Source organism: Gemmatimonadota bacterium (assembly GCA_009838645.1).
Taxonomy (GTDB): domain Bacteria; phylum JAAXHH01; class JAAXHH01; order JAAXHH01; family JAAXHH01; genus JAAXHH01.
Window position 1 is genome coordinate 14,961 of the sequence record VXRC01000025.1, and the last position, 57,671, is coordinate 72,631.

Annotated in this window: 47 protein-coding genes and 2 pseudogenes (1 of these 49 only partly in view); 16 read left to right on the forward strand and 33 right to left on the reverse strand. The window is 63.9% G+C overall.

The features are described from left to right. The 4 genes and pseudogenes from F4Y38_07505 to acnA form a co-directional block, all read right to left on the reverse strand. Nucleotides 1–827: hypothetical protein (locus F4Y38_07505; GenBank protein MXY49136.1), on the reverse strand; the 827-nt coding region annotated here is incomplete at its 3' end. Nucleotides 828–854: 27 nt separating this feature from the next. Next, nucleotides 855–1,205 (reverse strand): annotated as a pseudogene (locus F4Y38_07510) (hypothetical protein). A gap of 274 nt (nucleotides 1,206–1,479) precedes the next feature. Beyond that, nucleotides 1,480–2,478 carry a type I glyceraldehyde-3-phosphate dehydrogenase gene (gene gap, locus F4Y38_07515; GenBank protein ID MXY49137.1) on the reverse strand — a complete coding sequence of 333 codons (999 nt, stop codon included), beginning with the start codon at nucleotides 2,476–2,478 and terminating at the stop codon, nucleotides 1,480–1,482. 114 nt (nucleotides 2,479–2,592) lie between these two features. Further along, on the reverse strand, nucleotides 2,593–5,361 hold the full coding sequence (gene acnA, locus F4Y38_07520) for an aconitate hydratase AcnA (GenBank protein MXY49138.1): 2,769 nt from the start codon (nucleotides 5,359–5,361) through the stop codon (nucleotides 2,593–2,595). 255 nt (nucleotides 5,362–5,616) lie between these two features. On the opposite strand from acnA, the gene F4Y38_07525 reads away from it, so the two are divergent. From F4Y38_07525 to truA, 6 genes and pseudogenes are all read left to right on the forward strand, one after another. Then, nucleotides 5,617–6,498 (forward strand): DUF1207 domain-containing protein, encoded by an 882-nt coding sequence (locus F4Y38_07525; GenBank protein ID MXY49139.1) that lies wholly within the window; start codon nucleotides 5,617–5,619, stop codon nucleotides 6,496–6,498. Between the two features lie 12 nt (nucleotides 6,499–6,510). Then, nucleotides 6,511–7,701, forward strand: a complete 1,191-nt coding sequence (locus F4Y38_07530) for a threonine synthase (GenBank protein MXY49140.1) — start codon at nucleotides 6,511–6,513, stop codon at nucleotides 7,699–7,701. 261 nt (nucleotides 7,702–7,962) lie between these two features. Next, nucleotides 7,963–8,121 (forward strand): annotated as a pseudogene (locus F4Y38_07535) (type II toxin-antitoxin system HicB family antitoxin). Nucleotides 8,122–8,315: 194 nt separating this feature from the next. Then, a complete protein-coding gene (locus F4Y38_07540) occupies nucleotides 8,316–9,566 on the forward strand; it encodes an asparagine synthetase B (protein MXY49141.1) in 1,251 nt (416 codons plus the stop codon). Nucleotides 9,567–10,014: 448 nt separating this feature from the next. Beyond that, nucleotides 10,015–10,836 (forward strand): energy-coupling factor transporter transmembrane protein EcfT, encoded by an 822-nt coding sequence (locus F4Y38_07545; GenBank protein ID MXY49142.1) that lies wholly within the window; start codon nucleotides 10,015–10,017, stop codon nucleotides 10,834–10,836. A 36-nt stretch (nucleotides 10,837–10,872) separates the two neighbouring features. Next, a complete protein-coding gene (gene truA, locus F4Y38_07550) occupies nucleotides 10,873–11,619 on the forward strand; it encodes a tRNA pseudouridine(38-40) synthase TruA (GenBank protein ID MXY49143.1) in 747 nt (248 codons plus the stop codon). Here the strand turns inward: truA and F4Y38_07555 are convergent. From F4Y38_07555 to F4Y38_07590, 8 genes are all read right to left on the reverse strand, one after another. Continuing rightward, nucleotides 11,595–12,407: an RNA methyltransferase gene (locus tag F4Y38_07555; protein MXY49144.1), complete on the reverse strand. Its 813-nt coding sequence runs from the start codon at nucleotides 12,405–12,407 to the stop codon at nucleotides 11,595–11,597. The two genes, truA and F4Y38_07555, sit on opposite strands and share 25 nt — an antisense overlap. Before the next feature lie 106 nt (nucleotides 12,408–12,513). Next, nucleotides 12,514–12,681: a CcmD family protein gene (locus F4Y38_07560; protein MXY49145.1), complete on the reverse strand. Its 168-nt coding sequence runs from the start codon at nucleotides 12,679–12,681 to the stop codon at nucleotides 12,514–12,516. A gap of 87 nt (nucleotides 12,682–12,768) precedes the next feature. Continuing rightward, complete coding sequence (locus F4Y38_07565) at nucleotides 12,769–13,497, reverse strand: cytochrome C assembly protein (GenBank protein ID MXY49146.1); 729 nt, start codon at nucleotides 13,495–13,497, stop codon at nucleotides 12,769–12,771. Then, complete coding sequence (locus tag F4Y38_07570) at nucleotides 13,494–14,165, reverse strand: heme ABC transporter permease CcmB (protein MXY49147.1); 672 nt, start codon at nucleotides 14,163–14,165, stop codon at nucleotides 13,494–13,496. Before F4Y38_07570 ends, F4Y38_07565 begins: the two co-directional genes overlap by 4 nt. Nucleotides 14,166–14,228: 63 nt before the next feature. Next, on the reverse strand, nucleotides 14,229–15,029 hold the full coding sequence (gene ccmA, locus F4Y38_07575; GenBank protein MXY49148.1) for a heme ABC exporter ATP-binding protein CcmA: 801 nt from the start codon (nucleotides 15,027–15,029) through the stop codon (nucleotides 14,229–14,231). Then, complete coding sequence (locus F4Y38_07580) at nucleotides 15,022–16,209, reverse strand: carboxypeptidase regulatory-like domain-containing protein (protein MXY49149.1); 1,188 nt, start codon at nucleotides 16,207–16,209, stop codon at nucleotides 15,022–15,024. The genes ccmA and F4Y38_07580 overlap by 8 nt, the downstream gene beginning before the upstream one ends. Before the next feature lie 10 nt (nucleotides 16,210–16,219). Next, on the reverse strand, nucleotides 16,220–16,669 hold the full coding sequence (locus tag F4Y38_07585; GenBank protein ID MXY49150.1) for a zinc ribbon domain-containing protein: 450 nt from the start codon (nucleotides 16,667–16,669) through the stop codon (nucleotides 16,220–16,222). 316 nt (nucleotides 16,670–16,985) lie between these two features. Further along, entirely contained in the window at nucleotides 16,986–17,549 is a 564-nt protein-coding gene (locus F4Y38_07590; protein ID MXY49151.1) for a cytochrome c maturation protein CcmE, read from the reverse strand. A gap of 203 nt (nucleotides 17,550–17,752) precedes the next feature. Here F4Y38_07590 and F4Y38_07595 point away from each other — a divergent pair, with 203 nt between their 5' ends. The 3 genes from F4Y38_07595 to F4Y38_07605 are packed head-to-tail and all read left to right on the forward strand — an operon-like array spanning nucleotide 17,753 to nucleotide 20,696. Next, nucleotides 17,753–18,670 (forward strand): MoxR family ATPase, encoded by a 918-nt coding sequence (locus F4Y38_07595; protein ID MXY49152.1) that lies wholly within the window; start codon nucleotides 17,753–17,755, stop codon nucleotides 18,668–18,670. Further along, nucleotides 18,651–19,886 (forward strand): VWA domain-containing protein, encoded by a 1,236-nt coding sequence (locus F4Y38_07600; GenBank protein ID MXY49153.1) that lies wholly within the window; start codon nucleotides 18,651–18,653, stop codon nucleotides 19,884–19,886. The genes F4Y38_07595 and F4Y38_07600 overlap by 20 nt, the downstream gene beginning before the upstream one ends. Nucleotides 19,887–19,904: 18 nt before the next feature. Then, the gene (locus F4Y38_07605) at nucleotides 19,905–20,696 is read left to right on the forward strand and encodes a DUF4159 domain-containing protein (protein ID MXY49154.1); all 792 of its coding nucleotides are present in this window, start codon (nucleotides 19,905–19,907) and stop codon (nucleotides 20,694–20,696) included. 92 nt (nucleotides 20,697–20,788) lie between these two features. On the opposite strand, the gene F4Y38_07610 is transcribed toward F4Y38_07605, so the two are convergent. The 14 genes from F4Y38_07610 to dnaA form a co-directional block, all read right to left on the reverse strand. Next, nucleotides 20,789–21,841, reverse strand: a complete 1,053-nt coding sequence (locus tag F4Y38_07610; GenBank protein ID MXY49155.1) for a [LysW]-lysine hydrolase — start codon at nucleotides 21,839–21,841, stop codon at nucleotides 20,789–20,791. Then, nucleotides 21,842–23,011, reverse strand: a complete 1,170-nt coding sequence (locus F4Y38_07615; protein ID MXY49156.1) for an acetylornithine/succinylornithine family transaminase — start codon at nucleotides 23,009–23,011, stop codon at nucleotides 21,842–21,844. It lies immediately after the preceding gene. Between the two features lie 143 nt (nucleotides 23,012–23,154). Further along, nucleotides 23,155–23,952: a [LysW]-aminoadipate kinase gene (locus tag F4Y38_07620; GenBank protein ID MXY49157.1), complete on the reverse strand. Its 798-nt coding sequence runs from the start codon at nucleotides 23,950–23,952 to the stop codon at nucleotides 23,155–23,157. After that, the gene (locus F4Y38_07625) at nucleotides 23,949–25,214 is read right to left on the reverse strand and encodes a histidine--tRNA ligase (GenBank protein ID MXY49158.1); all 1,266 of its coding nucleotides are present in this window, start codon (nucleotides 25,212–25,214) and stop codon (nucleotides 23,949–23,951) included. Before F4Y38_07625 ends, F4Y38_07620 begins: the two co-directional genes overlap by 4 nt. Before the next feature lie 19 nt (nucleotides 25,215–25,233). Then, nucleotides 25,234–26,280: an N-acetyl-gamma-glutamyl-phosphate reductase gene (locus F4Y38_07630; GenBank protein MXY49159.1), complete on the reverse strand. Its 1,047-nt coding sequence runs from the start codon at nucleotides 26,278–26,280 to the stop codon at nucleotides 25,234–25,236. Continuing rightward, nucleotides 26,274–27,113: a lysine biosynthesis protein LysX gene (lysX, locus tag F4Y38_07635; protein ID MXY49160.1), complete on the reverse strand. Its 840-nt coding sequence runs from the start codon at nucleotides 27,111–27,113 to the stop codon at nucleotides 26,274–26,276. The genes F4Y38_07630 and lysX overlap by 7 nt, the downstream gene beginning before the upstream one ends. Beyond that, nucleotides 27,110–27,964, reverse strand: a complete 855-nt coding sequence (locus F4Y38_07640; GenBank protein ID MXY49161.1) for a RimK family alpha-L-glutamate ligase — start codon at nucleotides 27,962–27,964, stop codon at nucleotides 27,110–27,112. Before F4Y38_07640 ends, lysX begins: the two co-directional genes overlap by 4 nt. Nucleotides 27,965–28,234: 270 nt before the next feature. Next, a complete protein-coding gene (lysW, locus tag F4Y38_07645; protein MXY49162.1) occupies nucleotides 28,235–28,402 on the reverse strand; it encodes a lysine biosynthesis protein LysW in 168 nt (55 codons plus the stop codon). A gap of 135 nt (nucleotides 28,403–28,537) precedes the next feature. Then, nucleotides 28,538–31,036, reverse strand: coding sequence for a DNA gyrase subunit A (gene gyrA / locus F4Y38_07650; protein ID MXY49163.1), 2,499 nt, complete (start codon nucleotides 31,034–31,036; stop codon nucleotides 28,538–28,540). A 55-nt stretch (nucleotides 31,037–31,091) separates the two neighbouring features. After that, nucleotides 31,092–33,551, reverse strand: a complete 2,460-nt coding sequence (gyrB, locus tag F4Y38_07655) for a DNA topoisomerase (ATP-hydrolyzing) subunit B (GenBank protein ID MXY49164.1) — start codon at nucleotides 33,549–33,551, stop codon at nucleotides 31,092–31,094. A 5-nt stretch (nucleotides 33,552–33,556) separates the two neighbouring features. Beyond that, nucleotides 33,557–33,880, reverse strand: coding sequence for a DUF721 domain-containing protein (locus F4Y38_07660; GenBank protein MXY49165.1), 324 nt, complete (start codon nucleotides 33,878–33,880; stop codon nucleotides 33,557–33,559). Continuing rightward, nucleotides 33,873–34,982 (reverse strand): DNA replication/repair protein RecF, encoded by a 1,110-nt coding sequence (recF, locus tag F4Y38_07665; protein ID MXY49166.1) that lies wholly within the window; start codon nucleotides 34,980–34,982, stop codon nucleotides 33,873–33,875. The genes F4Y38_07660 and recF overlap by 8 nt, the downstream gene beginning before the upstream one ends. Before the next feature lies 1 nt (nucleotide 34,983). Beyond that, the gene (gene dnaN / locus F4Y38_07670) at nucleotides 34,984–36,114 is read right to left on the reverse strand and encodes a DNA polymerase III subunit beta (protein ID MXY49167.1); all 1,131 of its coding nucleotides are present in this window, start codon (nucleotides 36,112–36,114) and stop codon (nucleotides 34,984–34,986) included. 785 nt (nucleotides 36,115–36,899) lie between these two features. Then, nucleotides 36,900–38,315 carry a chromosomal replication initiator protein DnaA gene (dnaA, locus tag F4Y38_07675; protein ID MXY49168.1) on the reverse strand — a complete coding sequence of 472 codons (1,416 nt, stop codon included), beginning with the start codon at nucleotides 38,313–38,315 and terminating at the stop codon, nucleotides 36,900–36,902. Nucleotides 38,316–38,658: 343 nt separating this feature from the next. Here dnaA and F4Y38_07680 point away from each other — a divergent pair, with 343 nt between their 5' ends. From F4Y38_07680 to rsmG, 7 genes are all read left to right on the forward strand, one after another. Further along, nucleotides 38,659–38,793, forward strand: a complete 135-nt coding sequence (locus F4Y38_07680) for a 50S ribosomal protein L34 (protein MXY49169.1) — start codon at nucleotides 38,659–38,661, stop codon at nucleotides 38,791–38,793. A 32-nt stretch (nucleotides 38,794–38,825) separates the two neighbouring features. Then, complete coding sequence (gene rnpA / locus F4Y38_07685; GenBank protein MXY49170.1) at nucleotides 38,826–39,197, forward strand: ribonuclease P protein component; 372 nt, start codon at nucleotides 38,826–38,828, stop codon at nucleotides 39,195–39,197. After that, nucleotides 39,182–39,526, forward strand: a complete 345-nt coding sequence (yidD, locus tag F4Y38_07690) for a membrane protein insertion efficiency factor YidD (GenBank protein ID MXY49171.1) — start codon at nucleotides 39,182–39,184, stop codon at nucleotides 39,524–39,526. Before rnpA ends, yidD begins: the two co-directional genes overlap by 16 nt. A 21-nt stretch (nucleotides 39,527–39,547) precedes the next feature. Further along, nucleotides 39,548–41,332, forward strand: coding sequence for a membrane protein insertase YidC (gene yidC / locus F4Y38_07695; protein MXY49172.1), 1,785 nt, complete (start codon nucleotides 39,548–39,550; stop codon nucleotides 41,330–41,332). A gap of 73 nt (nucleotides 41,333–41,405) precedes the next feature. Beyond that, entirely contained in the window at nucleotides 41,406–42,788 is a 1,383-nt protein-coding gene (gene mnmE, locus F4Y38_07700) for a tRNA uridine-5-carboxymethylaminomethyl(34) synthesis GTPase MnmE (GenBank protein ID MXY49173.1), read from the forward strand. Nucleotides 42,789–42,815: 27 nt separating this feature from the next. Further along, nucleotides 42,816–44,753, forward strand: coding sequence for a tRNA uridine-5-carboxymethylaminomethyl(34) synthesis enzyme MnmG (mnmG, locus tag F4Y38_07705; protein ID MXY49174.1), 1,938 nt, complete (start codon nucleotides 42,816–42,818; stop codon nucleotides 44,751–44,753). Nucleotide 44,754: 1 nt separating this feature from the next. Continuing rightward, on the forward strand, nucleotides 44,755–45,423 hold the full coding sequence (rsmG, locus tag F4Y38_07710) for a 16S rRNA (guanine(527)-N(7))-methyltransferase RsmG (GenBank protein MXY49175.1): 669 nt from the start codon (nucleotides 44,755–44,757) through the stop codon (nucleotides 45,421–45,423). Nucleotides 45,424–45,589: 166 nt separating this feature from the next. Here the strand turns inward: rsmG and F4Y38_07715 are convergent, their stop codons facing one another. The 7 genes from F4Y38_07715 to F4Y38_07745 all read right to left on the reverse strand — a co-directional run. Beyond that, nucleotides 45,590–46,831 carry a molybdopterin molybdotransferase MoeA gene (locus tag F4Y38_07715; protein ID MXY49176.1) on the reverse strand — a complete coding sequence of 414 codons (1,242 nt, stop codon included), beginning with the start codon at nucleotides 46,829–46,831 and terminating at the stop codon, nucleotides 45,590–45,592. Between the two features lie 10 nt (nucleotides 46,832–46,841). Then, nucleotides 46,842–48,095, reverse strand: a complete 1,254-nt coding sequence (locus tag F4Y38_07720) for a molybdopterin molybdotransferase MoeA (protein MXY49177.1) — start codon at nucleotides 48,093–48,095, stop codon at nucleotides 46,842–46,844. A gap of 73 nt (nucleotides 48,096–48,168) precedes the next feature. Continuing rightward, nucleotides 48,169–49,788, reverse strand: coding sequence for an aminopeptidase P family protein (locus tag F4Y38_07725; GenBank protein MXY49178.1), 1,620 nt, complete (start codon nucleotides 49,786–49,788; stop codon nucleotides 48,169–48,171). 61 nt (nucleotides 49,789–49,849) lie between these two features. After that, nucleotides 49,850–51,061, reverse strand: coding sequence for a bifunctional glutamate N-acetyltransferase/amino-acid acetyltransferase ArgJ (gene argJ, locus F4Y38_07730; protein MXY49179.1), 1,212 nt, complete (start codon nucleotides 51,059–51,061; stop codon nucleotides 49,850–49,852). Between the two features lie 2 nt (nucleotides 51,062–51,063). Then, nucleotides 51,064–54,393 carry a carbamoyl-phosphate synthase large subunit gene (gene carB / locus F4Y38_07735; protein MXY49180.1) on the reverse strand — a complete coding sequence of 1,110 codons (3,330 nt, stop codon included), beginning with the start codon at nucleotides 54,391–54,393 and terminating at the stop codon, nucleotides 51,064–51,066. Nucleotides 54,394–54,623: 230 nt separating this feature from the next. Next, complete coding sequence (locus F4Y38_07740) at nucleotides 54,624–57,380, reverse strand: tetratricopeptide repeat protein (protein MXY49181.1); 2,757 nt, start codon at nucleotides 57,378–57,380, stop codon at nucleotides 54,624–54,626. Between the two features lie 56 nt (nucleotides 57,381–57,436). After that, nucleotides 57,437–57,671, reverse strand: the final stretch of a protein-coding gene (locus F4Y38_07745; protein ID MXY49182.1) for a DNA internalization-related competence protein ComEC/Rec2. 2,273 nt of this gene lie beyond the right edge of the window; 235 of the gene's 2,508 nt are visible here — the last part of the coding sequence; the start codon falls outside the window, past its right edge — the gene reads right to left on this strand; it ends in the stop codon at nucleotides 57,437–57,439.

A 57,671-nucleotide genomic window follows, 5' to 3' on the forward strand; every position in this document is an offset into this window, starting at 1 on the left:
CCCGTCAACGCGTTTCCGCCCAGGTACAGGGTCGACAGATTTTTAAGCTGGCCCAGTTCAGGAGGGATTTCGCCCGTCAACGGGTTACCGGTGATATCCAGCCACTCCAGACGGGCGAGCCGGCCCAGCGCAGGAGGGATTTCCCCTTCGAATTTGTTACTGCCCAGGGACAAGGCCGACAGGTTTTCAAGATCGCCCAATTCAGGCGGTATGGAACCTGACAACTGGTTGACGCCAACCGCCAGCCTCGAAAGGTTTTCAAGCCTACCCAGCTCGGAGGGAATCTCACCGGTCAACGCGTTACCGTGGATATTCAGGTCGGTCAGGTTTTCAAGCCTACCCAGCTCGGAGGGAATCTCGCCGGTCAACGCGTTACTGGGAATAACCAGATCAGTCAGGTTTTCAAGCCGGCCAAATTCGGATGGGATTCCTCCGGACAACTGGTTACCGCCCAGATCCAGCCATTTGAGGCGGGCGAGTCGGCCCAACTCGGGTGGGATGCTTCCCGACAGCTGGTTTCCGTTGAGCGACAATCCCGCAAGGTGCTCGAGCCGACCTAATTCGGAGGGAATCTCTCCAGCCAACAGGTTATCATGTAGATCCAGCCACTCGAGGCGGGCGAGTTGTCCCATCTCGGGTGGAATAGTGCCTGACAACTGGTTGTTTGCCAGCTCTATCCGCGTTACCCGTCCGTCCTCGTCGACGGTAATCCCAAGCCAGGTTCCCAGCGGTTCTTCACTCAACCAGTTCGTGCTGTTCGTCCAGTTCGGCCCGCCCGCGGCGTTGTACAACGTGATCAGGGCTACGCGTTCCGCATCCGTATCCATTCCCGGTACGTATATAGGGATCGTGGCCGATGCGTCTCCCGACCGGGCGGTAACCTGGGTGCTGCCCTCCCCGGCCGCGGTCACCAGCCCCTGCGGACTGACCGTGGCCACGGCCGCGTCACCGCTCGACCAGTTCACCGAATCGGAGGCCATGACCCTGTTGTTCTGGTCAAAGACCATGGCCGTCAATTGCCGGGTCTGCCCGATGGCGTGGAACGTGATGGATGATGGGGTGATTTCGATCCGGGTCGCTATCGACGCCGCTGGTGGAGGGGGAGTTGACGGCGGAGTTGACGGTGGAGGTGGAGGTGGAGGTGGCGGCGGGCTGGTTTTCGTCGGACCGTCTTTGCCGCACGTGGTACTCGCGAGCAAAGCCAGATGTACAAAGACCACGACCCCACAGCGACGCATGCTGAGCATGATATTTTAACTGAAGGAGAAGACCGTGTTACATGGGACGTTCCTTTACAGGGTAAAGCTCGATTTAATGCACCTTTCTGTCATTAGAATGTCAACAGAATTAACTATCAATGATCTTAATTGATTGATTGGTAATGCGAATGATATGGCTGGCTGGCACAGATCAAGGCAGCATGTTTCTGCGTCGCACCGCTATTTCGTCGCACCGCTATTTCGTCGCACCGCTACTTCGTCACACCGCCGCCAGCCGCGCCAGCAGGTCCACGCAGCGGTTGGAGTAGCCCCATTCGTTGTCGTACCAGCCGCAGATCTTGACGAGGTTGTCGTCGATGATCATGGTCAGCTCGGCGTCGAAGATGCACGAGGCGGGGTTGTGCACGATGTCGACGGAGACGATGGGGTCTTCGCAGTACTCGAGGATGCCGTTCAGGGGGCCCTGCGCGGCGGCCGCGAAGGCGGTGTTGACTTCGGCGGCCGTGGGCACGCGGTCGACCTGGGCCACGAAGTCGGTGAGGGAGCCGTCGGGGACGGGCACACGGACGGCCATGCCGTTTAGCCGGCCGTTGAGCTCCGGAATCACCTCGCCGATGGCCTTGGCCGCGCCGGTGCTCGTGGGGATCATGGACAGGGCCGCCGAACGGGCGCGGCGGGGGTCCTGGTGGGCGAAGTCGATGATCTGCTGGTCGCTGGTGTAGGCGTGGACCGTGGTCATGGAACCGCGGACGACGCCGAAGTGCTCGTGCAGCACGGACACCATGGGGGCGAGGCAGTTGGTGGTGCAGGAGGCGTTGGAGACCACGCGGTGCCCTTCGTTCAGGATACCGTCGTTCACGCCTATGACGATGGTCGCGTCCACGTTGGTGGCCGGCGCGGAGATCAGCACCTTCTTCGCCCCGGCCGACAGGTGGGCCGAAGCCTCTTCCCCATCGGTGAAGATCCCGGTGGACTCCACCACCAGGTCCACGCCGCGGTCGCCCCAGGGCAGGTTCGCCGGGTCCCGTTCCGAGACGATCTCGATCTTGTTTCCATTCACCGCGAGTCCGCCGTTCACGGCCTCCACCGGATGGTCGTACCGGCCGTGGACGGAGTCGAATTTCAGCAGGTGCGCCAGCGTCGCGCTGTCGGTCAGGTCGTTGATGGCGACCACGTCGAACCCGGTCCGCTCCGACATGGCCCGAAAGACCATGCGGCCGATGCGGCCGAACCCGTTGATGCCGACCTTGATTCCCATGATGTTTATTGCCTCCAAAAGTTTCGGGAAACCGTCCCGTAGACCCGGGCCGATTTCCCTTTTTCAATCCCGGCTTCTGCCGGTTCGTTATCTGGTTTTTTACAGCGCGTGCCGCTATGCTCCCGATTCCAACAGACCCCTCAGCACATACTGCAGAATGCCGCCGTGGCGGTAGTATTCAACCTCGACCGGGGTGTCGATGCGCACGATGGTGTTGAATGTTCTCGTGGCGCCGTCCGCGGCGGTCACCCGGACACCGACGCGCTGCCGGGGGGTGATGCCGCCCTCGATCCCCTCGACGTCGTAGGTCTCGAAACCGGTCAGCCCGAGCGATTCGGCGCTGTCCCGCTCCTCGAACTGGAGGGGCAGGATGCCCATGCCGATGAGGTTGCTGCGGTGAATGCGTTCGTAGCTTTCCACGATCACGGCCCGGACGCCGAGGAGATTGGGCCCCTTGGCGGCCCAGTCCCGGGATGAGCCGGATCCGTATTCCTTGCCGGCGATCACGATCAGCGGGGTATCCGATGCGCGGTACGCCATTGCTGCATCATAGATGGCGACCGGTTCGCCGTCGGGCGCGGTCTTCGTCCAGCCGCCCTCCGTGCCCGGCGCCAGGCGGTTGCGCAGCCGGATGTTGGCGAAGGTGCCCCGCATCATGACTTCGTGGTTGCCCCGCCGCGCCCCGTATGAGTTGAAGTCCTTCGGCGCCACGCCGCGCTCGACCAGGTACCGGCCCGCGGGGCTGTCGGCCTGGATCGAACCGGCCGGCGAAATGTGGTCCGTCGTGACGGAATCGCCGAGTACCGCCAGCACGCGGGCGCCGGGTATGTCCGTGATCTCGCCGGGTTCAGCCGGCATGTCGTCGAAGTAGGGCGGGAGCTTGACGTAGGTGGAAATTTCGTCCCAGGCATAGGACTCGTCGCTCGCCGCGGCCAGTTCCGCCCAGCGGTCGTCGCCCGTGAAGACGTCGGCGTAGATCGACTGGAACATCTCCCGGCGCACGGAGGCGCGCACGGCCTCCCGCACTTCCCCGGGTGTGGGCCAGATGTCCCGGAGATAAACGTCGTCGCCCTTCGGGTCGGTTCCGATGGGCTCGTTGTACAGGTCCACGTCCATGCGGCCGGCGAGAGCGTAGGCCACCACGAGCGGCGGCGAGGCCAGGTAATTGGCCTTCACGATGGGGTTCACCCGGCCCTCGAAATTCCGGTTGCCGCTCAGCACCGCGGCCGCGACCAGGTCGGACTCCCGCACCGCGTCGCCGATGGGGGCGGGCACGGGTCCGCTGTTGCCGATGCACGTGGTGCAGCCGTAGCCCACGACGTGGAAACGGAGCTGCTCCAGGTAGGGAAGGAGGCCCATGTCTTCCAGGTACCGGGTCACGACCTGCGAGCCCGGCGCGAGGCTGGTCTTCACCCAGGGCCGAGTGGACAGGCCCCTTTCGACGGCCTTCTTCGCCAGGACGCCGGCGGCCGCGAGCACGGCCGGGTTGGACGTGTTGGTACAGCTGGTGATCGCCGCTATCACCACCGAACCGTGTCCCAGATCGAAGGACGAACCGTCCATGTCGACGGGGGCTGTTTTCGTCAGCGTGCCCAACTCGCCGGGCGCGTGTCCGTTGCCGTCCACCCACTGGTCGACGGTCTCGTCGGACAGGTCCGGGTTCTCGTCGGCCAGCATGGCGGCCAGTTCCTTCCGGAACGACGGCTTGACGCTGGACAGCGATACGCGGTCCTGGGGCCTGCGGGGGCCCGCCATGCTCGGCTCGACGGTGCCGAGGTCGAGCTCCAGGGCGTCGGAGAAGACCGGGTCGGGGGTGCCGGGCGTCCGGAACAGGCCCTGTGCCTTTGTATAGGCTTCCGCCAGTTCGATCTCGCCTGCGTCGCGGCCGGTCAGTTCCATGTAGGACAGCGTCTCGCCGTCCACCGGAAAGAACCCCACGGTGGCGCCATATTCGGGTGCCATGTTGGCGATGGTGGCCCGGTCGGGCAGGGACAGGCTGTCCAGTCCGGGACCGTAGAATTCGACGAACTTGCCGACGACGCCGTGTGCCCGGAGCATCTGGGTCACCGTCAGGACCAGGTCCGTCGCCGTGGCCCCGGCCGGGAGGGCACCGGTCATCCTGAACCCCACCACGGACGGGATGAGCATGGATACCGGTTGGCCGAGCATGGCCGCTTCCGCCTCGATGCCGCCCACGCCCCAGCCGACCACGCCGAGCCCGTTGATCATGGTCGTATGGGAGTCCGTCCCCACCAGGGTGTCGGGATAGGCGATCGATTCGCCGTCCCGCTCCCGGGCGAAGACCACCTTGGCCAGGTACTCGAGGTTGACCTGGTGCACGATGCCCGTGCCGGGCGGGACGACGCGGAAGTTGTCGAAGGCCTGCTGTCCCCACTTGAGGAAGCGGTACCGTTCCAGGTTCCGGTCGAATTCACGGTCCACGTTGGCCGCGAAAGCGCGGCGGGAACCGAACTCGTCCACCTGGACGGAGTGGTCGATGACCAGGTCCACGCCCTGCAGGGGATTGATGCGGTCGGCCGCGCCGCCCAGTCTGCGGATGGCGTCCCGCATGGCGGCCAGGTCGACGACGGCCGGCACGCCCGTGAAGTCCTGCATCAGCACTCGTGCCGGCCGGAAGGCGATCTCCCGTTCGGAGGATCCGCCCGCAACACTTCCGACGACCGCGGCTACGTCTTCGGCGGAAACCGACACGCCGTCTTCGTGGCGCAGCAGGTTCTCCACCATGACCTTGAGGGAAAAGGGAAGGCGCGAAATGTCTCCGGCGCCGCCTTCCTCGGCCCTGGAAAGCGAATAGTATATACTGGCGCTTCCGCCCACTTTCAATGCGGCGCGGGCATCGAAGCTGTTCAGGTTACGCGGCACTGTGCCTGGCTCCCGGTCTTCGATCCATGGATTTTACAAGAATCCTCAAACTAACGGCTTCAACCGGTCGGTGTCAAGGACATTCCCGTAGCCGGCCACGCCCGATATGCCCGTTCCATCGGGGTTCGCGACAGGTACAGATGTCTTGACACCGGGTGTGCTCCGTCCTATCATCGGTACGCCCTGAATCCGATATACCGGATTTCATCACGACGCGGTCCGACTGTTGTTTATCTTTCGTAACCCATTGATATCATGGTGTTTATATCCAATATCCTGCGAAGGTTCCCGTGGTTCGCCGGCATGGGCCTTCTGTATCTTGCCGTCAGCCCGGCCTTTGACGTAGCGGATGCATCCGGCGGGACCTGGCGCTTCGCCGCCCCGCAGCAGCGGCTGTTCCGCCCGCTGCTGGCCGACCCGACCGAGGCGCGGCTGGCGGTATCGTCCAACCTGGACGACCGGCTGAACGGCGACATCGGCGGTTCCTGGGAGGCCGCCGACTATGCGTGGGACGCGGACAGCGGGCTGCGGCTTCGGACCGGGATCCATGCCGGCGTCTTCTCGAAACTGCGCCGGTCGGGAACGACCTTCCCCCTCGAGACCGCCGACTACCTGATCGGTTTCCACGCGGACCTGGGCAACGACCGGATCACCGGGCGGTTCGAATACGCCCACGTGAGCGCCCACCTGGCCGACGGGTACGACGGTCCGGAAAAGTCCATGACCTACAGCCGGGAGTATTTCACGCTGTACGGCGCCCGCGAGATGCGTTTTGCGCCAGGGTCCGCCATCGGTTCCGCGATCGGCTCCGCCCGCGTCTACAGCAGCCTGCGGTGGTCGAACCACGCCATCCCGGACGTGCGGCGATGGCGGGTCCAGGGCGGCGCCGAACTAATCTTCCGGCCCCTCACGGGCGAAGGCGGCGCAACCCGGGCCTACCTAGCCTGCGACGTGCGACTGTTCCGGGACGGGGACATCTCCATCAACCGCACGGCCCACGCGGGCCTGCTGTTTCACAACGAGGCTTCACGGGGCCTTCGTCTCGCCTTCGTATACTACGGAGGCCGCAGCGAACACGGACAGTTTCATCGCCTGGAGGACGACTACGCGGGGATCGGGCTGTTCTTCGATCTGTGAGAACGAACGTTCATGAACTTCCTCATCCACCTGGAATGCAGCGATTGCGGCAAGCGACTGCCTGCGGACCGGTTGCGAAATCTGTGCCCCGACTGCGGGCGGCCGCTGCTCGCCCGGTACGACACCGAAGTAGCAGGCAAGGCATTGACCCCGGACATCCTGGCGATGCGCGAACCGACCCTGTGGCGTTACCGCGAGATGCTCCCCGTGCAAGACGAATCGGCCATCGTCACCCTGGGCGAGGGCGGCACGCCCCTGATGCATGCCCGGCGCCTGGGTGAACGGCTGGGCATGGACGGGCTTTACATCAAGGACGAATCCGTCAATCCCACCGGCTCGTTCAAGGCCCGGGGCCTGGCCATGGCGGTGTCCCGCGCCCTGGAACTGGGGGCGGCATCCCTGGCCATACCCTCCGCCGGCAACGCGGCGGGCGCGCTGTCGGCCTACGGCGCCAGGGCGGGCATCCCCGTGCACGTGTTCATGCCCCGGGACACGCCCCGGCCCTTCATCGTGGAGTGCCGGGCCCACGGCGCGTCGGTGGAACTCGTAGACGGCCTGATCACGGATTGCGGCAAGCTTGTGTCCGCACGGAAAGACGCGGAAGGCTGGTTCGACGTCTCCACCCTGAAGGAGCCCTACCGCGTGGAGGGCAAGAAGACCATGGGGTACGAACTGGCCGAACAGTGCGGATGGGTCCTGCCGGACGCGATCCTCTACCCCGCGGGGGGAGGGACCGGACTGATCGGCATGTGGAAGGCCTTCTCCGAGATGGAAGCCCTCGGGTGGATCGGGCCGGAGCGGCCCCGCATGGTCGCGGTGCAGGCCTCAGGATGCCAGCCCATCGTCCGGGCCTGGGAACAGCAGTGGCCGGACGCCCCGGAGTGGGAGAACGCCCGCACGCTCGCCAGCGGGCTGCGCGTGCCCGCCGCCGTGGGGGACAAATTGATGCTGGCCGCAATCCGGGAGAGCGGAGGAGACGCGGTGGCCGTTCCCGACGGCGACATGGTGCGCGGCGTGCGGGAGATCGGGGCCTGCGAGGGCATCTTCGCGGCGCCCGAAGGCGGCGCAGTGCTGGCCGGACTGCGAAAGTTGATCGCGCTGGGACGCATCGACCGGTCCGACCGGGTGGTGCTTTTCAATACGGGCAGCGGGCACAAGTACGTGGACAACCTGGATGCGTTGCACGGCGACCAGGACGCCTGAGGTTTTTTTCGCACCGGTTGCTAGATTGCAGTTCACGCTCCGACTACTCATTATACAGGGCCGCTGTAAATATAACAGGGCCGCTGTAAACTACGTTGCCCATGCGGGTTCGAATCCGTGAGGCGATAACGGGGTACGCGATCTGTTTCCGTTGACCATGGGGAAAACCCGCGTCATATTTTACCAGCGGACGGTGCCGCTGGGCTGCTTCCAACGGTCCGTATAGCCCGCACGGTCCGCGCAATCGAAGAGAAGATCACCATGAAGACCAGAGTTACCGTTGTCATTGAAACTGACGGCGAACAGTTCCATGCGTTCTGCCCTGCATTGCCCGGTATCCACAGCAATGCGCCCACGTTCGAGGAAGCCCGTGATCGGACGATACCTGCGATAGAACGGTATCTGGACTTTCTGGACGAGCAGGGAGGTCCAAATCCCGTGGGGCCGGACCTGAATATGGATGCAGGCAAGGAGATCATCCATTTCCTGCCCAGTTCAACCGAGTCGACCATCCAAAGTGTTGAGGTACCTTGGCCGTCCTACGATCCTCGCTAGCATGACGGCTCAATGAATCGTCCTTCCGGCCATCCTGCTTTCATCTCATACGGAAAAACATGCGTCGTCTTATCTTCCTGTTCGCACTGCTCTTACTACTGCCGACCCCCGCTGGCGCCCAGAAGATGCTCATCTTCATGGACCTGGAACAGCAGGACCATCTCAAGGCCTACGGCATCGCCTTTCAGGCTCTGGAGCAGGGCTATACCGTCGAATGGCTGCTGAACTACCGCGGCGGGTCCTTCGTCATGGACCCCACGGCCGACCGCGTGCGGTCCTGCCACCTGCGGGGCGTGAGCTTCCAGGTGATCGACGGCGCGGAACTGGTCCGGATCTACGCCGAAATCGAGGAAAACAACATGGACCGGGTGCTGCTCGAAAAAGCGCCCGAAATCGCTGTATACACCCGGCCCGACCAGCGGCCGTGGGACGATGCCGTGACCCTGGCGCTGGAATACGCCGAGGTGCCCTACGGCAAGATCTTCGACCAGGAGGTGCTGGACGGAACGCTAAAGCAATACGACTGGCTGCACCTGCACCACGAGGATTTCACCGGGCAGTACAGCAAGTTCTACAGCTATCACCGCACGCCATGGTACCAGCAGCAGCAGGCCACCGACGAGGCCCTGGCGCGGAGCCTCGGGTATCCCTCGGTCGCGGAGGCCAAGAAGGCCGTGGCACAGGGCATCAAGTCCTACGTGGGGAACGGCGGTTTTGTTTTCGCCATGTGCGCGGCGACGGAAACCCTGGAGATCGCGTTGGCCTCGGCCCAAACCGACATCGTGGCGCCGGAGTACGACCACACTCCCGTCGATCCGGAAGCCCAGTCCAGGCTGGACTTCGGCAAGACCTTCGCCTTCGAGAACTTCACGCTGCAGCTGAACCCGCTCGTCGGTTCCTTTTCCAACATCGACGTGAACCAGGTCAACGCCGGAAAAGTACTGACCGGACCCTTCACCCTCTTCGATTTCTCGGCCAAGTACGACCCGGTGCCCACCATGCTCACGCAGAACCACGTAAACTACATCGCCGGCTTCTACGGCCTGTCCACTTCCTTCCACCGCGACGTGCTCAAGCGCACCGTGGTCGTCCTCGCCGAAGAAGCCGGGACCGACCACGTCAAGTACCTCCACGGCAACTACGGGATGGGGACGTTCACCTTCTACGGGGGGCACGATCCGGAGGACGAGGAGCACCTGGTGGGCGATCCGCCGACCAATCTCGCCCTCCACAAGAACTCCCCCGGTTACCGGCTCATCCTGAACAACGTCCTCTTTCCCGCGGCCAAGAAGAAGAAGCGCAAGACCTGACGGCAAACCTGGCCGCACGCCTCGCGCCGGCGGGCAGAACCCGGCGGCAATCCCTGACGGCCCGCGCCACGCCGGGTGAGAAAAACTCAAAAACTCTTGCAGGCCGGCGCCGCATCAGGTATAATGATGGTTACCTCACACAGGTTTCCAGCAAAGTCATTTTAAAAGAACCTTTGCTATACCATAGGGAATCCTGCTCCGGGTATCGATGGCATGCCTCACCAGAACGGAGGACGTCAGAACTGCCCGGGGGGACAACCACTGTTCCGAACAGGTTCTCCTAAAAATACTTATGCTCGCCTGTGTGGGGTATTTTATTGCCTGGACGCGACCGTGGGGCGTCGACCGTGAAGCGTGATGTTCCCGTCCTTCGCGGCCTGCTCTTCCCGGTCCGCCCGGCCCGCCTGGCTCACCCCGCCTTGCAGATGATTTCAGTACAAGAACCCCCATGCTCCAGAACCTGACGCTGGGACAGTACTATCCCGGCGAGTCTTCCATTCACCGGCTGGACCCGCGCACCAAGCTGTACGGCGCACTGGCGCTGATGGCGGCGCTGATCTGGATAAAAACCCTGCCGCTGTTCTTCTTCATGCTGGCCGTGGTCGCGGTCCTGGTACGGGTCTCCGGCGTTCCGCTCCACCTGCCGATGAACAACCTGAAGGCCTTCCGCCTGATCCTGATCATCACCTTCGCGGCGCATGCGTGCTTCACGCCGGGAGAAGCCGTGATCATCGCGGGATACACCGTGCCGGGGCCCACCTGGGAGGGGATGTTCCAGGGGGCGGTGTTCAGCATGCGCCTGGTGGTCATCATGCTGATCGCGGCGCTGCTGATGCTGACCACGGCGCCGTTGGACGTATCGGACGGCATCGAGCGACTGCTCAAGCCCCTGGAACGGTTCGGTCTTCCCGCCCATGAGCTGGCCATGATGATGGTCATCGCCTTGCGGTTCATCCCGACGCTGGTGGAGGAAGCGGACCGCCTGCAGAAGGCCCAGGCCGCCCGGGGCGCGGACTTCACCGGCAATCCGATCCGGCGCGTCCGGAAGATGACCGCCCTGCTGGTACCCCTCATGCTCTCGGCCTTCCGGCGGGCGGAGGAACTGGCCGTCGCCATGGAATCCCGCTGCTACCGGGGCGGCGCCGGACGCACCCAGTTCCGTGTCATGGCCCTGGCCCGGAACGATTTCGTGGCCATCGCGGCGGTGGCGGTCCTGCTCGTCCTCGGCGCGGCCTTCAACCGCATTGGTCCCGTCGACCATCTGTTCTGATCCGCGCTTAACCTCGCCATTCCGCCAGAATCCGCCATGCGCACCCTGGTCCTCACGATCGAATACGACGGCACCGACTTCCTCGGCTGGCAGCTCCAGCCCGAGGGGCGGACCGTTCAGGGCGTCCTGGAGGAAGCGGTGCGCACCATCCTGCGGGCCGAACTCCGGGCGACCGCGGCGGGCCGCACGGACGCCGGGGTGCACGCCACCGGGCAGGTCGTCCACTTCAGGACGGATTCGGACATGGTGGTGGACCGGCTGAAGATGGGGCTGAACGGGGTGCTGCCGCCGGACGTGCGCGTGCTCGAAGCCACGCAGGCGCCCGATGATTTCCATGCCCGGTTCAGCGCGGTGGGACGACGGTACGTTTACCGGATCATCCGGCGCCCGAGCGCCATGCGAAGGCACCAGGCCTGGCACGTGGCCTACCCGGTGGACGTGGACGCCATGCGCCGGGCCTGCGCTCCCCTGTTGGGCCGCCACAACTTCACTTCCTTCTGCCAGGCCACGTCGACGGCCGACGGCACGGTTTGCGAGGTGCGGGAACTGGAATGGATCGAGGCGGAGGACGAACTCCGCCTGCGTATCGAGGCGAACCGCTTTCTCCACCACATGGTGCGGACGATCGTGGGCACGGCCGTGGATATCGGACGGGGACGGTGGCCGGAGAGCGTCATGGCGGAGATGCTTGCGGCGAAAGACCGCCGTGCCGCGGGCGCCAACGCCCCGGCCCGCGGGCTCTGCCTCGAGGCGGTGCGCTATCCTTCCGAATTCGGGATCTGAGGGTCGGGCGGACCAGGCGGGTCGGGCGATATCGAGCGGCGGTCCACGAACGTGTCGATCTCGTCGCATACCTTGTGCAGCACGGCGACGTCGCGCTGTTCCAGCCGCAGACTGCGGCGCAGGACGCGGCGGATGGTGCGCAGGAAGGTCTCCTCGTTCGGCGTGGACTCAAAACCGAGCCGGAGCAGCGTCTCGTGCACGCGCCGGGTAACGCGCTCCACGGCCCGGTGCTCCGCCAGGCGCACATTGGACGGGGGCGGCGCCTCGCCACTTTGGCGAAAGAGTTCGTACGCGCAGACCATGACCGACTGGGCCAGGTTTAAGGAAGGGTAGGCCGTCGCCGCGGGGATCCGGGCGATGACGTTGCAGCGCTGGAGTTCGTCGTTCAGCAGGCCGCGGTCTTCCCGGCCGAAGAGGATGCCGCAGGGCTGGCCCCGCGCCACGGCCGACAGTTCGGCGCAGGCCGCTTCAATGGGCTGTATGGGACTTAGCCAGATCCCGCGGGTGCGGTTGGTCGTGCCGACGACGAGGGCCAGATCGTTCACCGCCTCGTCCAGCGCCGGGACGACGCGGGCGTTGTCAAGGATCTCCCCGGCCCCGTGGGCCATCCAGCGGGCCTCGGCCTCGTGGCGGAATTCGACCGGATTGACCAGGACGAGGCGGGAAAGCCCCATGGTCGTCATGGCCCGGGCGACGGCGCCGATGTTCCCCGGCACTTTCGGTTCTACGAGAATGATGTGAATGTGCGAGAAATAGTCCGGCGCGGTACTTTCCGTTCGATCGGCCATGGGTCAGATCCGGGTCAGGTCCGAGTCAAGTCCGGGTCAGGTTCGGGCCCTGGCCAGCGTCAGGCCGGCGTCAGGCCCGGGTCCGGGCCGGCGTCAGGCCCCTGTGTCAGGCCCGCCCCTCCTCTTTCGACTCCAGCTCCTCCACGGCGGCCTTCAGTTCGGCGATCTCCGCCTCCAGCTTCTTTTCGCGGCCGGCGATCGTGAAGAGGTACAGGAACAGCCCGACCCATATCAGCGTGTAGGCGGAAAACAGATACCAGAAGTTCTGATCCACGGTTCAATCGCTCCTTTAACACGCACAGGACGGTAGGCCCGGATCCCGTGCTGCCTTACGCTCAAATTACCCGCTCAAATTACCCGTTCAAATCCCCACGCTGCCGGGATGCCGGTGCTCCACGCGCTCCCGCAGGGCCTCGGTCTCGTCGCGCAGCCGCTCCAGCGCCATCCGCCGGCTCATGAGATAGAAGAACAGGAGGGTGAAGACGACCGCCGACACGCCCAGTGCGATGCGCATGTCCACTTCCATGCCCGCGCCGAGGCCTTCCTCCGTCATGACCAGGGAGTCGGGATGCAGGCCCCGCCACCACAGGGTCGCGAAGTGGATGAAGGGGATGTCGATAGTGCCGAGAATACCCAGCACGGCAAGGAAAGTCTTCACCTGCGGCAGGTCGTCGCCGTAGACGCGCAGCATCAGGTAGGCGACGTAGATGAGCCAGAGGATCATGGAAAAAGTGAGCCGGGGGTCCCAGGTCCACCACGTGCCCCACACGGGCTTGCCCCAGATCGGCCCGGTGATCATGACGAAGCAGCAGAAGACGAACCCGACCTCCGCGGCGCTGTAGGCCACGATGTCCCACCTGCGTTCCCGCAGCCACAGGTAGATGACGCTGGAAACGCCCACCAGCACGAAGGCGAACTCCGCGATCCAGGCGGAAGCGACGTGAAAATACATGATCCGCTGCACGTCCCCCATGACCCGCTCCCGGGGCGCCCAGATCAGCGACAGGTACAGCGAGGCGACCAGGCCCACGAGGCAGATGAGGCCGAAGGGCGAGATGCGCAGGCGGGCGGCTATGCCGGCCATATTCATTCCTCCACGATGTACTCGAACAGCATGACGGACGCGACCAGGAAGACGACCGTGAACACCGAAAGCAGCCTGATCCAGTTCGTCATGTCCTGCCAGTCCCCGCCCTCGAAAGTGGTCCGCGTCGTTTCCACCAGCGCGATCAGCACCGGGGAGGCGACGGGCAGCAGCAGGACAGGCAGCATGACGTCCCGCATGCGCGTGTTGACGGCCACGGCCGCGAACAGGGTGGCGACGGACGAGAATCCGACGGTTCCCAGAAAGAAGATCACCAACAGTTTAGACAGATACGGCAGGATTGTCATGTTGAAAAACAGGACGAAGAAGGGAAGCACCGCCAGCTGGACCAGGCCGATGAGCGTGACGTTGCCCAGCAGCTTGCCCAGGAAGATGGATCCCCGGTCGATGGGCGCGAGGAGCAGTCCTTCGAAGGTGCCGCGGTCTTTTTCCGGTGAAAAGGACCGGCTGGCGCTCAGCATGCCCGCGAAGGCGAAGGCCACCCAGATCATGCCGGGCGCCACCCGTTGAAGCACGTCCGCCCCCGCGTTGAAGGCGAAGTTGAAGATGATCACGACGATTAGCGAGAAGACGAACATGGTCACGACCCGCTCGCGGGTCCGGTATTCCACGAGCATGTCCTTGCGGTAGATTTGCCAGGACTGGGCGAGCATGGATCTCATCGTTGTGGTAACTCCCTTTACGTGTCCGAACCCGGCGGGCCGGGCGGGCCGGCCCTACACCGCGTGATCGCGGTAGGTCTGTTCGAAATCCGATGCGGACAGCTCGCTCGTCTCGGCCTCGAACACCAGGCGTCCATGGTTCAGGATGGCGACGCGGTCGGCGGATTCCAGTCCACGGACCAGGTCGTGCGTCACCAGGAGGATCGTCTTGTTCCGGGCGGTCAGGACCGTCTTGAGCATGACCATCGCGTCCTGGTCCAGTCCCGAGTAGGGCTCGTCGAGCAACAGGATATCTGGATCGTGCAACAGGGCGCGGGCCAGGGCTACCCGCTGGCGCATGCCGCGCGATAGCGTCCGTACCGGACTCCCCGAACGGGCCTCCATGCCCACCGTCTGCAGCAGTGAACCAATCCGCTCCTCGCGGTTTTCCACCCCGAAGAGCCTCCCGTAGAACCGCAGGTTCTCCAGCACGGTCAGTTCGTCGTAGAGATAGGTCTGGTAGGACAGCGCGCCGATGCGCTTCCCCAGGTCTTCGTCGCGGTCCTTCGTGATTTCCTCACCGTCCAGGAACACCTGGCCGCGGGATGGGCGCACGAGCCCGGCAATGATGCCCAGCAGGGTCGACTTTCCCGCGCCGTTGGGACCGAACAGGGCCAGGAAGGATCCCGGGGCCACGTCCAGGTCCACCCGGTGCAGGGCCCGGAAACGCCCGTAGGACTTCGTCAGTTGGCGGACGCTGATTCCAGGGGCGCCAGTAGCGCCAGGGATGCCAGGGGACCCGGCGACGCCGGTCGTGCCGGGAGCGCCGGTGACACTGGAGGTGCCAGCGAGGTCCGAGGCGGATCGATCACCCATCTCCGCTCCCGGGTTGGCGCAGCCGGAGCGCCCGGTCCTTGAGGCGGGCACGGCGGGTCCTGTAGGCGTCCGGGTCCAGTCCTCCCGCCGCGAACTGGTCGTCCAGGGCGGCAAGGGCCTGGACGATCGCGGCGTACTTGCGTTCGTCCTCCGGCGAGAGATCGCTGAGGGCGGGCGGTTCGTCCGGCTGATCGGGCTTGACGCGGATGCCCACCACCAGCCCCGCGGCCACGATGAGCACCACGAATCCGAGCATCCCCCACTTCATGACGTCCTGCCAGGCCAGCACGCGGGGGAAGGCGACCTCCACCGACATGCCCCTGCCCACGCCCACGCGGTTCGAAAGCAGCAGGTACTCATCGTTGGCAATCTGCTGCACGCCGTCGTTAGTCAGGTTGGTGGCCGTCACCGTCTGACTGCTTGGTGAAACCAGCACCTGGACGCGTTCGACGTCATAGTCCATCTGCCTGTTGAACCGGTGATCGATGGACGCCCGGTCCACGTTGTATGCGTATACGATACGCGAGACCCCGGGAGGCACGGGCGCCGAGAAAAGAAGGCCGCGCTCGGTGTGCTGAAGCCCTTCCATCATCGGCTGCAGTCCGAAGGCGGCCGCGGGCAGGTTATAGACGAGACCCAGCCCCACGCCGGGCGGCGGCGCGAAGGTGAGGATGCCCCGGTTCTCTACCACGATGATCTCCGTGAGGTTCAGGATCTCGGGTCCGGCATCGATGACCAGGTGGACCGCGCTGTGGACCAGGGCCGATTCGTCGGTCGTGATGTCGAAGACCTGCAGCAGGGTGTCTACGCGGCCGGCGCCCGGTACGAGGGGAATGTGGCCGGTCAGGTAGGGAATCTCCAGGTATCGGGTGGCGATCACGTAATGCGACCCGTCGGCCCTCAGTCCGGTGAATTCGTAACGCCCGTCGCCGTCGGTAACGACCCTCGCAAGGGTCTGGTCCGGGCCCTCTTCGGCGCTATGATTCAGCAGCACCACCTCGTGTCCCGCCATCGGCTGGCCCGTCGTGCCGTTCACGACGGTGAGCCCGATGCTGCCCGTTCCCTGGGCCTGCGCGGTCCGGACCGGACAGAACACGCAGACCGCCAGGGCGGCCCAGGCCACCAGGAGTGCACCAAAAACAAAAAGCCCCGAAGGGCTCGCGGGCGGGCGATGCTTCATGAGATCACCACTAGGACAGTTTGCCTCCGCACTGGGCGCAGAACCTGGCCGATGCCGGGTTTTCGGCGCCGCAACCTGCGCAGGTGACAACTTTCAGCGAAGCGCCGCACCCGATGCAGAATCTGGCGGACTGCTCGTTGGCCGTGCGGCAGATCCTGCATTCCTGGACGCGAGCGGACGGAACGGGCGGTGCATCCCGGGCGGGCGCGTCTGCAGCGGGGGCGTGTTCGGCTGCTCGCACATTTTCATCGGGCGCATCAACGGCGGCCAGGTCACCAGCGGCCTCGTCTTCGGCTGCATTCTCTTCCGCCGCCTCGTCATCGACGGTCACGGGTTCGCCGGACGCCGGCTCTCGGCCTCGCCGGATCTCCCGCACCGCCTCCTCGATCTGCTCCTCCACGGGAAGGTCGCTGACGGCGGTCCGGTCCAACTCGTCCAGCACGTCCGACGCTTCCTTCATGTACTCCTGCCGGAGCGCCTCGTGATCCTCGGCGGCCAGCTTGCCCATGTTGTAGTCGATATTCAGTTCGCGGATGGAAGAATAGATGAAATCCTTCTTCTTCAGCAGGTCGTCCCGGCGGGACCCGGCGGACCTGGCAATCCCGGGGCGGCGGACCGAACCGTCCAGCATCGGACTGATCATGTAGGCGAGGACGCCCAGCGCGAGCAGCCCGCACGCAATCAGTGTCATGGTCTAAGGCCGGCTCCTCTCGTGCGCGGCACGGCTGAACCGGTTCCTCTCGTGCGCGGTACGGCCGGACCGGAACGCCGGCCGGCTAGGATTGGGGAAGCGGTTCCGGCGACTGCGGCTCGGTCTGCTCATACTGGCCGTATCCCCCCTCGGCCTCGTACTTGGACGGACACTTGGCATACAGCGTATGGGCGGTGAAAGTGCCGTCCCGGCCGTATCCGCCCTCCACGACCACTTCCGAATCGTCCTTGAAGGTGTCCGGGACTACGCCGGTGTAGACGACGGGGGCCTCGACACCGCCCTCGTGGGCGACGAAACGGATGCGCATGGTGCCCACCTCGTCGCGCTGGATCGACCCGTTCACGACCTTGCCGTGCAGGCGCATGTTCTCGTCGTAGGCCACGTCGCCCGTTGCCACGGCGGCCTTCAGTTCGCTCACGGTGAGGTAGTACATGGTCGCGTCGGTCGCACCGGTATAGATCAGGTAACCGATGGCGGCGATCACCAGGCCGAAGCCCACCAGGAACTTTCGCTGCTTCTTCCGCTTGCGTTCTTTCATGGCTTGCTCCTGCTGTTTTCCTGAATTGCTCGACCCCCGCAATATAGGCCATACGGTCCGTTTCGGCAAGCACAATCTGGTCCGGAGCATACGCCCGCGACCGCTCGTGTGCAGAGGTCTTGGGCTGCGAGATCACCGGCCCGGCGCGGGGGTAAATGTGCTTGACTATCGCCCCGGCCGCGCCTACCTTACGCCGGAGTCGACGCCCTTTGGAATCACGTCCGGAGATCATGGCGCCTGCCCCGTAACCACCCGTTTTCGCGCCCCGATTCGTCTTTGTCTTCAGGAGCATCATGACCGCTTTCACGTCTGCCCAGGATGTCTTCCAACGCTTCGAAGCCCAGCACTATATCTGCGGACCCGACCTGGCCACGCCCGTGTTCCTCATGGAGCGGCTCGAGAAGCCGCTGCTGGTAGAGGGACCGCCCGGCGTGGGGAAGACGGAGATCGCGAAGATGCTCGCCGGCGCGCTGGACCGCCGCCTGATCCGCCTTCAGTGCTACGAGGGGCTGGACGAATCCAAGGCCCTCTACGAATGGGAATACACCAAGCAGCTGCTGTACACGCAAATGCTTAAGGACCGCATCGGCGAACTGCTGAAGAGTACGGACACGCTCGGCAACGCGGTGGAGACGCTCAACCGGGAGGACAGCGCCTTCTTCTCCCGTAATTTCCTGCTGCCGCGCCCCCTGCTCGAAGCGATTCTCGCGCCGCAACCCGTCGTCCTCCTGGTCGACGAGATCGACCGGTCGGACGATGAATTCGAGAGCTTCCTTCTGGAGGTGCTGAGCGATTTCCAGGTCAGCATCCCGGAACTCGGCACTCTGACCGCGGCCCAACGCCCCCTCGTGGTGTTGACGAGCAACGCCAACCGTACGCTTTCCGAGGCGCTCAGACGGCGGTGCCTGTATCTTTACATCAACTATCCCTCCCTCGAGCAGGAGGTCCGGATCGTCCTTCGCAAGACTCCGGGCATCGACGAGGAGCTGGCCAACCAGGTCGTCCGGTTCGTCCAGAAGATCAGGACGCTCAACATGCGCAAGCCCCCGAGCATCGCCGAAACGATCGACTGGGCGCTGGCACTGGTGGTCCTGAACGCCCAGCACCTCTCGCGCGACATCCTTTCGAGCACGCTGAACGTCCTGATGAAGGACCGGGAGGACATCGAAAGGATCATGCGGGACGGCTACCATGATCAAGCGGCTGGTTGAATTCGCCAGGCTGCTCAGGCAATCCGGCGTACGCGTATCCATGGCCGAGACCCTGGACGCCGCCGAAGTCCTCCGTCACGCGCAGGTCACCGAACGGCCGGCCTTCAAGGCGTCCCTGCGGTCCACCCTGGTCAAGACCCGCGAGGACATCCCCGCCTTCGACGAGGCCTTCGAACGGTTCTTCCTGGTCCAGGTGGGCGAAGACGCGGAGGAGCTCGACGATCCCTGCGGGGAAACCGAAGGGCCGCCCGACGGCCAGCCCGACCTCGACGACGGGCAGGACGAGGGGGACCAGGATATCAGGCGTCTCCAGGAAGAGCAGGGCGAGGCCGTGGCGGGGGACGGGGAAGGAGACCCCGCGGACGGAGATGATACCGAGGAACTCGAAGGCGAACTGGAGCGGATGCTCGCCCGCGTGCAGGTGGGTGAGCAGGCGTCCGACGCGGTCACCGAGCCCGGCACGCAGCCGAACCAGCAGGCGGAGGACGTCGACCTCTACCAGGAACTGCCTCCGGGTGACGTCGAGAACCTGTACGAGGCGGTGGAGGAACTCGCCCGGAACCTGGTGACGCGCAAGTCTCTGCGTTTCAGGAAGTCGCGCCATGGCCGGGTGGACATCAAGAAGACGATCCAGCGGAGTTTCCGCACGGGAAACCTGCCCTTTCACATCATCTACAAGCACCGCAAGATCAAGAAGAACGAACTGGTCGTGCTGTGCGACGTGTCGGGATCGGTCTGGGAGGTCGCCCGGTTCTTCATCAAGCTGGTCCACGAAATGCAGAACCAGTTCAGCCGGGCCCGGAGCTTCCTCTTCGTGGACCGGATCAACGAGGTGACCGACGAGTTCGACCGCAGGCCCTTCGAAGAGATCGTCGAGAACATGAAGGACGACCACGCGCTGAATTTCTTCGGGCTGAGCGATTTCGGCAGGGCCTTCTACCAGTTCCACGACGAACACCTGCTCTCCCTCTCGCGGGATACGGTGCTCGTCATCCTGGGCGACGCGCGGACCAACTGGTTCGACCCCCAGGACTGGGTGCTGGGTGAGATCCAGGGAAGGGTCCACCAGACGATCTGGCTGAACCCCGAGCCCGTGCAGTACTGGGACACCGACGATTCCGTCATGTCCAGGTACAGCCCGCACTGCGATCACGTGCTGGAATGCCGGAACCTGGCCCAGCTCCAGGATGTCGGTGAACTGATCCTCAGGGCGTGAGCCCGATCGGATACAAAAATGAAACACGCCCGCATTCCAAAAAGCATCGGAATGGCCCTGGCGGTCTGCCTGGCCTGCCTGGCCGGCGTGGCGCTGTGGACGGCCCGCGGCAGCGGAGATTCCGGCCACGACCTCTTCCTGCGCAATGATTTTACTTTCGGCCGGGTCGTGTACCAGAACTCCGGCGGGTTCTACCGGGGATGGGGATGGGGGCGGTGGTCGGTGGATTTCCCGTCGGCCGACGCCAACGTGATCCGCGCCCTGCGGGCCACGACCTCCCTCAAGATAAACGAACCGCAGGCCGTGGAGCTGACGGACCCCGATCTGTTCGATATTCCCTTCCTGTATATCCTGGAAGTCGGATCCTTGCAGTTCAGCCAGGAGGAAGTGGACGCCCTGCGGGAGTACCTGCTGCGCGGCGGATTCCTGATGGTGGACGATTTCCACGGATCGCGCCAGTGGGCGGTATGGGAATCGCAAATGAAGCGGGTATTTCCCGAACGCGACATCGAGGAAGTCCCCGCGGGCCACGCGATATTCCACTGCTACTACGATTTCGACGAGTATCCCCTGGTGCCCGGTACCGCGGCCCTGTGGAGACCGGGCAACTACGAGCGGGACGGTGCGTTGTACGGCCACCGGCTGCGGGGCATAACCGATGACGGCGGCAGGCTCATGGTGCTGATGAACTGGAACGCGGACCTGGGCGACGGATGGGAACACGCGGCCGATCCAGGGTACCCGCGCGCGTATTCCGTGATCGCGTACCGGCTTGCCGTGAACTACGCCATCTACGCGATGACGCACTGAGCGGCGACGGGGTGCCCGGCGGTTCGTTGGGGGGCCGCCCGGTGGCATAGCCCTGGGGGAAAGTGGATCTATGCGACCGACCTGAAGACTTGTTAAGCAGTTGAGGTCAGCTGCTTCAGCGCGACCGTCAATACCTCGACGGAGCGCAGGTACTCTTCCAGGACGATGTGCTCGTCCGGCGTATGGTCCAGGCTGGAGTCGCCGGGTCCGTAGGCCGCGATCGGGCACTTCCAGGCCGGTCCGACGATACACATGTCCGACGTGCCCGTCTTCTTCTTGAAGGTCGGCCGGCCGCCTTTCTGGCGGATACCCCGCAACAGCGCCCGGATCAGCGCCGTGTTCTTAGCGGCGACCACGCCCGGCAGCCGCTGGTCGCATTCGATCTCCGCCGGGCCCGCCTGTTCCATCACGAAACCGATCAAACTTTCCAGGTCGTAACCGGGCGGCACGCGCACCGAGAAGTACGCCTCGACGCCCTCGGTCAATCCCTCGTCCGTAGTGTTGAATCGTCTCAACTCGAGCCGGGGCGACCCGAATTCGCTTCCCGTGGCCTGGTCGGCGACGCGGGCTTGCATGGCGTTGTACAGGTCGATCGCCCGTTCGGCGGCGCGCCTGTGGTCGCCGGCGTGATGGGCGTTGGGCTGCTCGAGGCGATAGTCGAACCCCACATGGCCCTTGTACCCGATGGTGACGCTGTCCCAGCCGCTCGGTTCGCCGATGAATACGCAGTCGGGACGCATGCGGTCCACCAGGTGGCGGGCGCCCTTCGAGGTGGGGCATTCCTCCTCCACGGCGCCGACGACGGTGATCCGGCCGCCGGTGGTTTCCGTGAGCCGGCTCGCGGCGGCGGCGAAGGCGGCCAGGGGACCCTTGGCGTCCACCGTGCCGCGGCCGTAGAGCCTGCCCGATTCCTCCCGGATAGGAACGATCCCGGGTACCGTGTCAATATGCCCGATCAGGGCAATGTGCGGTTCGCCGCGGCCAATCTCGCCCACCGCGTTCCCGGCCTCGTCCACGCGGGCGCGGAGGCCCCGACGATCCATGGCGTCCACCAGGCAGGAAACGGCCTCGCCCTCCTGCGTGGAAGGGCTGTACCGCTCGACCAGGTCCCGCAGCAGCGCGATGTCGTCACGGGCGGTACTCATTTAAGCCTCCAACGATCCCAGCACCGCGCCCACGGTCTCTACGACCCGGTCGATCTCCTCCCTGGTAATCGACAGGGGCGGGAGGAAGCGCAGCACCGTGTTGCCCGCGGGCAGGGCCATCACGCCGCGTTCCATGAGTCCGCGGAGGACGGGGGTGACCCGTCCCTTCATCTCGACGCCGATGATCAGGCCCATGCCCCTGATCTCCCGGACGAAAGGCGCGTCCAGTGCCGCGAGGGCATCCCGGAAATACGCGCCGTTCTCCCGGGCGTTCTCGATGAGTCCTTCCTCCTCCAGCACGCGCAGCGTGGCCAGGCCGGCCGCGCAGACCACCGGACCGCCACCGAAGGTGTTGCCGTGGGACATGGCGGGGACGCCCCGGACCGTTTCGGCGCAGAGCGTCGCGCCCACGGGCAGGCCGCCGGCCATGGCCTTGGCCAGGCAGAGCATGTCCGGCCGGAGATCCTGGTGCTCGCAGGCGAACATGGCACCGGTCCGGCCGAATCCGGTCTGCACTTCGTCCACGATGAACAGGGCGCCGCGCTCCCGGCACAGGCCCGCCACGCGGTTCAGATACGCGCCGTCGCCGATGCGGACGCCGCCCTCGCCCTGCACCGCTTCCAGGATCACCGCCGCCGTCCCGTCGCCGATGGATTCCTCCATGGCGGAGGCATCGTTGTATTTCACGTGGGTGAAACCGGGAACGAGGGGTTCGAAGGGAGCGCGGTACTTGGGGTTCCAGGTCGCGCTCAGGGCCCCGAAGGTACGTCCGTGAAATCCGCGCTGGGCCGCGATGATGCCGGTCCGCCCCGTGGCGACACGGGCGAATTTAAGCGCCGCCTCCACCGCCTCCGTACCCGAATTGCAAAGGAAGAGCCGGTCCAGCCCCTCCGGGGCGACCCGGGTCAGGGCCGTGGCCAGTTCCGCCCGGAGGTCGTTGTAGAAGGTGTCTGGACAGATCACGAGCCGCTCCGCCTGCCGCGCGATCGCCTCCGTCACGGCCGGATGGCAGTGGCCTACGTTGGCCGTGCCGATCCCGCCGATGCAATCGATGTACTCCTTGCCGTCACTGTCCCAGAGGCGGGCGCCGCTGCCCCGGACGATCACCACGTCCCGCTTGGGCAGAATGCCCATCGACGCCTGGTTTTCCAGAGCCTGGTAGTCAGTCATTTTTCGCTCCGATTTACGATTTCGTATCGCCTCGAGTCGTCCTGCGCGGTGCGCTGGGTTCCCCGGATGGCCGCTTCGTTCGGCCGCCGCTGTCCGATCATTCTTCTCCGCGGCCACAACGCGATCGTTCTGTCCGGCGGCCGCTACCCGATCACCGTGCCCGCGCCGCGCAGGGCCGCCGTGACCGGTTCGGGTATCCGGCCGTCCCCCAGGATCACCTGGTCCACGCCGACCTCCAGCGCCTCCTTCGCGCCGAGCAGCTTCTTCTTCATGCGGTCCCTGGCGTGGGTCGCGATCGCTTCGTCGATTTCGTCCCGGGATATCCGGGGTATCAGTGTCTCCTCGTCATCCGCATCCTCCAGGAACCCCGGCGTGTTGGAGAGGATGACCAGCCGTTCCGCGCCGAGGGCGTCGGCGATCACGGCGGCCGCGCGGTCCCCGTCAATGTTGATCATCTCGCCTTCGTAGCTGATGGCGGGGGGACTGACGACGGGCAGATAACCCTGGTCGAGGAGCGTGGTCAGGAGCGACACGTTCGCCCTTTCGACCCGGCCGGTGTAGTCGTCCCGCAGGATCTTCGTCCTGCCGTCCTCCACGATGCGGATATTGGGTTTCCGGCGGCCCTCGAGCAGGCGGCCGTCCACGCCGCTCAGGCCGACGGCGTTGACCCCGAGCTGCTGCAGTTTCTCGACGATGCGGGTGTTGCGCTTTCCGCAGTACACCATGGTGAAGATGTCCAGTGTTTCCTGATCGGTGACCCGGCTCGTGTATCCCGACGGCGACGTGACCATGCGGGGCGGCTTGCCCAGCTGCTCGGAGATCTGGTTCAATTCGTCGGAAGCGCCGTGCACCAGCACCAGCGGCTCGGTCTGCCGGGCGAGGTCTTCCAGGACGTAATCCAGGTTGATGCCCCGGCTTCCGCCCGTCTTCACCACGATCATTCAGCATTCCCTTCCTTAACGGCGGTCACGGCCTCCGGCCGGGGCACGGACGCCTGGGTGCTGTCCGCCATGCGCCGGATCATCACGACGCCGTTTCTCACCTCTTCTTCGCCGAGGATCAGGGTATAGGCGGCGCCGAGGCGGTCGGCCTGTCTCATCTGGGCCTTCAGGCTCCGGTCCTCCCACAGTGCCGTCGCGCCTACGCCGGCCGCGCGCAGCTCCTGCGCCAGGACCACCGCGGCAGACTTGGCCTCCGCACCGAGATAGGCGACGAATACCCGCGGCTTCGGCACCCCGGGAGGCTCGATCCCCTCCTGCTTCATCGTGAGTATGATGCGTTCGATGCCCGAGGCGAATCCGATCGCCGGCGTCTCGGGACCGCCGACCATGCCGATCAGCCCGTCGTAGCGGCCGCCGCCGCATACCGCGTTCTGCGCCCCGATGCCCTCGGCCCAAACCTCGAACACGGTCTTCGTATAGTAGTCGAAACCCCGCACCAGGCGATGGTTGACCTGGTAGGGCCGCCCCAGGTCGTCCAGGTAGGACCTCAACTTGCCGAAGTGGCTTTCGCATTCGTCGCACAGGGAATCCGCGATCCGCGGCGCTTCGTCCGCGATCGCGCGGCAGGTCTCGTTCTTGCAGTCCAGCAGCCGGAGCGGGTTCTGCTCGTAGCGGCGCGCGCATTCGCCGCAGATCCCGTCCAGGCGCTCCGCGTACCAGGCCCGCAGCGTTTCGATGTATCCCGGACGGCACGCCGGGCACCCCGTGCTGTTCACCTGGAAGGACAGGTTCTTGATGCCGACCGCTTCGTAGATCTGCCAGGCGACCTGCATGACCTCGAGATCGATTGCCGGGTCCTGGCTGCCCAGCACTTCCACGTCGATCTGGTAGAACTGGCGGTACCGGCCCGCCTGGGGACGCTCGTACCGGAAGGCCGGACCGATGGTGAAGAGCCGCAGGGGCTGGGGCCGGCCGTGCAGCTTGCGCTCCGCGTAGGCCCGGCAGATCCCGGCGGTGAACTCGGGGCGCAGGGTCATTCGCTCCTCGTTGCGGTCGAGGAAGGTGTACATCTCTTTCTCGACGATGTCGGTGGATTCGCCGACGCTCCGTTCGAAGAGGCCGGTCTGCTCGAAGACCGGCACGTCGATCTGCTCGTAGCCGAAGAGTTCGCAGACCCGGCGCGTGGTCTCGGTGACGTGGCGCCAGTGGGCCTGGTCTTCGGGCAGGATGTCGTAGGTGCCTCTCGGTGCCCTGTAGTTCATATTCATCCTATACCGGGTGCTAGACCGGGTGGAGGCCCGGAAACTCCAGGCCCGTCCGCTCGTCCCACCCGTGCATGATGTTGAGGGCCTGCACGGCCTGTCCGGCCGCGCCCTTGACCAGGTTGTCCAGCGCGCCCATGACCACGACCCGGTCGCTGTGCTCGTCGCGCTCGAACCCGATGTCGCAGTAATTGGTCCCCGCGAGAAACTTCGGATCGGGATACCGGAACACGCCCTGGCGTTCCTTGATGATGCGGATGAAGGGTTCTTTCTCGTAGGCTTCCCGGTAGATTCCCCAGATATCCCTGTCGGACAGATTGCCGTTTGCGAAAGCGTGCGTGGTCATCAGGATGCCGCGCACCAGTTCGATGGCCGTCGCCGAGAAATGGACCCTGGGCGCCTGCTCGCCGAAGGTGAGCTCCTGCACGATCTCCGCCGTGTGGCGATGGCCCGTGGGCTTGAAGGACCGCACGGCCCCGCTGCGGTCCGGGTGATGGGTGGACCGGTCGGCCCGGTGTCCCGCCGCGGAGGAGCCGATCTTGCCCTCCATGAACAGCCGGGAGGGGTCGACGGCGCCGGCCCTGACGAGGGGCGCCAGCGACAGGATCGCCGTGGCGGCCAGGCACCCGGTGCACGCGACGCATTCGGCGTCCCTGATCTCGTCCCGGTAGAGTTCGGCCAGGCCATACACGAACCGGCCAAGGACGCCGGGATGGGCATGGGCATGTCCGTACCAGGTCGGATAGTCCGCCGGATCGCGCAGGCGGAAGTCCGCGCTCAGGTCGATGACGCGGGCCGACAGGCCGGAGAAGTCGTCCCATCTCTTCATCGCCTCCCCGTGGGGCAGGCACAGGCACAGGACGTCGCAGGGCTCGAGGTCGGCCAAGGCGCCGAACTTGAGGTCCGTGACCCTCCGAAGGTTCGGATGGGACCGGCCGACGGGCTTGCCCGCGAGCGATTCCGACGTCACCTGCCCGATTTCGATTTCCGGGTGGAACAGGAGCAGGCGGAGCAGTTCCCCACCGCCGTATCCGGACGCGCCGGCGATAGACACCTTGATCATGATTGGGCCACCTTTACCAGATAATCGATGATTCGGCCGGGAATGTCCACGCCCGTCGGTTGTATGCTGTTCCGGAATTCCATGGTGTAGTTGACCTCGTTGACCAGGATCCCGTCCGGCGATTCCAGCAGGTCGACGGCCACCACGCCGCCACCCACCGCTTCCGCGGCGCGGGCGGAAAGCATCCCCACGTCACCCTCCACGGGACAGTCGGCCGTCGTCCCGCCCAGGGCGGTGTTGGTCTTCCAGTGGTCCGAGTACCGGTAGACGGCGCAGATGGTCTCGCCGTCGACCACGAAGGATCGGATATCGCGGCCGGGCTTCTCCACGTACTCCTGGATGTAGATCACCGAATGCTGATAGGACCCCAGCGTCTCCTTGTGCTCGAGCACCGCTTCGGCGGCATGACGGTCGTTGACCCGCGCGATGAGGCGCCCCCACGAACCGATGGGCGGCTTGACCACGACGGGATAGCCCATGGATTCCATTTCCTCCAGGGCCGACTCGGCGGTAAACGCGACGCGGGCCTTCGGCGTGGGCACCCCGTGGTCCACCAGCGCCATGGTCGTCAGGAACTTGTTCCCGCACACGCGGGCCACCTCGTAGTTGTTGACGGTCCTGATGCCGCCGGCGTTGAGTATCTTCAGCGAGTTGAGGGCCCTGGAATGGTTGATGCACCGCTCGAGTATGACGTCGTGGTCGTACCGGTGGTTCTCCAGGTCGAAGACGATGCGCCGGTCGTCCAGCCGGTCGAAGACGATACCCCGTTTCGCCGCGGCCTCGAAGAGCATCTTCTGTTCCGTGGAAACGATGGACAGCAGCATGCCGATCTTCACGAGTTGCGTCCCCCCTGTGCCACCGTGTCCGCCACGTAGTCCATGATCTTCCCCGGTATATTGACGCCGGTGACGTCCGATGCGTCCGAAAGCCCGGACGGCGGGCCCATCTCCTGTACGAACCAGGCATCCTTCGTGCGAACCATGTCCACCACCGCGATTCCGCCGCCGATCGCCCGGACGGCTGCGACCGCCAGGTCGTTCAGTTCCTCCGTGACGGGCTCCTGCTTCATCAGGCCGCCGGCGGTGATGGTCCCGATCCAGTGGTGGGTCAGCACCGATACGGCGGCCACCGTCTCGTCGCCGACCACGTACGCCCTGATGTCGTGTCCGGGCGAATCGATGTGCTTTTGCATGAAGAAGATGGAGTGGTGATAGGCGCCGAGGATGCGTTTGTGCTCCAGGACCGTCGCCGCCGTATACTTGTCCCCGATCCGGGAAACGAGCTGGCCCTCGGGACCCTCCACGGGCCGGAGGACGACCGGGTACCCCATGTCCTCCATGGCTTCCAGGGCGGAACGCGGCGTATACGCCACGCGCACTTCCGGCACCGGCACCCCGTTCTCCCGCAAGGCCAGGGACGTCAGCAGCCGGTTCCCGTACGTCTCCACCACCGGCTGGCGGTTCACCGTCGGAATGCCCCAGTGGTCGAAGACGGTCAGCGCGTACACGGCGCGATGGTGATCGATACAGCGCTCCAGGACCACGTCCAGGTCCATATGACGCCGATCCAGTTCGAAGACCAGCCGCGTGTTGTCGATCGTCGTCACGTCGATGCCGCGGCGGCCCGCCTCGGCGATCAACCGCTTCTCGTCCTTCCTGATACGCGACAGCACGATGCCCAATTCCATTAATTCCACGTCCTCCGGGTATCCCGCGTCCTTTCGGATATCCCGCGTTCCTTGCGCCACATGCAATGGCGCCGAATGCAAAAAAAAGAGCCGGCCTCTTCGCTCAATCGAAGAGGAACACGGCTCCCAACTGTTCCCGTGGTCCCGTAATCCCTTTCGCAGGATTACCGAGGGGCCCGATGAGCGGACGAACGCAAATCACAATCATGTTTACCATGTTTATGTTTCATTCGTTTGCTCATCGTGATTTCCTTCCATCCGTCCGCGGGCTTACTCTCCCCAGTCTTCCTCTTCTTCCGGTGCCAGCGCGAACTCCAGCGGGTCTACGCTGACCACTTCCAATTCCGCGCCGCACTCCGGGCACGTGATGATTTCGCCAACCACGACATCATAATCCAGGGTGATCTCGGCGCCACATTCCGGGCAAATCCCGCTCATGATACCCCCGTTTTACACAAATGCAGCCTTGGAACGCATCTTTTTCGAAGGTCCATTCACCCTACGGGGAAGGCCTTTCCTCCTCAAAGAACGGACGCAATATAGGGTGCGCGCTAAGGGTGTCAAGCGCTTTTTTCAACCCTCCTCGTCGCCGTCCGATCCGGGTGATTCGTCCGTCTCGGAAGTCGCCGGATCGTCCTCTTCGTCGCCCGGCGTAATCCTGGAAACATCGATCACCCGGTCCCCCTCGCCCAGGTTGATGAGCCGGACGCCCTGAGTGTTCCGGCCGATGGGGCGCAGGTCGCGGACCGGCAGGCGTATGATGAGGCCGTTCGTGGTAATGATCATCAGCTCGTCTTCGTCGGAGACCGCGTGAATCGACACGACGGGGCCGTTGCGTTCGCTGGTGCGTATGTTGCTCACGCCCTTGCTGTGGCGGCGGGTCAGCCGGTAGTTCTCGATGTCCGTCCGCTTCCCGTAGCCGTTCTCCGTGACGGACAGCAGCGTGGTGTCCCGATCCGACGCCAGCATGCCCACGACCCGGTCGCCTTCGCCGAGGCGTATGCCCCGCACCCCCTGAGCGCCGCGGCCCATCGTCCGGACGTCGCTCTCGTGGAAGCGGACGGCCTGGCCGTTCTGGCTGGCGATGACGATGTCGTTGTCGCCGTCGGTCAGCAGGGCCTCGATGAGGGCGTCGCCCTCGAGGATGTTCAGCGCCACGATGCCGTTCCGCCGGGGATTCCCATAGGCCGACAGCACGGTTTTCTTAACCAGGCCACCCCGCGTCACCATCAGGATATAATGCTCGTCGTCGAAGTTCCTGATCGGCAGGAAGGCCGCGATGCTCTCTCCTTGGTCGAGCTGCAGCAGGTTGACGACGGCCTTGCCGCGGGCGGTGCGGCCGGCTTCGGGGATCTCCCACACCTTGAGCCAGTAGCATTTGCCGCGGTTCGTGAAGAACAGGATGTAGGAGTGGGTCGAGGCGGAGAAGAGGTGCTCGACGAAATCCTCTTCCCGGGTCTTCATGCCGGTGATCCCCTTGCCGCCGCGGTTCTGGCTGCGGTAGGTGTCCATGGGCAGGCGCTTGACGTAGCCGGCGTGAGATATGGTGATGACCATTTCCTCGTCGGCGATCAGGTCCTCGATGCTGAGATCGCCCTCGATGTCGATCAGCTCGGTCCGCCGTTCGTCGCCGTAGCGCTCCTTCAGGTCGATCATCTCGTCCTTGATGATCTGCATCCGCCGTTCCAGGCGCGAGAGGATGTCCCGGTAATCGGCGATCCGCGCGACCAGCTCTTCGTATTCTTCCTCCAGCTTGTCTCGTTCCAGCCCGGTCAGGCGCTGCAGGCGCATGTCCAGGATGGCCTCGACCTGGGCGCGGGACAGGGCGAACTCGTCTCCCAGGACCTCCATGGCCTCCTCGCCGGTATGCGATCCGCGGATGACTTCGATCACGCGGTCCACGTTGTCCAGCGCGACGCGCAGGCCTTCCACGATATGAGCCCGCTGCTCGGCTTTCTCGAGGTCGAAGGTGGTCCGGCGCACCAGCACCTCGTGACGGTGGTCGATGAAGTGCTGGATGCACTCCTTGATGTTCAGGACCCGGGGCCGCCCGTCCACGAGCGCCAGCATGGTGACGCCGATGGTGGTCTCCAGCGGCGTCATCTTGAAGAGGTGGTTGAGCACGATGTTGCCCGGGATGTCCCGCCGCACGTCGATGGCGATGCGCATGCCCGACCGGTCCGACTCGTCCCGTATGTCGGTAATGCCCAGGATCTGCTTCTCCCGGACGAGGTCCGCGATCTTCTCGATCAGGCTGGACTTGTTGACCTTGTAGGGGATCTCCGTGACGACGATGGTTTCCTTCTCGCTTTGCTCGTGCACCTCGATCGTCGTGCGGGCGCGCACCTTGATCTTCCCGCGGCCGGTGTGGAAATACTCGTTGATCGCGTTGCGGCCGTAGATGATGGCGCCGGTGGCGAAATCGGGTCCCTGGATGTGCGCGGCGAGCTCCCCGATCGTGATTTCCGGGTGGTCGATCACCGCCACGATACCGTCCACCACTTCGCCGAGGTTATGGGAAGGGAGGTTGGAGGCCATGCCCACGCCGATGCCGAGCGAGCCGTTGCAGAGCAGGTTGGGGAACTTGCCCGGCAGCACGGTCGGCTCGTCTTTCGACTCGTCGTAGTTGGGCATGAAATCGACCGTGTTCTTGTCTATATCCTCCATCATCTCGATGGCCAGGCGGGACATCCGCGATTCGGTGTACCGCATGGCGCCCGGCGGATCGCCGTCGACGGATCCGAAATTGCCCTGGCCGAAGACCATGGGGTAGCGCATGCTGAAGGGCTGGGCCATCCGCGCGAGGGTATCGTACACGGCCAGGTCGCCATGGGGGTGGTAGTCCCCGATCGTCTGGCCGACGATCTTGGCGCACTTCCGCGTGGGCCGTCCCGGCGTGAGGTTCAGGTCGCGCATCGCCACGAGAATGCGCCGCTGGGACGGCTTGAACCCGTCACGGACGTCCGGGATCGCCCGGGACAGGTTCACGCTCATGGAGAAGTCGAGATAGGAACTCTTCATCTCGTCTTCGATGAAGATCGGCTGGATGTTGTCGTGTTGTTCTACCGCCATGCTTTCCCCTTGAACGTGTTAACCGTGTCGTATCGCGCCGGGCAGGCGCCGGGTATCAGTGCAGGTCCAGGTTGTTGACCAGCAGGGCGTTCCGCTGGATGAAATCGTTCCGCGCGGCCACGTTGTCGCCCATGAGGATCGTGAAGATCCGGTCCGCCTCCACCGCGTCGTCCAGGGTGACCCGGAGCAGCGTGCGGGTTTCGGGGTTCATCGTGGTCTGCCACAGCTCTTCGGCGTCCATCTCGGCCAGCCCCTTGTATCGCGAGATGGTGGCGCCCTCGCGTCCCACGTCCAGCACCGCGTCGATCAGCTTGCCGACTCCCCTGACCCGCTTCTCGGTCTTGTCCGTGCTGACCACCATCTCGCTGTCGATGACGTCCTCCAGCCGGCCGCACAGTTTCCGAAGCCGGCCGTACAGGGAGGGGTCCAGGGCCTCTTCGACGGGATCCACGGGCACCGGGACTTCGCCGGCTTCTTCCTGCGCTTTCCTTTCTTCCGCCCGGTCGCGCAGGTCTCTCCGGTATGCGTCGTACTGGTCCCGGTCTCTCAGCATATCCAGGATGTGTTCGCGCTTCATGCCCGTCTTGACAAGCCGTCCGATCTGTTCTTCGAAGTCCATCATCTCGCGGAGATGGGCCAGCAGGTTGTCTTCGGTCAGGGCGTGCCCGTTGCCGTTCGCGTCCGCCCGCTGCACCTTCGTGCGGTCCACGCTCTGGTTCAGGAGGTATTCCCAGAGCTCCCGGTCGTTCTTGAGGTAGTCCTCCCGGCGGCCCTTGCGCACGCGGTAGAGCGGCGGCTGGGCGATCAGGACGTGGCCGTGCTCCACCAGCGGACGCATGTAGCGGAACAGGAAGGTCAGCAGCAACGTGCGGATGTGCAGCCCGTCATGGTCGGCGTCCGCCATGATGATCACGCGCCCGTAACGGAGACGAGTCAGGTCGAAATCCTCGTCGATGCCGACCCCGAGCGCGGTGATGATGGGCTGGAGCTTGTCGTTGCTCAGCACCGTGTCGATGCGGGCCTTCTCCACGTTGAGCGGCTTGCCCCAGAGGGGAAGGATGGCCTGGAAGGTCTTGTCGCGGCCCGACTTGGCCGTGCCGCCGGCCGAATCGCCCTCGACGAGGTAGATCTCGCAGGCCATGGGGTCCTTCAGGGTGCAGTCGGCCAGCTTGCCGGGCAGGGTGGTGTTTTCCAGCGCGCTCTTCCGGCGGGTCAGTTCCCGCGCCTTGCGGGCGGCGTCTCGGGAAACCGCCGCCTGGATGCACTTTTCGACGATCCTCTTCGCCGTGGCCGGATGTTCTTCCAGATACACCGAGAGTCCCTCGCCGACCACCGACTCCACGACGCCGCGGATATCGCTGTTGCCGAGCTTCTCCTTGGTCTGGCCCTCGAACTGGGGATCGGGAATGATCACGCTGACGATGGCGGTGATGCCTTCCCGCGTGTCGTCGCCGGTGATGGGCACCTTGAGGTTCTTCAACAGGTTGTTCCGCTGGGCGTAGTTGTTGATGGAACGGGTGAGGGCCGTCTTGAAGCCCACGAGGTGGAAGCCGCCCTCCGATGTCCGCACGGTGTTGGCATAGGTGAAGATGTTCTCCTGGTAGCCGTCGTTGTACTGGAAGGCGACGTCGATCTGGTTGCCGTCCCGTTCCTGGCGGATGCCGATGGTGTCATGGATGGCCGTCTTGTTCTCGTTCAGGTACTCGACGAACTCGACGATGCCGCCGCGGTACTCGAATATGGCGGATTTGCCCCTGGCCTCCTCGTGCAGCTCGATGCGCATGTGGCGGTTCAGGAAGGCCAGTTCCCGGAAACGGTGGGCGATGTGGTCGAAATTGAACTCCGTCGAGTCGAAGATCTCGTCGTCGGGCTTGAAGGAGACGGTCGTCCCGTTCTCCGTCGTCTCGCCCCGGACCTCCAGGTCGCAAACGGGGATGCCCTGCTCGTACCGCTGGTAGTAGATCTTCCCGTCGCGGCGCACCTCGACGACCAGCCATTCGGCCAGGGCGTTGACCACCGACACGCCCACGCCGTGCAGGCCCCCCGATACCTTGTAGGACTTGTTGTCGAACTTCCCGCCGGCGTGGAGCATGGTCATGACGACTTCCACAGCCGGCCGGTTCTCCGTGGGGTGCATTTCGACCGGAATGCCGCGGCCGTTGTCGATCACGGTGATCCGCCCGTCTTCTTCGATGTACACCTTGATCGTATCGCCGAACCCCTGGAGATGCTCATCGATCGCGTTCTGCATCACCTCTTCCACGAGATGATGCAGGCCGGAGGCGCTGGTGCTCCCGATGTACATGGCGGGCCGCTTGCGAACCCCCTCGAGCCCTTTGAGGACCTGGATGTTCTCCGCGTCGTACTGATCGTTATCCGGGGTGCCGGGGCCCGTCTCCGGCAATCCCGGGCTGTTCGAGTGTTCCGGACGGCCTGGGCGGTCCAGGTTTTCCGGGTGATCCGGGCGGTCCGGGCGGTCCAGGCGGTCCGGCGAGTTTTCGCGTGTTTCTGACATCGATTTTACCTTCTGGTATTGGTGAATATGATGTCCCGGACCAGGGGTCTGCCGAAAGACCGGTCCAGTCGGTTCAGAATGTCCGGCTTCATGTAGTGCAGCTCCTGGCTCCATGTGGCGCTGTCGCACTCCACGAACAGCTTTCCGCCGTCGAAGAAGACCGCTCTCGCGTGCGCCGCGACACGCTCCCCGACGACCCGGGGCCAACGTTCCACGGCCTGCTGTTCCTCCAGCTTGCCTTCCATGCCCAGGTTGCGCACCAATTCCCGGAGTGCGTCGCCGAGGGTGGTGCTCTTCTTCAGCCGCGTCACGTTAGGATCCTCAGTCATAGGGCGTCACCGCGCCTCCGTGGACGCGGAACCGGGTGATCCCCCGGCGGTAGTCCCCGATATCGCTTTCCTTGGCCGTCGTAATGAAGGTCTGGCCGTAGGCGGGTACCATTTCCATCAGGCGGTCCGTCCTGGCGGCGTCGATCTCCGCGAATATATCATCCAGGAGCAGCAGCGGCGGGGCCTGCAGCCGGCGCCACAGAAAGCGGGCTTCCGCCAGCTTCAGGGCCGTCGCCGCCGTCTTGTGCTGTCCCTGCGAACCGAACGCCTGCAGCGAGACTCCGTTCATCCGGATGGAGAGGTCGTCCCGGTGGGGGCCCACCACCGTCATGCACCGCGCCCTCTCCCGCGGCTCGGCGCGGTCCAGCGCCTCCTCGAAGGCGTGCTCTACATCGGCGAGGGCCTCGTATTCGAAGGAGGGCGCGTAGTCGATCTCGAGGCACTCGTTGTGGTCGCTGACGGCGGCGTGAATGCGGCTGGCTTCTTCCTTCAGGTCCTCGACGACTTCCACCCGCTTTCTCATGATGCGGCAGCCCAGCGCGACCAGCGGGGCGTTCCAGACCTCCAGTCCCTCCGTCTTGCCCGGCCGCTCCTGGTACGCGCGCAACGCTTCGTTTCGTTGGCGGACCACCCGCCTGTATTCCTGCAGGGCCGAAAGATACGCCGCGTTGGACTGCGAGATCGCGATGTCGAGGAATCGCCGGCGCGAGCCCGGCGAGCCCTGGACCAGCCTCCGGTCGTCCGGCGAAATCACGACGGCCGCCAGAATACCGTACAGGTCCGAAAGGTTCCGACGGGGTGATTCGTTTACAAAAACCTTCTTCCCCGACGGGCGGGCGTACCTGATCTGTACCTCGACCTCCCTGCCCTCCGCGGACCGGCCCTGCCCCTGTATCAGGAAGTGGTCCGCACCCATCCGCACGAGATCCCGGTCCTGTGCCTCGCGGCAGGACCGGGCCACGCACAGGTAGTATACCGCTTCCAGGAGGTTGGTCTTTCCTTGTCCGTTCGATCCGATGAAAACGTTCGTTTGTAAATCACAGGACAGCGACAGAGATGCATAATTCCTGAAATGACTGAGGGACAGCCCTAGAAGGTGCACCTTAGCTTTCCGCCTCGGTCGTCCTGAAGGGCATGATCAGGCACTGGTAGTCCTCGCCCTCCGCTTCTTCCCGGGAGGGGGTGATGATCCCCGCACTGACCGGTGTATCCAGTTTGAAGACCACGTCTTCGCTCTCGATCCGCTCCACGACGTCGAGGAGGTAGCGGAAATCGTAGGTCGTATCCATGGCTTCACCTTCGTATTCGGCCGGCACTTCTTCCCGGGCCTCGCCTCCGATATCGTGGCTGAAGGAACTCAGTTCGACGAAACCCGGCCGGAACGAATACCGGATCTGCCGGGTGGTGGGGTTGGACAGCACGGACACGCGGCGGACCGCGCTTTCGAGCTCCTCGCGGTTAACCTTGACCACCTTGTCGTTGCCCGTGGGAATCACCCGCTCGTAGTCCGGATAGGTCGCTTCGATCAGCCTGGCGAACAACCGGGCGTTTTCCAGTTCGAACAGGACGTGGTTCTCGCCGATGGTGATCCGGGACGGCGAATCCGATTCCCCGATGAGGCGCGAGAGATTGTTCAGCGCTTTGGGCGGCACGATGATCCCCTCCGTGGCCGCGTCGGAAACTTCGCAGGGGAGCGTCGTCTTGGCCAGCCGGTGCCCATCGGTGGCCACCATCCGGACGGCGCCGAGGCCAATGCGGAGGAACGCGCCCCAGAGACTCGGGTGGATCTCGTCCTTCGATACGGCGTACACCGTCTTCCGGATCAGCCGCTGCAGCGAAGACGAGGGAATCTCTATGGTCTGTTCGGACGTCACGTCCGGCAGCGCCGGGTACTCATCCTTGCTGATGCCCACCAGGCGGAAAACCCCGCGGTCACACCGGATGATCACCTTGACCCCGTCCACCTCGATATCCACGGGCGCGTCGGGCAGCTCGCGCACCATTTCCGCAAATTTCCTACCGGGCACCGTGATCGATCCCTCCCCCGATATCTGGGCGGGGATCTTCGTCATGATGAATATGTCCAGGTCGGTGGCCCCTATGGTCAGGTGGCCGTCTTCCGTCTCCAGCAGCATGTTGGACAGGATGGGCAGGGTGGTCTTCGGCGGAACGACATTCAGAACGGTCTGTATACCGCTCATCAGGGTGGAACTGGACGGAATGGTGATTTTCACAGGGTACTCCTTTGGGCAGTCTTCTGGGTGTTCTTCGCCGGTTACCTCGTCGGGTCCGCACTGTACAGAATGAACCGGGAGGTGCTTGTACAGTAACCTCTTAAAACTATTGAATATAATATAGAATTCGCTCAGGACAGCGCAAGGGTTTTGTGAGGCAAAACTACCCTATATTGTATAACGTCGCGGTATGTCTCAATAAATCGTACAATATATTGTGTATACTTAGTTTTTTTTCTTTATGTTTTTGAATAGAATAATACTAATAAGGAATGTGGATATGTGGATAATTGCGTATTTGTTATAATAAGTGTTTATAAAACCAATCAATTGTGAAAAAACAAAGGTGTGGAGAAACAGGCACCTAAACAGGTGTTTATCCACACAATCCACACACTAGAAACCGAAATGGGATAAAACGCCCACTTATACACAAAACATCGACACGCCGCCTCCCCTTATCCCCCGGGTTATCCACATCATCTTCAGCGTGGAAAGGCGCCTGATCTAGGGCGGTGCGCAATCGGGCGTATCCGAGCCGGATCGGGGCCGTTTGGAGGTCGAAACTGGGCCCTTTGTGACTGCGGCCGGAGATCTTTCCACACCGCGGTGCACTACCCTTGGTGGATTGGTGTGGAAATTCGGTATATACAATATGCAACATTATGCCGGAAAAGGAGTTACGAAAGGTATGATTTGTTGACAAGTTGTGGATAAGTTGATGGTTATCCACAGGTTTGGGAGCGTTACTACCGTGTGGTGGGCGTTGCTGAACAGCAGGCGGGCTAAGACAGCGAATTCCTGATCTTATCGAGGTCTTCCTGCAGGCCTTCGTCGTGCAACAGGAGCTTCCTGACCGTCTGGCAGGCGTGAATGACGGTGGTATGGTCTCTCTTGCCGAAAACCGCGCCGATATCCTTGAGCGACGCGCGGGTCATGTCCCGGCAAAGGTACATGGCGGCCTGGCGGGCGGCCACCACGTGCTTCTTCCGCGTCTTTGCGGCGAGATCTTCTACGGACACGCCGTAGTGGCCGGCCGCGGCCTTCTGTATGTCTTCCATCCCCACGGAGCGTTGTTTTCTGCGGATCTTGTTGCTCAGCACCCGCTTCGCCACTTCGATGGTAATGTCGCAGTGGCTCAGCGACGCGTAGGCCAGCAGGCTGAGCACGGCGCCTTCCAGTTCCCGGATGTTCGATGCGACGCGGTCGGCGATATAGGCGATGACGTCCGGGCTGAGCGACAGTCCGTCCTTGTCCGCCTTCTTCTGCAGAATGGCTTCCCGGGTCTCGTAGTCGGGCGGCTTCATGTCGGCGAGAAGCCCCCATTCGAACCGGGACACCAGCCGTTCCTCCAGGCCGGAAAGCTCCTTCGGAATCCGGTCGCTGGTCAGGACGATCTGCTTACCTTTCTGCCGGAGCACATCGAAGGTGTGGAAGAACTCCTCCTGGGTGCGGTCCTTGTGCCCTTTGCAGAAGAACTGGATGTCGTCCACGATCAGCAGGTCGACGTTCCGGTAGGTCTGCGCGAACTCCTTCGTCTTCTTCTCCTGGATGGACTCGATGAATTCGTTGTAGAAGATCTCCGACGTAACGTACCGGCTGCGGTCAACGGTGCCAAGCCGCTTCGATTCGTGGGCGATCGCCTGCGCCAGGTGGGTCTTGCCCAGGCCGACGCCGCCGTAAATGACCAGGGGGTTGAAAGTCTGCTGACCCGGGGATTTCACCACGGCCAGGGACGCCGCGTGGGCGAAGTCGTTGCACTCACCCACGACGAAATTCTCGAAGGTGTAGTTGTCGTAAAGGTTGTCCGTTTCCACTTCGCCCGCGGCCTGCTGTTGTCGATCCGCCTGGTCCACCCGACCCACCCGGCCCGCCTGGTCCGCCTGGACCGCCCGGTCCGTCACGTAGGAGGGCAGGTCGGTAAGCACGGGGATGATCTGTGAATTGCCCTCGAAGATGTGGTAGTCAATGACAACCTGGCGGCCGAGCTGGGTCGTCACGACCTGGCTGATCTTGTCGTGAAACCGCTTCAGCATCCGTTCGCCGGAGAACGGGTTCGGTACCTCGATCGTGAACTTATCCGGTGTTACGTCATGCCCCTTGGTCCGCTCGAACCAGGTCGCGAACGTCTGCGCGGGCATCATGCCCCTCAGTTCCGACAAACACACCGACCAAAGCTGTGCAGGATCTTCCTGCTTCATCGCGTATTACCTTGTGGACCGAAGGGAATGGAACGCCTGTGCACGGACCGGTGGTTTTCCGGTCCGAAAACATACTCGTACGCTCGCATGCAACATGCTAAATAGTTGTAATTACTACATTTAAGGTGGTATTAGGTGCGACAACAAATCCACGGCAGGCGGAAACGTTGCGGGTCGTATCTTCATCTTAGTATGTATGGTGAGTGAGGTGCTGTCAAGAGAATATCTCGAAAAGATTTGCTCACCTGTAACGACCAAAAACAACTTGACTTTAGCGCGCTCCGGGGGTAATATGCAGGGCTGTTGTTTTTACGAAAACAGGTAGAAAAAACGGGAGTAAACGATGAAGCGGACCTTTCAGCCGAGCAATCTCAAGCGGCACCGCAGGCACGGGTTTCGTCGAAGGATGAGCACCAGGGCGGGACGGTTGATTCTGAACCGCCGACGGGCCAAGGGAAGGATACGCGTTGCCGTTTAGGCGCCGCCCGAACGCGGCAGGACCGATGCACCATGGCCGCCGGTTCCCGACGTTTTCCCCACGACGAACGCATGAGACACCGGTGGGAGTTCGAACGGGTCAGGAAATGCGGACTGACCGTCCGCGGACTTTCGATGACCCTGTCCCTGGCCGCGTGTCCGGACCGGCTCGAGCGCCGGGTCGGTTTCATCGTGACCCGGCACTACGGCGGCGCGGTCAAGCGTAACCTGGTCCGCCGGAGAATGCGGGAGATCTACCGGTTGAACAGGTGCCGCCTGAAGAGGGGGGTGCACCTGGTGCTCATCGCCCGCAGTCCCGGCCGGGAATGGACCTATCGCCAGATGAATGAAGAGTTCCTGTCCCTCTACCGTACCGCGGTGACACGATTATGTGGAAACGGCTGACCAGGACAATCACGACCACGCTCGTCTGGGGCGTCCGCGGCTATCGGCTCGCAGTCTCCCCGCTCCTCCCGCCAAGCTGCAGGTTTACCCCCACCTGTTCGAATTACGCCATCGAAGCGCTGGAACGCAAGGGCCTGTTCACCGGGATCCGCATGGCCGCGTGGCGGCTGCTGCGCTGCCATCCCTTTCACCCGGGCGGCTACGATCCGGTGGAGCGGCCGGCTGGACCAGTCGGATCACCCGGGCCGGACAGCCGGGCCGGACGTGTCGAGTCAGGCGGACCGGCCGAACAGGGCGGACGACAAGATCAGCCGCATCCCACGGCTTGAAACCCCGGAATAACAACGACTATGGAAAAACGGGTACTCGGCGCATTCGGACTGATCATTCTGACCTGGATCGGTTACTACTACATTATATATCCCATGTACGCGCCCCAGCTTCCCGCGCCGGTCGACCGGGCGGTCCCGCAGCAGCAACCGGGGGATTTCGCGACCGGGGACGATCCCGCGGACGCCTATCCTTCCGGCGAGGCTTCCGAACAGGCTTTCGACGCGCCGTCGTCCTTCGACGCGCCTCCGGACGCCGCCGTAACGGAGCCCGGGCGGACGCCGCCTCCCCGTATCGAAGACCGCCCCCGGCAGGACCTGGCCGCCGACAGCTGGGACCGCTCCGAACGCGTGTTGTTCCTCCCCCCGGCCGAAAGCGCGCCGGCGCCCCGTGAAATCGTCGTCGAAAACCAGTACTTCCGTGGTGTGATCAATACGATGGGCGGAGTGATAACCAGTTGGAAACTAAAGGGTTATCGGGGAATCGGCGGGGAAGAAGTGGAACTCGTCCCCCCCGATCGGGAAGCCGGCCCCGACATCGTGCTCACCACGGAGCGGGGGCCCCGCAGCACCCGCGCCCTGCGATTCGCCGCGGACCGCGACGCCGTCGTGCTGGGTCCCGGACAGTCCTCGGGATCCGTGACGCTGACGGCCGACGCGCCGGGGGGCCTGACCATCACCAAGGCCTTCGTGATCAACCGGGACGATTACGCCGTGGATCTCCAGGTGAGGATCGACGGCGGACAGGATCTGGCCCTGGGCAGCAAGTACTATCTCCGGTGGGGCGGCGGGATCAACGTGACGGAGCAGGACTGGGACCAGGATCTGTATGCCTTCAGGGGATTCGCCTCGCTCAACGACACGGTGATCGATGAAGACCTCGGGACCGAGTTCGAAGATCCGCGGCCGGAGACCACGGGAGAGACCCACTGGGTCGGCGTGCGGAGCAAGTATTTCTTCACCGCCATGGTGCCGGTGGACCGGAAGGCCAGGGGATACCGCCTGAACGGCCGGCCGGTGCAGCGCCCCCAATACGACGACCGGCAGATCGCCGCGGAACTGTCCATGGGACTCGCCTCCCCGCTCACGGACAACTTCCTCCTCTATCTCGGCCCGGTCCACTACGATACCCTGGAAAGTTACGGGTACGGCCTCGAGGGCGCCGTCGATCTCGGATGGACGATCATACAGCCGATCAGCAGGATCACACTCATTTCCCTGGTCTGGCTGCACCAGTTCATCACCAATTACGGCGTCGTTATCATCGTACTGTCCATCATCGTGAAGATCCTGCTCTTTCCCCTGACCCACAAGAGCATGAAGGCCACGCAGGGCATGGCCGCGCTCCAGCCGAAAATGGAATCGCTCAAGGAGAAGCACAAGAACGATTCGACCAAGCTGAACCAGGAGATGATGAAGCTGTACCGGGACGCGGGGGTGAACCCGCTGGGCGGCTGCCTGCCGCTGCTGCTGCAGATGCCGATCCTCATCGCGCTCTACACCATCTTCAGCAGCACGATCGAACTGCGGGACGCGCCTTTCATCGGGTGGATCCAGGACCTGTCCCTCCGGGACCCGTACTACGTGCTGCCCGTCCTCATGGCGGCCACGATGCTTATCCAGTCCAAGATGACGATGAAAGACCCCCGGCAGGCCATGTTCGTCTACATCATGCCCGCGGTGCTTTTCTTCATCATGATGAACCTGCCTTCCGGACTGATTCTGTACTGGACCATGATCAACGTACTGACCATCGTGCAGCAGGCCTTTCAGAACCGGTTCTTCCCCGTACAACCCGCCAAATGACGCACCCGCAGGGCACCGGATCCGCAGGGCACTGCCGCAGGCACCGGGCGCGGCACCAGGCCTCAATAACCCCATGACCTCGCAGGCCCCGAACGATACCATTTCCGCGATTGGCACGCCGCCCGGCGAGGGCGGACTGTGCGTGGTGCGCATGAGCGGTTCCGACACTTTCGCCATCGCCGACCGGGTCTTCAAAGGCGCCAGCCGTCCTTCGGAGTGCGGGACCCACACCATTCATCACGGCCACGTCATCGATCCCCGGAGCCGCGAGCGGGTGGATGAAGTGCTCATGTCCGTATTCAGGTCGCCCCGTACCTACACCCGGGAGGACCTGATCGAGTTCAGCGGCCACGGCGGCATGGTCCCGGGCGGGATGATTCTGGATGTGCTGATCCGGTCGGGCGCCCGGCTGGCGGAACCGGGAGAGTTTACAAAGCGCGCCTTTCTCAACGGAAGGATCGACCTGCTGCAGGCGGAAGCGGTGGGTGAATTGATCCGGGCGCGGACCGATGCCTGCGCCCGGGCGGCCCTCAGGCAGCTGAACGGGACCTGCTCGCAACAGATCGACGAATTCAGGATTAAATTAATACAAATAATTGCGTATATTGAAGTTACGCTGGATTTCACCGAGGAGGGCCTCCCCGATATTACGCCGCGGACCTTCCTGGACCAGCTCCGGCCGGTCCGGGAAGCGCTCGGCCGTCTCATCAAGTCTTCCCACGAAACGCGCGTGTTGAGGGACGGGATCCGTGTCGCGTTGCTCGGCAAGCCGAACGTGGGGAAGTCCAGTTTGCTCAACATGCTGACGGCGCGGGACCGTGCGATCGTGCATCCGGAATCGGGGACGACGCGGGACACCATCGAGGAAAGCGTCGACATCCGGGGCGTGCCCATCGTCTTCGTGGATACGGCCGGCATCCGGAAGACCTCGAACCGGGTGGAACAGCAGGGCGTTATCCGGTCGCGCTCGGAACTGGAACAGGCCGATATCCCACTGGCCGTCTTCGACGCCACAAGCCCACCGGACGACGACGACCGGCAACTGGTGAAGATGTTGTCCGGCCGGGCTGCCGTGTTTATATTCAACAAGTGCGACCTGGATGCTTACGATCCGAACGCATACCTGGAATTGACGGCGGGCGGGCGATGGATCCGGACCTCGGCAAAGCACGGCGATGGCCTGGAGAATCTCAGGGAAGCGATTCTCGAGACCGCGCGGTTCGATCCCGCCGGTTTCGAGTCGGGACTCGTCGTCAATGCCCGTCAGGGCGAGCTGCTCGACCAGGCGAAAACGAGTCTTGACCGGGGCATCGGGGTCCTGGAAGAAGGGCTCGGCGCCGAAATGGCCGCCGTCGATCTGAGAGAATGCGCGCATCGGCTGGGTGTGCTCGTGGGAAAGGAAATCGGCGATGCGGTACTGGATCATGTGTTCTCCAGGTTCTGCATCGGGAAATGATGTTCCACGTGGAACAGGGAAAAGGCAATGGTTGAAAACGAACGGCTGACATCGGTTGAAGTCCTCGTCATAGGCGGAGGCCACGCCGGATGCGAAGCCGCCCTGGCTTCGGCGAGAATGGGCGTAAAGACCGCGCTCGTCACCCTCGATGCTTCGAAGATCGGGCAGATGTCCTGCAACCCTTCCATCGGCGGCCTGGGCAAGGGGCAACTGGTGAGGGAGGTCGACGCGCTTGGCGGTGAGATGGGCAAGGCCGCGGACGCGACGGCCGTGCAGGTCAGGATGCTGAACACGCGCAAGGGCCCGGCGGTACAGTCCCTGAGATCCCAGAACGACCGTGTGGCTTACCGGGATTACATGCAGCGGGTCATCGGGGAGACGCCTAACCTGACGGTAGTGGAAGGCGAGGTCTCGTGCCTGAACGTCGACCAGCGCCGCGTGACGGGGATCCGGACCAGCGATGGACGCGCCATATCCTGCCGTGCCGTGGTCGTGGCTTCGGGCACGTTTCTGAACGGGGTCATGCATCGGGGCGCGAGCAATTCGTCTGGAGGACGTCTCGGAGAAAGGGCGGCCACGGAGCTGTCCGATTCCCTGCGGGATCTGGGGTTCGACATCGGCCGGCTGAAGACCGGCACGCCGCCCAGAATCGATGGCAACTCCATAGATTACAGTGAGTTGGAGGTCATCGCCGGTGACGAATACCCCGATCATTTCTCTCAGGAAAGATTGTCACCGGCCGACGAGCAACTGCCCTGTTACCTGACCTTCACGAACGCCCGGACCCACGACATCATCCGCTCCGCCCTGGACCAGTCGCCCATGTACTCCGGTCGGATCACCGGCCGCGGTCCCAGGTACTGTCCATCCGTCGAGGACAAGATCGTACGGTTCGCGGATCGGGACAGCCACCAGATCATCCTGGAACCCGAGGGTTGGAATACCGACGAAGTATACGTAAACGGCTTCTCCACCAGCCTGCCGGAACCGGTGCAGGACCGGGCGCTGCACACGATAAAGGGCCTGGAGCAGGCGGAGATACTGCAGTTCGGGTATGCCGTCGAATACGATTTCATCCCTCCCGACAATCTGACCCGGTCCCTGGAAACCCGCCAGGTAGACGGGCTGTACCTCGCGGGTCAGATCAACGGTACCACGGGCTATGAGGAGGCCGCGGCACAGGGTATACTGGCCGGGATCAATGCCGCGCTGAAGGTCGGTAACCGGCCGGCGTTTACCCTAGACCGGGGCGAGGCCTATATCGGCGTGATGATCGACGATCTCATTACTAAGGGAGCGGACGAACCTTACAGGATGTTCACTTCGCGTGCCGAATACCGCCTGCTGTTGCGGCACGACAACGCGGATATGCGCCTGTCGGACCGCGCCTTCGAGATCGGTGTGATTTCAAGAAAACGTCACGAGGCCACGGTAAGGCGGCGCCGGCTGGTGGAAGCGGAAACAAACCGGCTGAAAGGGGAATACCTGGCTCCAGACAGGATAAACCCCATACTCGAGACCAAAACCTCGACGCCGGTATCTGAACCCGTGTCCCTGCACAAACTGCTATCCCGCCCCGAGATACAGTATTCCGACCTTTATGCCGTAGACCCGGATCCCATGGACCATGAACCGTCTGTCATCGGCCAGATACAGACCGCGGTCAAATACGCCGGGTACCTCGAGCGCCAGCAGAAGGAAATCGAACGCATGCGGTCCTGGGAGTCCCGTGCGATACCCGAGGAATTCGATTACGCATCCATAAGGGCCATGTCTCACGAAGCGCGCGAAAAGCTGGCCAGCATCCAGCCGGCAAACGTGGGTCAGGCGTCGCGGATCCCGGGCGTAACACCCGCCGATCTGTCCATCCTCGTTGTACATCTCGAACGCGATACGGCCAGGTCCCGCATCAGAAAATCCCGTCCTGAAAACCAGGTGTTCCACGTGGAACATTCCAAGATATGACATGGACACCATCAAACATTTCGTCCATGGTGTGGAGCAACTCGGTCATCGGCTTGACACCCGTAAAATCGGGGCATTCGAGCGGTACCTGTACGAACTCCGGCGTGTAAATCACGTACTCCGCATCATATCTACGAACAACCTGGAACGCATTCCGTCGCGCCATTTCCTCGATTCACTCATGCCTGCGTTAAAAGGCGTCCTGCCCACGGGCGGAGTAATCGTGGACATCGGAAGCGGCGGCGGTTTTCCCGGGATACCCCTCGCCATTTTCCTGCCTGGAACACACTTTGTTCTGGTCGAATCGAACTACAAGAAATGCGCTTTCCTTCGGATGTTAAGGCGCGCGCTGTCACTGGATAATCTGAATGTCTGCAATGTCAGGATAGAACGGCTGTCGGAGAAGTCGTCGGAAACATTGTATGACGGCGCGGTGGCGCGGGCTGTCGGATCAATCGGCCAACTTGTGGAATGGGGCTGGCCCATTTTGAAACCCGGAGGAAAACTGATATGCTACAAGGGCCCCGGTCCGGATGAAGAGATCGATTCGGCAGCGTCGGTCATGGAGGCGCAGGGCATGGTATGGGAGGCCACCGTTCCATATGAAGAAGGGGTTGTTAACTCTCCCACCCTCGTTGTGCTGACAAAGTGCGAGAAGGAAGGACCGTGATTCAAAATGATGCGACGTAACGGAAAATGAACTTCTGGTAGCAGAAAAACGACCGATGAAACAGACTACCCCTTTCCCGATCGGTCAACGAAGAAGAAAAACGACTATACATAATAATATATATTGTTTTCAAACGTATTGAAAACGGTCGTAACCTACACAATTATCAGTAGTTACGGTCAGAAGAGAGCTCGCTGTAACCCCCAAGTAACATAACCTCTATTTCCTGGCCGGCCGGCATGATTTCCTGGTCTTCGTGACTTACGGCCAACCCGTCGGCGATGGACATGGATCTAAGAATGCCTGAGCCCTGCGCGCCGGTGCGTGACGCGAAGTATTGATCTCCCCGTTTCTGTAGGGTCACGCGAATGAATTGTTTGCGGCCGAGCGATTTCGTCAGGTCTTCCAGGAGGCGGGCCTTGATCGTGGGGCGGTAGATGTGGGTGTACCCCTGCATCTTGAGCAGGGCGGGACGCATGAAGAGCTCGAAGGTAACCATGGAAGCCACCGGATTGCCGGGCAAGCCGAAAACGATGGTGTCGTCTATGGAGCCGAAGGCGAGGGGGCGTCCGGGTGTCATGGACACCTTCCAGAAGGCCATGGAGGTGCCGACGGCCTCGAGGGCGGCCTTGACGTAGTCGTATTCTCCCACCGAGACCCCGCCCGAGGTGATGACCGCGTCCGCGAGGAGTCCGTCGCGCAACGCCTCTTCGAGTGCTTCCTGCGTATCGGGAATGATGCCAAGGCGCAGGGGTATGCCGCCGGCGTCCGCCACCAGCGCGGAAAGGGCGTATCCGTTGCTGTCCACGATCTTGCCGTCCTCGAGGGGTTCGTCCACGTCGACGATCTCGTCGCCGGTGGACAGCACGGCAACGCGGGGCCGGCGGTAGACCGATACGTGGGAACGGTTGGTCGAGGCCAGCAGGCCGACTTCGGCCGGCCGGATCAGCATGCCGGACGGGATGATGAGGTCCCCATCGCGGATGTCTTCGCCGGCCCGGCGGAGGTCCGTTCCGGATTCCACGGCCTGGAGTATGCGTACGCGGCGCGCATCGACCCTTAGCGCGCGTTCGGCGCGGACGATGGTATCCGCGCCTTCGGGCACCGGCGCGCCCGTCATGATGTGTATCGCCTGTCCCGGTCCGACGGAACGTTTGGCCACGTATCCGGCGGGAAGGTCTTCGACGATCTCCAGTTCCGCCGGGGAATCCGGCGACGACGGTACCGTATCCGCGGACCGCACCGCGTAGCCGTCCATGGCCGAATTGTCCCAGGGCGGCTGGTTCCTCGTGGCGTGGACGTCTTCAGCCAGTACCCGGCCGCGCGCTGAGGCGATATCGACGCGCTCCACGCCGATCGGCCGGATCCGGTCCAGAATGGCGTCCCGGGCTTCGATAACGGAGATCATCGCGTGTTCCTCACGGTACACCCTGTCCGGCCGCGCCCATCAACAGCACCTGGACCTCGGATCCGCGGGGCAAGGAGGTTATGCCCGTTTCCACGACGACGAGACCGTTGGTCCCGGTCATGGAGCTGAGCATGCCGGACCCCTGTCCCGCGACGGTCGAGGCGTAGAACCGGCCTTCGGTACAGGTGATTCTGGCGCGCAGATAGTGCCGCCGATCCCCGCCGGCCGTCAGATCGTTCTCGAGTTCCGCCTGAACCGTGGGCAGGCGCCAGTCGTGGGGGCTGTAGCCCATCATCTTACGCATGGCGGGCCGTGCGAAGAGGAGGAAGGAGACCATGCAGGAAACGGGATTGCCCGGCAGGCCGAAGAACGGCTTCCCCTGCAGCAACCCGTAGGCGAGGGGCTTGCCCGGTTTCATCTGTACCCGCCAGAATCTCATGTCCGCGCCGAGGTCTTCCAGCACTTTTTTCACGTAGTCGTAGTCGCCCACGGAAACGCCGCCGGTGGATAGGACGATATCGGCGCTCAGCGCCGACCGGATGGCCTTCGCGATCTCCGCTTCGCTGTCTCTGGCGATGCCCAGGTTGACCGGCCGGCCATTGCATTCCCGCACGAGCGCGGCCAGGGAATAGCTGTTGCTGTTGACGATCTTTCCCGGTACGAGCCGCTCGTCGATTTCGACGACCTCGTCGCCCGTGGAAAGGATGGCCACGGCCGGACGCCTGCGCACCGCGACCTGGGACCGTTGGAAGGCCGCCAGAAGGCCGATCTCGCCGGGACCGATTTCGGCACCGGCGAAAAGGACACGCTGGCCCTGTTTTACGTCTTCCCCCCGGTAGCGTACGTTCTGGCCCTGTTTTACCGCCTTCAGGATCTCCACGCCTTCCGCATTCTGCCTGGTATTCTCCACCATGACGACGGCGTCCGCACCTCCGGGGAGGAAGGCGCCGGTCATGATGCGCGAAGATTTGCCGGAAACCACGTGCGCGGCGGGAACGGTGCCCGCGGGAATCTCTTCGAGGACCCCGAGGCGGCGGGGGGCGTCCTCGGATGCGCCCGAGGTGTCCGTGGCCCTGACGGCATAGCCGTCGACGGAGGAGTTGTCCTGGGGCGGCACGTCGAACCTGGGCGCCACGTCTTCGGCGAGCACGCGCTTCTGGCTCTCGGACAGCGGTACGCGCTCGATGCCCGAGACAGAGACCGAATCCAGCACGATCTCCTGGGCCTCCTCCACGGTGAGCATTCGGTCAGATGTCATGTTCATGTGTCCATCCCGGAAACGGGAGGTACGGCTTGCCGGCCGTCTGTGGGTGAGCGCATGGCTATCGGCCTGACCTTCAAGGAGCGGGATTCGCCATGAAGGCTTCGACGTCCTCGATCGTCCGGGGCGTGCCTTCCGACAGCACCTGGTGTCCGTCTTCGGTCACCAGCACGTCGTCTTCGATGCGCACCCCGATATTCCGGTACCGTTCGAAGGCGGGCCGTATCGCCTCGATCAGCGCACGGTTCCGCGGAGTGTCGTCCAGGTTCTCCAGCGTGTCCTCCCGGACGTAGATGCCCGGTTCCACCGTGATCACCATGCCCGGCCTGAAGGGCATGTCCCTTCCGCCCACGTCATGGACGTCCAGTCCGATCCAGTGGCTCGTGCCGTGCATGTACCACATGCGGTACTGGTTATCGGATGTACTCGTGATCAGCCCCAGTTTCAGGAGTCCGTCCGCGATCACCTTCCGCGCCACTTCATGCACCCTGCGCATGGTCATGCCCGGCCGGACGGCGGCGACGCCCCGGGCATGGGCGTCGAGGACGACCTCGTACACTTCGCGCTGGACCTCCGAAAAGACCCCGCCGACCGGGAACGTCCGCGTAACGTCGGCCGTGTAGTATCCGACGGCCGCGCCGATATCGGCCAGGACGAGTTCGCCGCTTGCGATCTTGCGGTTGTTTTCCTCGTAGTGGAGGGTCGTGGCGTTGGGTCCCGAGGCCACGATGGACGGGAAACCCCAGTGGGCGCCGTGCGCGCGATAGGTGGAAAGAATGATGCCGTCGAGTACGGATTCGTTCAATGGTCCGCCCGGTCCGCCTGGTACGCTTGCCCTGCGCATGATGGCGCGCTGCGCCAGGCGGGTGATGTCGACGGCGCGCTGCAGCCGCTGGAGTTCCCAGTCCGATTTGACGACGCGCAGGTCCCGGAACAGGCCGGACGCCAGCCGTACCTGGACGGCGGGAAAACGGGCGGCCTCCGCCGCGAACCGGAGGGCTTGCGGATACCGGCTGCCGTACCGGGAACTGGCGTCGGCCAGGAGCCAGACGGCCACGGGCGTTCCGTTCTCGACGGATTCGCCGATGGCCCGGTAGTCCCCTGCGTCATCGGAGGGGCGTTTTTCATAGGCCGATCCGTGGAGGACGGCCTCCACGAAGGCGTCGAATTCCTCAATCGGCCAGACATGGGCGATCCCGGTCCGTTGCCGGGCCTCTTCCACCCCGATCATGTGTCCGGTCCAGATCTCACGGGCGGGGTCGCGCCTGGGGAGGAAGAGGATCTCCTTCTGGCTTCGGTTTCCGGGCAGCAGCACGAGGGCGGCGCCGGGCTGGCTGATGCCGGTCAGGTAGAAGAGGTTGCTTTCCTGGCGGTAGGGAAAGTTTACGTCGTTGCTGAACACCTTGGGCTCCGCCCCGAAGAGGATCATGATCCCGCTGCCCATGCCGTCGAGGATCCGTTCCCGCCTTTCCGCCAGCTCCTTCACAAGCGCCGGCCCGGGGTCCTCCGTGATCGACAGGGACTCGGTCTGGGCGTCGGCCGGGGGAGCCGAGTTTACGCCGTATAGGACCATTCCCCAGAGCGCGGCAGTGAAGATCGAGCGCAGCGCGGCGGAAAAAACCGGGCCGAGTGTAGTACCGGCCGCGCGCTGCGCGTTACCGGCCTTAAAAAGACCAGTTTTATAACGTGGATTCATGGGTCGTCGTCCTTGTATTCCGTGGTGGCAGCCCGCCAGGCCGCGTGGAATCGAGTATGTCTCAGGTGGTATATTCCGCGTTCACGGTCACGTATTCGTGGGACATGTCGCAGGTCCACACCGTCGCCGCGCCGTCTCCCAGCTTGAGGTCGATCTCGACGGGTATTTCACTGGCGGAAAGGGCCTCCCGCATGGCCGGTTCGTCGAGGGGGAGCCCCTGGCCGTCGCATGTCAGCTGGTAGCCGCAGAGGTACAGGTCGATCGTGTCCGGATCCGATTCGGCGCCGGCGTACCCGACGGCGCAGAGGATCCGGCCCCAGTTGGGATCGTGGCCGTAGATGGCCGTCTTCACGAGGGCGGAGTTCGCCACGCTCATGCCGATCGTCCGGGCGTCCTCGTCCGAAGAGGCGCCCCGCACGCGGATCTCCACGAGTTTGGTCGCGCCTTCGCCGTCCCGGGCGATCTTCTTCGCCAGGTCGGTGCAGACGTGCTCGAGGGCTTCGGTGAACCGCTCGTAGGCGTCCCCGGAAGGCTGCGTGATCGGCGGATTGCCCGCGGCGCCGTTAGCCAGGATGAACACGGTGTCGTTCGTGCTCATGTCTCCGTCTACGGTGATGCAGTTGAAGGACTTGCCCACGGTCCGTCGGAGGGCCGACTTGAGGGCGCCCGGCGCGATGGCGGCGTCCGTCGTGACCACGCCGATCATCGTGGCCATGTCCGGGCAGATCATGCCCGCGCCCTTGGCGATCCCGCCGACTGTCACGGCCGCACCGTCCAGATCGCACCGCACCGCACAGGTCTTGGGCACCGTGTCGGTCGTCATGATCGACTCGGCGGCGTCCGGGTCAGGCCCAAGCGGCTGCCGGCCCAGCGCTTCCCGGATGCCTTCGCGGATCACGTCCATGGGCAGGGGCCGTCCGATGACCCCGGTGGAAGCGACGAGGATCTCGCTCGCGGGCACGGACAGCCCCTCGGCCACCAGGGCGGCCATCTCCCGGGCGTCCGCCATGCCGGGTTCCCCGTTGCACGCGTTGGCGTTGCCGCTGTTGACCACGACGGCCCGCGCCATGCCGGTCTGCAGATGGGCTTTGGAAAGCGTCACCGGTGCGGCCTGCACCCGGTTCGTGGTGAACACCCCCGCCGCGGAGGCGGTGCCGCCCGCGTCGATCACCACCAGGTCCTTGCGGCTGCCCTTCGGACTGTTGATGCCGCAACCCGCCGTGTTGGCCAGGAACCCCTTCGGGGCCAGTACGCCGCCGTCTAACGTCTGCATGGTCAAGCCCTCGCTTCTTTCAACGTCTCGTGCCACTCCTGCAGGCTCTTCACGGAGATCTCGCGGCCTTCGTTCTTGAGCGCCTGGATGGCCTTGACCGCGGACCAGGCCGCCGAGAGCGTGGTGATGCACGGGATGTTCGCCTCGATGGCTGCGCGGCGGATCATGTAGTCGTCGTCCCGCGCGCTTTTGCCCAGGGGCGTGTTGATGATGAGTTGAATGTCGCTCCGCCGGATGTGGTCCACGATGTGCGGTTCGCCCTCCCAGACCTTGTTGACCCGGACCACCTCCAGGCCGGCGTCCTCCAGCGTGCGGCCGGTGCCGCTCGTCGCCATGATCGTGAAGCCCAGCATATCGAGCTCCCGGGCGATATCCACGACATTCTCGTGGTCGAAGGCGTTGACGCTGACCAGGACGGTGCCGGACAGGGGCAGGGAGCCGCCTGCCGCGCTCTGCCCCTTGGCGAAGGCGATCCCCGGCTCTTCGTAGATGCCCATGACTTCACCGGTCGATTTCATTTCGGGCCCGAGCAGGCTGTCCGAACCGGCGAATTTGACGAAGGGCAGCACGACCTCCTTCACCGAAGCGTAGGGCGGGATGATCTCCTCGGTGAACCCGAGTTCGCGCAGCGTCTTCCCGGCCATGACCTGCGCCGCGAGCTGGGCGAGGGGCACGCCGATGGCCTTGGACACGAAAGGTATCGTACGCGAGGCCCGCGGGTTGACCTCCAGCACGTAGACGACGTCATTCTTGATGGCGTACTGCACGTTGATCAGGCCGACGACCTTGAGGCTTCTCGCCAGGGCGTGGGTGTAGGTCCTCATCGTGTCGATGTGCATGGGCTTGACCATGTAGGGCGGTAGCACGCAGGCGCTGTCGCCGGAATGGATGCCCGCCTCCTCGATGTGTTCCATGATCCCGCCCAGGACGACGTCCGTCCCGTCGGAGATGGCGTCCACGTCGTACTCGAAGGCGTCCTCGAGGAACTTGTCGATGAGGATGGGATGTTCGGGCGACACGTGGACGGCGGTCCGCATGTAGGTCTGCAGGGAGTCGTCGTCGTAGACCAGAGCCATGTTGCGGCCGCCGAGGACGTAGGAAGGCCGCACCAGCACGGGGTATCCGATCTCGCCCGCCACCTCGCGGGCCTCTTCGAAGGAGAAGACCGTCCCGTGGGGCGGATGGGGGATGCCCAACTCCGTCGTCAGGGCGCCGAACCGCTTGCGGTCCTCGGCCAGGTCGATGCTGTCGGGCGAGGTGCCGATAATGGGCACGCCCGCGCGCTCGAGCGGCAGGGCCAGCTTGAGGGGCGTCTGCCCGCCGAACTGGACGATCACGCCGTCCGGCTTTTCCGTCTCGACGATGTTCATCACGTCTTCGAAGGTGAGAGGCTCGAAGAACAGCCGGTCCGAGATGTCGTAATCGGTGCTCACGGTCTCCGGGTTGCTGTTGACCATGATCGTCTCGTACCCGTCCTCCTTCAGCGCCATGACCGCTTGCACGCAGCAGTAGTCGAACTCGATCCCCTGGCCGATGCGATTCGGCCCGCCGCCAAGGATCATGATCGTCTTCCGCGTCTTGGGCCGGGTCTCATTCTCGGTCTCGTAGGTCGAATAGTAGTAGGGCGTCATGGCCTCGAACTCGGCCGCGCAGGTGTCGACGGTCTTGAACACGGCGTCCACGCGCGCCTCGATGCGCCGGGCGCGGACCGACCGCTCGTCGCTGCCGGTCAGGTGGGCGATCTGCACGTCGGAGAAACCGGCCTGCTTGGCCCTGTGCAGCAGTTTTCGGGGCATGGACCCGTTCCGGTGCGCGCCGATTTCGCCCTCGAGCTCGACGATGTCCCGCAGGTTGTGCAGGAACCAGGGATCGACGCCGGTCAACGTGTAGATCTCTTCGATGGGCATGCCGAGCTGAAGGGCGGTCTTGATCTGGAAGATGCGCTCCGCCGTGGGCCGGGACATCTGCTCCCTGAGGTCATCCAGCACGCCGTCCGCCCGTCCGTCCGCCCGTCCCGCGGCCAGGGTGCCGGCGTCCACCGCGTCCTTCCCGTCCGCCCGTCCCGCGGCCAGAGTGCCGGCGTCCACCGCGTCCTTCCCATCCGCGCCGAGGCCGTGGCGGTCTATCTCCAGGCCCCTGAGCCCTTTCTGGAGCGCTTCCTTGAAGGTCCGGCCGATGGCCATGGTCTCGCCCACCGACTTCATCTGCGTACCGAGCTGGGTGTCGGCGTTGGGGAATTTTTCGAAGGCCCACCGCGGGATCTTCACCACCACGTAGTCGATGGTGGGCTCGAAGGAAGCCGGGGTTTCGCGGGTGATGTCGTTCGGGATCTCGTCCAGCGTATATCCGACCGCCAGCTTCGCGGCGATCTTGGCGATGGGGAAGCCCGTGGCCTTGGAGGCGAGGGCCGAGCTGCGGGACACGCGGGGGTTCATCTCGATGGCCAGGATGCGGCCGTTTTCGGGGCTGACGGCGAACTGGATGTTCGATCCGCCCGTCTCCACGCCGATTTCCCGGATCACTTTGATTGAGGCGTCCCGTAGGGCCTGGTATTCCTTGTCCGTGAGGGTCTGCGCGGGCGCGACCGTGATGCTGTCGCCGGTGTGCACGCCCATGGGATCGAAATTCTCGATGGAGCAGATGATGACCACGTTGTCGGCCAGGTCCCGCATGACCTCGAGTTCGTATTCCTTCCAGCCGATGACCGACTCCTCGATCAGCACCTCGGTGATGGGACTGGTGGACAGGCCCCATTCGACGGCTTCGGCGTATTCCGACTCGCTGCGCGCAATGCTCCCGCCCGCGCCGCCCAGGGTGAAGGCCGGTCGGATGATGGCGGGAAAGCCCGTATTCTTCACCAGTTCCCAGGCCTCGTCGACAGTCCGCGAGAAGCCGCCCCGGGGCACCTCCAGGCCGATGCGTTCCATGGCCTGCTGGAACAGTTCCCGGTCCTCCGCCATCTTGATCGCCCCGAGCTTGGCGCCGATGAGTTCGACCCCGTAGCGGTCCAGCGTGCCCGACTCGGCGAGCTCGACGGCGACGTTCAGGGCGGTCTGTCCCCCGAGCGTGGGCAGCAGCACGTCGGGGCGCTCGCGCCGGATGACCTTCTCCACGTATTCCGCGGTGATGGGCTCGACGTAGGTCCGGTCCGCCATGTCCGGATCCGTCATGATCGTGGCCGGGTTGCTGTTAATCAGTACGACCCGGTAGCCTTCTTCGCGGAGCGCCCTGCAGGCCTGCGTGCCGGAATAGTCGAACTCGCAGGCCTGTCCGATGACGATCGGCCCGGAGCCGATGATCAGGATGGATTCGATGTCGGTGCGTTTCGGCAAGCTGACCCTCAAAAGGGACCGCGGTGAGGCGCCCACGGCGGGGCGCCCGCGCGTCACCTGCGTTCAGTTGGAGCAAATCGTTTGAATATAAAGTGAGAAGGCCCGAATCGCAACGTTAAAACCGGGCCGATTCGGGCACGGCGGATGCTGGAGGGCTGTGCGAGGCGGGGTGGGTGGACCGTGCTCCGCGGGTGCGGATGGATCAGGCGCGGCGGGGCGGACCAGCGCGCTTATTCCAGCGACCGGAGCAGGACTTCCTGGGCGGCTTCGAATCCGGGCGCGTCCTCCAGGGCTTTCAGTGCGGCCTTCCTGGCGTCGTCCTTCCTTCCCGCCGCCAGGTATGCGCGGGCCAGGTCGTACTGCGCCTGCACCCGGTCGGTGGTCTCGACCGCCAGCACGGCTTCGTACTCCGGCACGGCTAGGTCCGGCCTTCCATCCCGTTCGTACAAACCGGCGCGTATCTTGCGGATCTCGGCGTCGAAGGGATCGATCATGACGGCCCGTTCCAGGATGCGGAGGGCGTCCCCGCGCCGGCCTTCCCGGGCGTAGAGCCCGGCCAGGGTCTTGCAGGATTCGATGTCGTCCTCGTCAACGGCGGTGAGTGCCTCGAGGGCCTCCATCGCCGCTTCCGTGTTCCCCTGTTCGAGGTAGATTTCCGCCAGCAATGCGTGGGGATTTCCGGCATGGGTGTAATGTGCGTAGAGGGTCCGGGCGCGCTCAAGCGGCGCGATGGCTTCTTCGTACCGTTTCTGCATGTGCAACGCCTGGCCCAGCATCAGATGGGCGAAGAAACTCTCCGGATGTTCGGTCGCCATCGCCTCCAGTTCGGCCATGGACGGTTTCTCGTCGCGCGACGGCTTGAATTGCAGGACGCGCCTGAGCCCGGCGATCCGCTTTTCGGTATAGTCCGCGAAAGCCTGGTCGAAGTCTTCCATGGACCGGCCCGTTACCTCGCGAACGACTTCGGCAGTGGTCCGATTCCGGTTGTACAGGTCCAGCATGTGCCGGACCGCCTCGAATCCGAAGGTGTCCACGATGTATTCCACGACGATCGAGGCCTGGTAGTAGGAAAGGACGATCTGGTTCCGTGACTTCGGCCGGGTGAAACCCCGGTTCAGCTCGCTGACGGCGAGCAGTTCGCCCTGGACCGCCGCCTCGGTGAACTCCGCTTCCAGGTCCATGTCCCATTCCGGGCGGGCGAGGCGCGTCTCGTAGACGGCGATGCCTTCCGCCAACCAGCGGGGGATGCGGTTGCGCGTCTGCTGCAGATGGGTGACGTGGACGTACTCGTGCCAGAGCGTCTGCCCCCAGTTGAACGTCCCCTTCGGCCGGGCCCTGGGCGAATTCGCCACCACCACCTCGCCGAAGCAGACCCCCAGCAGGCCGCCCGTTCCCGGCACGCCGGCGATGCGCACCATGAAATCGTCGTTGTCCGGCAGCATCTCGACATGCACGTGTCCACCCGGCGTGAATCCGTACCGCGGAGCGATCGTCCGGTGGGCTTCTTCGAGCAGATCGAGGGCCAGCTTTCCGTACACGGCGTCTTCGTCCCGGTGGATCTTCAGGATAAACGGGCCGCGTTCCCGTGTCTCGAAATCCTCGAAGGAGTCGAGCAGCTCCAGCGTGTTGTAGGTCCGGGTGTCGAAGGGATCCCGGTCGAAGGCCTGTTCCAGCATCCGGCGGGCCTCATCCATCTCGCCGACCCGGGTCAGGCTGATCCCCAGTCCGGCATAGGCCGACCAGAGCACGGGATCGGTCTCGATCGCCCGGCGGCCCATCTCCACGGACTCCCGGAACCGGTAGCGCCGCGTGAGGTGGTTCGCGATGATTTCATACATCCGGCCATAGGAAGAATTGATGTCCAGGACGCGCTGCCGGGCGCCTTCGAAATCGGCCTGGCGGCCTTGGCCGTGGTAAGCCGCCGCCAGGAGGGCATGGGTTCCGGGTGATTCCGGGTTGACCTCCAGGGCCTGGTCCAGTTGGCCGATCGCATCCTCATAGGCCTCGTCCGTCAGGTGAAGACCCGCGAGAAAATGGCGTCCCTCCATGAGCGCGGGGTTGATCGCGAGCGCCTTCCTCACCACGGCCTCCGCCGGCAACGGCTGTTTCTCCGCAACCGCCTCGGCCAGGCCGATCAGCGCGGGCGGATATCCAGGGTCGATCGTCAATGCGTCCTCGAAAATCCCGGTCGCTTCCGCGCTGTTGTGCTTGTCGAGGAAGAGGCGCCCCCACGCTACGTAGGCATCGAGGTGCCCGCTGTCGGCACGGGTGGCCGCGGCCAGAAAGGCATTGGCCTCGTGAGAAAGCTCCAGGTACCGCGCGGCGAGCCCCGCGGCCATCAGGTTCGGTGCGTTCGCCGGCCCTTGCGTTCCCGTGTCCCTCAGGACTTCGCGGCACAGTTCAAGGCCCTCCTCGGTCCTGCCCGTCGTGAAATACACCTCCGCGAGCCGAACGGAAGCCAGCGCCGGCCCGCCCCGGCGGGACCGGGCGGCGGCCAGGGCGGACTCCGCTTCGTCATACCGGCCCAGGCGCAGGAGAAGTCTACCGAGCAACGCGCGCATCTCGCCGATCGCGGTCGTCGCGCCGGTTTCGGCCGCGTCGCTCGTCGCGCCCGCGGCTCCAGGTGCGCCCGCATCGCCAGTCGCATCCGCCCGCTCCACCTCGCTCTTCAGGAGTTCGACGGCCTGCCCATACTGTCCGACGGTTGCATGAAGCCTCGCCAGCGCCAGGATCGTCTCGTTGCGCCGCGCCTGCTCCTCCGAATTGCCGGCGCCAGCGGTGCGCAGGCGGGCGTTCTGCCGTGAAACCTCCGCCTGGAGTTCCTCGATCCGGTCCACGTAGTGCTGGCGCGCAACGCGGCCTTCCTCGGTCGCCTGTTCGAAGGCGGCGCCGTCCTGGGCTGTTGTGCCCTGGGCGGTTGCAGGAGGAGGGGTTTCCACCGCGGAGAGCAGCAGAAACACCACGAACAGACGGGCGGTTCTTATCATAACGGACCGGGTAGGAATAGGGGGTTAAATATATGATTGGTAATGACTTATGTGTGCTACCGGAATATAGACCGAGGGGATTTTCCTGTCAAGAGAAACCCATCCACCACCTGCCCGGGCGTGGGACCGAGGGGTCGTGGCGGCGCAAAGTACGCCATGTCCCAGGACCGGCCGTTGCTACGGATCATGACCGCGCCGCCCTGGTCCGTTCGAAACACCTCCGCTCCCCGCCGCCTGTACCGCTCGATGACCTCGGGCGAAGGATGGCCGTAGTTGTTGTACATGCCGGCG

Coding starts and splice junctions, on each gene's coding strand:
- mnmE (MXY49173.1), top strand. CDS start 41,406: ATGACCTCGCAGGCCCCGAACGATACCATTTCCGCGATTGGCACGCCG.
- F4Y38_07720 (MXY49177.1), bottom strand. CDS start 48,095: ATGAACATGACATCTGACCGAATGCTCACCGTGGAGGAGGCCCAGGAG.
- F4Y38_07580 (MXY49149.1), bottom strand. CDS start 16,209: ATGAAGCATCGCCCGCCCGCGAGCCCTTCGGGGCTTTTTGTTTTTGGT.
- F4Y38_07530 (MXY49140.1), top strand. CDS start 6,511: ATGAACTTCCTCATCCACCTGGAATGCAGCGATTGCGGCAAGCGACTG.
- mnmG (MXY49174.1), top strand. CDS start 42,816: ATGGTTGAAAACGAACGGCTGACATCGGTTGAAGTCCTCGTCATAGGC.
- F4Y38_07615 (MXY49156.1), bottom strand. CDS start 23,011: ATGACTGACTACCAGGCTCTGGAAAACCAGGCGTCGATGGGCATTCTG.
- ccmA (MXY49148.1), bottom strand. CDS start 15,029: ATGGGTGATCGATCCGCCTCGGACCTCGCTGGCACCTCCAGTGTCACC.
- F4Y38_07540 (MXY49141.1), top strand. CDS start 8,316: ATGCGTCGTCTTATCTTCCTGTTCGCACTGCTCTTACTACTGCCGACC.
- gyrA (MXY49163.1), bottom strand. CDS start 31,036: ATGGCGGTAGAACAACACGACAACATCCAGCCGATCTTCATCGAAGAC.
- F4Y38_07605 (MXY49154.1), top strand. CDS start 19,905: ATGAAACACGCCCGCATTCCAAAAAGCATCGGAATGGCCCTGGCGGTC.
- F4Y38_07600 (MXY49153.1), top strand. CDS start 18,651: ATGATCAAGCGGCTGGTTGAATTCGCCAGGCTGCTCAGGCAATCCGGC.
- gyrB (MXY49164.1), bottom strand. CDS start 33,551: ATGTCAGAAACACGCGAAAACTCGCCGGACCGCCTGGACCGCCCGGAC.
- argJ (MXY49179.1), bottom strand. CDS start 51,061: ATGCAGACGTTAGACGGCGGCGTACTGGCCCCGAAGGGGTTCCTGGCC.
- F4Y38_07555 (MXY49144.1), bottom strand. CDS start 12,407: ATGGCCGATCGAACGGAAAGTACCGCGCCGGACTATTTCTCGCACATT.
- rnpA (MXY49170.1), top strand. CDS start 38,826: ATGGCCGCCGGTTCCCGACGTTTTCCCCACGACGAACGCATGAGACAC.
- F4Y38_07610 (MXY49155.1), bottom strand. CDS start 21,841: ATGAGTACCGCCCGTGACGACATCGCGCTGCTGCGGGACCTGGTCGAG.
- F4Y38_07640 (MXY49161.1), bottom strand. CDS start 27,964: ATGGAATTGGGCATCGTGCTGTCGCGTATCAGGAAGGACGAGAAGCGG.
- F4Y38_07525 (MXY49139.1), top strand. CDS start 5,617: ATGGTGTTTATATCCAATATCCTGCGAAGGTTCCCGTGGTTCGCCGGC.
- F4Y38_07740 (MXY49181.1), bottom strand. CDS start 57,380: ATGATAAGAACCGCCCGTCTGTTCGTGGTGTTTCTGCTGCTCTCCGCG.
- F4Y38_07595 (MXY49152.1), top strand. CDS start 17,753: ATGACCGCTTTCACGTCTGCCCAGGATGTCTTCCAACGCTTCGAAGCC.
- rsmG (MXY49175.1), top strand. CDS start 44,755: ATGGACACCATCAAACATTTCGTCCATGGTGTGGAGCAACTCGGTCAT.
- truA (MXY49143.1), top strand. CDS start 10,873: ATGCGCACCCTGGTCCTCACGATCGAATACGACGGCACCGACTTCCTC.
- lysW (MXY49162.1), bottom strand. CDS start 28,402: ATGAGCGGGATTTGCCCGGAATGTGGCGCCGAGATCACCCTGGATTAT.
- F4Y38_07725 (MXY49178.1), bottom strand. CDS start 49,788: ATGAATCCACGTTATAAAACTGGTCTTTTTAAGGCCGGTAACGCGCAG.
- F4Y38_07565 (MXY49146.1), bottom strand. CDS start 13,497: ATGAATATGGCCGGCATAGCCGCCCGCCTGCGCATCTCGCCCTTCGGC.
- F4Y38_07590 (MXY49151.1), bottom strand. CDS start 17,549: ATGCTCCGGACCAGATTGTGCTTGCCGAAACGGACCGTATGGCCTATA.
- dnaA (MXY49168.1), bottom strand. CDS start 38,315: ATGAAGCAGGAAGATCCTGCACAGCTTTGGTCGGTGTGTTTGTCGGAA.
- yidD (MXY49171.1), top strand. CDS start 39,182: ATGTGGAAACGGCTGACCAGGACAATCACGACCACGCTCGTCTGGGGC.
- gap (MXY49137.1), bottom strand. CDS start 2,478: ATGGGAATCAAGGTCGGCATCAACGGGTTCGGCCGCATCGGCCGCATG.
- F4Y38_07545 (MXY49142.1), top strand. CDS start 10,015: ATGCTCCAGAACCTGACGCTGGGACAGTACTATCCCGGCGAGTCTTCC.
- F4Y38_07660 (MXY49165.1), bottom strand. CDS start 33,880: ATGACTGAGGATCCTAACGTGACGCGGCTGAAGAAGAGCACCACCCTC.
- F4Y38_07715 (MXY49176.1), bottom strand. CDS start 46,831: ATGATCTCCGTTATCGAAGCCCGGGACGCCATTCTGGACCGGATCCGG.
- F4Y38_07570 (MXY49147.1), bottom strand. CDS start 14,165: ATGCTCGCCCAGTCCTGGCAAATCTACCGCAAGGACATGCTCGTGGAA.
- F4Y38_07585 (MXY49150.1), bottom strand. CDS start 16,669: ATGAAGGAAGCGTCGGACGTGCTGGACGAGTTGGACCGGACCGCCGTC.
- F4Y38_07625 (MXY49158.1), bottom strand. CDS start 25,214: ATGAACTACAGGGCACCGAGAGGCACCTACGACATCCTGCCCGAAGAC.
- F4Y38_07680 (MXY49169.1), top strand. CDS start 38,659: ATGAAGCGGACCTTTCAGCCGAGCAATCTCAAGCGGCACCGCAGGCAC.
- yidC (MXY49172.1), top strand. CDS start 39,548: ATGGAAAAACGGGTACTCGGCGCATTCGGACTGATCATTCTGACCTGG.
- F4Y38_07620 (MXY49157.1), bottom strand. CDS start 23,952: ATGATCGTGGTGAAGACGGGCGGAAGCCGGGGCATCAACCTGGATTAC.